This is a genomic window from Methanobacterium sp. (assembly GCA_039666455.1).
Taxonomy (GTDB): Archaea; Methanobacteriota; Methanobacteria; order Methanobacteriales; family Methanobacteriaceae; genus Methanobacterium_D.
Genome location: JAVSLW010000016.1, coordinates 1 through 56159, shown reverse-complemented (window position 1 = coordinate 56159; position 56159 = coordinate 1). Strand labels below are relative to the sequence as shown.

The 56159-nt window shown below is 34.0% G+C and carries 68 protein-coding genes and 2 pseudogenes (1 of these 70 running past the window's edge); 28 read left to right on the top strand and 42 right to left on the bottom strand.

Annotated features, from left to right (window positions below):
• The 6 genes from PQ963_05635 to PQ963_05610 all read right to left on the bottom strand — a co-directional run.
• Positions 1–239 carry the 5' portion of a thioredoxin family protein gene (locus PQ963_05635; protein MEN4029146.1) on the bottom strand. It extends 187 nt beyond the left edge of the window, so only the first 239 of its 426 coding nucleotides appear in the window; its start codon is at positions 237–239; its stop codon lies off the left edge, out of view.
• A 49-nt stretch (positions 240–288) separates the two neighbouring features.
• Complete coding sequence (locus PQ963_05630; protein ID MEN4029145.1) at positions 289–1149, bottom strand: DUF89 domain-containing protein; 861 nt, start codon at positions 1147–1149, stop codon at positions 289–291.
• A gap of 29 nt (positions 1150–1178) precedes the next feature.
• Complete coding sequence (locus PQ963_05625; protein MEN4029144.1) at positions 1179–2189, bottom strand: site-2 protease family protein; 1011 nt, start codon at positions 2187–2189, stop codon at positions 1179–1181.
• A gap of 85 nt (positions 2190–2274) precedes the next feature.
• Positions 2275–2475, bottom strand: coding sequence for a MoaD/ThiS family protein (locus PQ963_05620; GenBank protein ID MEN4029143.1), 201 nt, complete (start codon positions 2473–2475; stop codon positions 2275–2277).
• 7 nt (positions 2476–2482) lie between these two features.
• Complete coding sequence (locus PQ963_05615; protein MEN4029142.1) at positions 2483–3403, bottom strand: TIGR00269 family protein; 921 nt, start codon at positions 3401–3403, stop codon at positions 2483–2485.
• Positions 3404–3699: 296 nt separating this feature from the next.
• Entirely contained in the window at positions 3700–5268 is a 1569-nt protein-coding gene (locus PQ963_05610) for a dihydropteroate synthase-like protein (GenBank protein MEN4029141.1), read from the bottom strand.
• Positions 5269–5591: 323 nt separating this feature from the next.
• Between PQ963_05610 and PQ963_05605 the strand changes: the two genes are divergently transcribed.
• The 7 genes from PQ963_05605 (at position 5592) to PQ963_05575 (ending at position 10976) form a co-directional block, all read left to right on the top strand.
• Entirely contained in the window at positions 5592–6143 is a 552-nt protein-coding gene (locus tag PQ963_05605; protein MEN4029140.1) for a pyruvate ferredoxin oxidoreductase subunit gamma, read from the top strand.
• 4 nt (positions 6144–6147) lie between these two features.
• Positions 6148–6396, top strand: a complete 249-nt coding sequence (locus tag PQ963_05600) for a 4Fe-4S binding protein (protein MEN4029139.1) — start codon at positions 6148–6150, stop codon at positions 6394–6396.
• 1 nt (position 6397) lies between these two features.
• Positions 6398–7549, top strand: a complete 1152-nt coding sequence (gene porA / locus PQ963_05595) for a pyruvate ferredoxin oxidoreductase (protein MEN4029138.1) — start codon at positions 6398–6400, stop codon at positions 7547–7549.
• Entirely contained in the window at positions 7546–8439 is an 894-nt protein-coding gene (gene porB, locus PQ963_05590) for a pyruvate synthase subunit PorB (protein MEN4029137.1), read from the top strand. Before porA ends, porB begins: the two co-directional genes overlap by 4 nt.
• Before the next feature lie 202 nt (positions 8440–8641).
• A complete protein-coding gene (locus PQ963_05585; GenBank protein ID MEN4029136.1) occupies positions 8642–9547 on the top strand; it encodes a hypothetical protein in 906 nt (301 codons plus the stop codon).
• 33 nt (positions 9548–9580) lie between these two features.
• A complete protein-coding gene (locus PQ963_05580) occupies positions 9581–10156 on the top strand; it encodes a phosphatase PAP2 family protein (protein MEN4029135.1) in 576 nt (191 codons plus the stop codon).
• Between the two features lie 307 nt (positions 10157–10463).
• Positions 10464–10976, top strand: a complete 513-nt coding sequence (locus PQ963_05575) for a hypothetical protein (protein ID MEN4029134.1) — start codon at positions 10464–10466, stop codon at positions 10974–10976.
• Positions 10977–10993: 17 nt separating this feature from the next.
• Here the strand turns inward: PQ963_05575 and tsaA are convergent, their stop codons facing one another.
• From tsaA to PQ963_05485, 18 genes and pseudogenes are all read right to left on the bottom strand, one after another.
• Positions 10994–11389: a tRNA (N6-threonylcarbamoyladenosine(37)-N6)-methyltransferase TrmO gene (tsaA, locus tag PQ963_05570; protein MEN4029133.1), complete on the bottom strand. Its 396-nt coding sequence runs from the start codon at positions 11387–11389 to the stop codon at positions 10994–10996.
• Between the two features lie 56 nt (positions 11390–11445).
• Entirely contained in the window at positions 11446–12282 is an 837-nt protein-coding gene (locus PQ963_05565; GenBank protein MEN4029132.1) for a UbiA family prenyltransferase, read from the bottom strand.
• Between the two features lie 323 nt (positions 12283–12605).
• Positions 12606–13514 (bottom strand): annotated as a pseudogene (ftsY, locus tag PQ963_05560) (signal recognition particle-docking protein FtsY).
• 161 nt (positions 13515–13675) lie between these two features.
• A complete protein-coding gene (gene pfdA / locus PQ963_05555) occupies positions 13676–14110 on the bottom strand; it encodes a prefoldin subunit alpha (protein ID MEN4029131.1) in 435 nt (144 codons plus the stop codon).
• 9 nt (positions 14111–14119) lie between these two features.
• Positions 14120–14344, bottom strand: a complete 225-nt coding sequence (gene rpl18a, locus PQ963_05550) for a 50S ribosomal protein L18Ae (GenBank protein MEN4029130.1) — start codon at positions 14342–14344, stop codon at positions 14120–14122.
• Positions 14341–15015 (bottom strand): translation initiation factor IF-6, encoded by a 675-nt coding sequence (locus tag PQ963_05545; GenBank protein MEN4029129.1) that lies wholly within the window; start codon positions 15013–15015, stop codon positions 14341–14343. Before PQ963_05545 ends, rpl18a begins: the two co-directional genes overlap by 4 nt.
• 10 nt (positions 15016–15025) lie before the next feature.
• Positions 15026–15271, bottom strand: coding sequence for a 50S ribosomal protein L31e (locus PQ963_05540; protein MEN4029128.1), 246 nt, complete (start codon positions 15269–15271; stop codon positions 15026–15028).
• A gap of 12 nt (positions 15272–15283) precedes the next feature.
• Complete coding sequence (locus tag PQ963_05535) at positions 15284–15442, bottom strand: 50S ribosomal protein L39e (GenBank protein ID MEN4029127.1); 159 nt, start codon at positions 15440–15442, stop codon at positions 15284–15286.
• 125 nt (positions 15443–15567) lie between these two features.
• Positions 15568–15822: a type II toxin-antitoxin system HicA family toxin gene (locus PQ963_05530; protein ID MEN4029126.1), complete on the bottom strand. Its 255-nt coding sequence runs from the start codon at positions 15820–15822 to the stop codon at positions 15568–15570.
• A complete protein-coding gene (locus tag PQ963_05525; GenBank protein MEN4029125.1) occupies positions 15815–16036 on the bottom strand; it encodes a type II toxin-antitoxin system HicB family antitoxin in 222 nt (73 codons plus the stop codon). The genes PQ963_05530 and PQ963_05525 overlap by 8 nt, the downstream gene beginning before the upstream one ends.
• Positions 16037–16325: 289 nt before the next feature.
• Positions 16326–16925: a hypothetical protein gene (locus tag PQ963_05520; GenBank protein ID MEN4029124.1), complete on the bottom strand. Its 600-nt coding sequence runs from the start codon at positions 16923–16925 to the stop codon at positions 16326–16328.
• The gene (locus tag PQ963_05515) at positions 16922–17257 is read right to left on the bottom strand and encodes a DNA-binding protein (protein MEN4029123.1); all 336 of its coding nucleotides are present in this window, start codon (positions 17255–17257) and stop codon (positions 16922–16924) included. The genes PQ963_05520 and PQ963_05515 overlap by 4 nt, the downstream gene beginning before the upstream one ends.
• Positions 17258–17290: 33 nt before the next feature.
• A complete protein-coding gene (locus PQ963_05510; GenBank protein MEN4029122.1) occupies positions 17291–17728 on the bottom strand; it encodes a 30S ribosomal protein S19e in 438 nt (145 codons plus the stop codon).
• A 14-nt stretch (positions 17729–17742) separates the two neighbouring features.
• Entirely contained in the window at positions 17743–17997 is a 255-nt protein-coding gene (locus PQ963_05505; protein ID MEN4029121.1) for a YhbY family RNA-binding protein, read from the bottom strand.
• Entirely contained in the window at positions 17966–18337 is a 372-nt protein-coding gene (locus PQ963_05500) for a ribonuclease P protein component 4 (GenBank protein ID MEN4029120.1), read from the bottom strand. Before PQ963_05500 ends, PQ963_05505 begins: the two co-directional genes overlap by 32 nt.
• A gap of 375 nt (positions 18338–18712) precedes the next feature.
• Positions 18713–19264 (bottom strand): adenylate kinase family protein, encoded by a 552-nt coding sequence (locus tag PQ963_05495; protein ID MEN4029119.1) that lies wholly within the window; start codon positions 19262–19264, stop codon positions 18713–18715.
• Between the two features lies 1 nt (position 19265).
• Entirely contained in the window at positions 19266–20045 is a 780-nt protein-coding gene (locus PQ963_05490) for a sulfide-dependent adenosine diphosphate thiazole synthase (GenBank protein ID MEN4029118.1), read from the bottom strand.
• Between the two features lie 64 nt (positions 20046–20109).
• Entirely contained in the window at positions 20110–21204 is a 1095-nt protein-coding gene (locus tag PQ963_05485) for a GTP-binding protein (protein ID MEN4029117.1), read from the bottom strand.
• Between the two features lie 476 nt (positions 21205–21680).
• Between PQ963_05485 and PQ963_05480 the strand changes: the two genes are divergently transcribed.
• A complete protein-coding gene (locus PQ963_05480; GenBank protein ID MEN4029116.1) occupies positions 21681–22061 on the top strand; it encodes a CBS domain-containing protein in 381 nt (126 codons plus the stop codon).
• Between the two features lie 34 nt (positions 22062–22095).
• Here PQ963_05480 and PQ963_05475 read toward each other — a convergent pair whose 3' ends face one another.
• Together PQ963_05475 and PQ963_05470 are read right to left on the bottom strand one after the other, a co-directional pair.
• Entirely contained in the window at positions 22096–24489 is a 2394-nt protein-coding gene (locus tag PQ963_05475) for an STT3 domain-containing protein (protein ID MEN4029115.1), read from the bottom strand.
• 262 nt (positions 24490–24751) lie between these two features.
• Positions 24752–24934: a hypothetical protein gene (locus PQ963_05470; GenBank protein ID MEN4029114.1), complete on the bottom strand. Its 183-nt coding sequence runs from the start codon at positions 24932–24934 to the stop codon at positions 24752–24754.
• 641 nt (positions 24935–25575) lie between these two features.
• Between PQ963_05470 and PQ963_05465 the strand changes: the two genes are divergently transcribed.
• The 3 genes from PQ963_05465 (at position 25576) to PQ963_05455 (ending at position 29652) form a co-directional block, all read left to right on the top strand.
• On the top strand, positions 25576–26697 hold the full coding sequence (locus PQ963_05465; GenBank protein ID MEN4029113.1) for an NAD(P)/FAD-dependent oxidoreductase: 1122 nt from the start codon (positions 25576–25578) through the stop codon (positions 26695–26697).
• Between the two features lie 24 nt (positions 26698–26721).
• On the top strand, positions 26722–28338 hold the full coding sequence (gene ade / locus PQ963_05460; protein MEN4029112.1) for an adenine deaminase: 1617 nt from the start codon (positions 26722–26724) through the stop codon (positions 28336–28338).
• 90 nt (positions 28339–28428) lie between these two features.
• Positions 28429–29652, top strand: coding sequence for a histidine kinase dimerization/phosphoacceptor domain -containing protein (locus PQ963_05455; GenBank protein ID MEN4029111.1), 1224 nt, complete (start codon positions 28429–28431; stop codon positions 29650–29652).
• Here the strand turns inward: PQ963_05455 and PQ963_05450 are convergent.
• Positions 29607–30215 (bottom strand): DUF447 family protein, encoded by a 609-nt coding sequence (locus tag PQ963_05450; protein MEN4029110.1) that lies wholly within the window; start codon positions 30213–30215, stop codon positions 29607–29609. The genes PQ963_05455 and PQ963_05450 overlap by 46 nt on opposite strands.
• Positions 30216–30645: 430 nt before the next feature.
• On the opposite strand from PQ963_05450, the gene PQ963_05445 reads away from it, so the two are divergent.
• A complete protein-coding gene (locus tag PQ963_05445) occupies positions 30646–31215 on the top strand; it encodes a GMP synthase subunit A (GenBank protein MEN4029109.1) in 570 nt (189 codons plus the stop codon).
• A gap of 65 nt (positions 31216–31280) precedes the next feature.
• Here the strand turns inward: PQ963_05445 and PQ963_05440 are convergent, their stop codons facing one another.
• The 3 genes from PQ963_05440 to PQ963_05430 all read right to left on the bottom strand — a co-directional run bounded on the left by PQ963_05440 (position 31281) and on the right by PQ963_05430 (position 35175).
• Entirely contained in the window at positions 31281–32891 is a 1611-nt protein-coding gene (locus PQ963_05440) for an NAD(P)/FAD-dependent oxidoreductase (protein ID MEN4029108.1), read from the bottom strand.
• 75 nt (positions 32892–32966) lie between these two features.
• Positions 32967–33398: a GtrA family protein gene (locus tag PQ963_05435; GenBank protein MEN4029107.1), complete on the bottom strand. Its 432-nt coding sequence runs from the start codon at positions 33396–33398 to the stop codon at positions 32967–32969.
• A gap of 382 nt (positions 33399–33780) precedes the next feature.
• Positions 33781–35175, bottom strand: a complete 1395-nt coding sequence (locus PQ963_05430) for a DUF2142 domain-containing protein (GenBank protein MEN4029106.1) — start codon at positions 35173–35175, stop codon at positions 33781–33783.
• A gap of 229 nt (positions 35176–35404) precedes the next feature.
• Between PQ963_05430 and guaA the strand changes: the two genes are divergently transcribed.
• Entirely contained in the window at positions 35405–36331 is a 927-nt protein-coding gene (gene guaA, locus PQ963_05425) for a glutamine-hydrolyzing GMP synthase (protein ID MEN4029105.1), read from the top strand.
• Positions 36332–36385: 54 nt separating this feature from the next.
• Here guaA and PQ963_05420 read toward each other — a convergent pair whose 3' ends face one another.
• Positions 36386–36952 (bottom strand): GNAT family protein, encoded by a 567-nt coding sequence (locus tag PQ963_05420; protein ID MEN4029104.1) that lies wholly within the window; start codon positions 36950–36952, stop codon positions 36386–36388.
• 144 nt (positions 36953–37096) lie between these two features.
• Between PQ963_05420 and PQ963_05415 the strand changes: the two genes are divergently transcribed.
• Positions 37097–38266, top strand: a complete 1170-nt coding sequence (locus PQ963_05415; GenBank protein ID MEN4029103.1) for an Nre family DNA repair protein — start codon at positions 37097–37099, stop codon at positions 38264–38266.
• Between the two features lie 14 nt (positions 38267–38280).
• Here PQ963_05415 and PQ963_05410 read toward each other — a convergent pair whose 3' ends face one another.
• Positions 38281–38994 (bottom strand): MBL fold metallo-hydrolase, encoded by a 714-nt coding sequence (locus tag PQ963_05410; protein MEN4029102.1) that lies wholly within the window; start codon positions 38992–38994, stop codon positions 38281–38283.
• Between the two features lie 104 nt (positions 38995–39098).
• Here PQ963_05410 and PQ963_05405 point away from each other — a divergent pair, with 104 nt between their 5' ends.
• The 3 genes from PQ963_05405 (at position 39099) to PQ963_05395 (ending at position 41670) form a co-directional block, all read left to right on the top strand.
• Positions 39099–40070, top strand: a complete 972-nt coding sequence (locus tag PQ963_05405; GenBank protein ID MEN4029101.1) for a DegT/DnrJ/EryC1/StrS family aminotransferase — start codon at positions 39099–39101, stop codon at positions 40068–40070.
• Between the two features lie 183 nt (positions 40071–40253).
• Entirely contained in the window at positions 40254–40928 is a 675-nt protein-coding gene (locus PQ963_05400) for a metal-dependent transcriptional regulator (protein ID MEN4029100.1), read from the top strand.
• Between the two features lie 301 nt (positions 40929–41229).
• A complete protein-coding gene (locus PQ963_05395; protein MEN4029099.1) occupies positions 41230–41670 on the top strand; it encodes a hypothetical protein in 441 nt (146 codons plus the stop codon).
• A 126-nt stretch (positions 41671–41796) separates the two neighbouring features.
• On the opposite strand, the gene PQ963_05390 is transcribed toward PQ963_05395, so the two are convergent.
• A complete protein-coding gene (locus PQ963_05390; protein ID MEN4029098.1) occupies positions 41797–43032 on the bottom strand; it encodes a TIGR00300 family protein in 1236 nt (411 codons plus the stop codon).
• A gap of 1024 nt (positions 43033–44056) precedes the next feature.
• Between PQ963_05390 and PQ963_05385 the strand changes: the two genes are divergently transcribed.
• The 8 genes and pseudogenes from PQ963_05385 to PQ963_05350 all read left to right on the top strand — a co-directional run bounded on the left by PQ963_05385 (position 44057) and on the right by PQ963_05350 (position 48370).
• The gene (locus tag PQ963_05385; protein ID MEN4029097.1) at positions 44057–44878 is read left to right on the top strand and encodes a C39 family peptidase; all 822 of its coding nucleotides are present in this window, start codon (positions 44057–44059) and stop codon (positions 44876–44878) included.
• Positions 44879–45047: 169 nt separating this feature from the next.
• The gene (locus tag PQ963_05380) at positions 45048–45224 is read left to right on the top strand and encodes a hypothetical protein (protein MEN4029096.1); all 177 of its coding nucleotides are present in this window, start codon (positions 45048–45050) and stop codon (positions 45222–45224) included.
• A gap of 92 nt (positions 45225–45316) precedes the next feature.
• Positions 45317–46018: pseudogene (locus PQ963_05375) on the top strand (cysteine peptidase family C39 domain-containing protein).
• A gap of 135 nt (positions 46019–46153) precedes the next feature.
• Positions 46154–46636, top strand: coding sequence for a hypothetical protein (locus tag PQ963_05370; protein ID MEN4029095.1), 483 nt, complete (start codon positions 46154–46156; stop codon positions 46634–46636).
• Positions 46633–47154 (top strand): hypothetical protein, encoded by a 522-nt coding sequence (locus PQ963_05365; protein ID MEN4029094.1) that lies wholly within the window; start codon positions 46633–46635, stop codon positions 47152–47154. Before PQ963_05370 ends, PQ963_05365 begins: the two co-directional genes overlap by 4 nt.
• Before the next feature lie 104 nt (positions 47155–47258).
• Positions 47259–47636: a hypothetical protein gene (locus PQ963_05360; protein ID MEN4029093.1), complete on the top strand. Its 378-nt coding sequence runs from the start codon at positions 47259–47261 to the stop codon at positions 47634–47636.
• A 168-nt stretch (positions 47637–47804) separates the two neighbouring features.
• Positions 47805–48122 (top strand): hypothetical protein, encoded by a 318-nt coding sequence (locus PQ963_05355; protein MEN4029092.1) that lies wholly within the window; start codon positions 47805–47807, stop codon positions 48120–48122.
• Positions 48123–48214: 92 nt separating this feature from the next.
• Positions 48215–48370: a cysteine peptidase family C39 domain-containing protein gene (locus tag PQ963_05350; GenBank protein MEN4029091.1), complete on the top strand. Its 156-nt coding sequence runs from the start codon at positions 48215–48217 to the stop codon at positions 48368–48370.
• Positions 48371–48851: 481 nt separating this feature from the next.
• Here the strand turns inward: PQ963_05350 and speB are convergent, their stop codons facing one another.
• A complete protein-coding gene (gene speB, locus PQ963_05345; GenBank protein MEN4029090.1) occupies positions 48852–49721 on the bottom strand; it encodes an agmatinase in 870 nt (289 codons plus the stop codon).
• A gap of 18 nt (positions 49722–49739) precedes the next feature.
• Positions 49740–50129, bottom strand: a complete 390-nt coding sequence (locus tag PQ963_05340; protein ID MEN4029089.1) for a translation initiation factor IF-5A — start codon at positions 50127–50129, stop codon at positions 49740–49742.
• Between the two features lie 223 nt (positions 50130–50352).
• Here PQ963_05340 and PQ963_05335 point away from each other — a divergent pair, with 223 nt between their 5' ends.
• The 3 genes from PQ963_05335 to PQ963_05325 are packed head-to-tail and all read left to right on the top strand — an operon-like array spanning position 50353 to position 52476.
• A complete protein-coding gene (locus PQ963_05335; protein MEN4029088.1) occupies positions 50353–50796 on the top strand; it encodes an arginine decarboxylase, pyruvoyl-dependent in 444 nt (147 codons plus the stop codon).
• 4 nt (positions 50797–50800) lie between these two features.
• Complete coding sequence (locus PQ963_05330) at positions 50801–51634, top strand: bifunctional fructose-bisphosphatase/inositol-phosphate phosphatase (protein MEN4029087.1); 834 nt, start codon at positions 50801–50803, stop codon at positions 51632–51634.
• On the top strand, positions 51634–52476 hold the full coding sequence (locus tag PQ963_05325; GenBank protein MEN4029086.1) for an NAD(+) kinase: 843 nt from the start codon (positions 51634–51636) through the stop codon (positions 52474–52476). Before PQ963_05330 ends, PQ963_05325 begins: the two co-directional genes overlap by 1 nt.
• Before the next feature lie 146 nt (positions 52477–52622).
• Here the strand turns inward: PQ963_05325 and PQ963_05320 are convergent, their stop codons facing one another.
• The 7 genes from PQ963_05320 to PQ963_05290 all read right to left on the bottom strand — a co-directional run.
• On the bottom strand, positions 52623–52811 hold the full coding sequence (locus tag PQ963_05320; GenBank protein ID MEN4029085.1) for a hypothetical protein: 189 nt from the start codon (positions 52809–52811) through the stop codon (positions 52623–52625).
• Positions 52812–52964: 153 nt separating this feature from the next.
• A complete protein-coding gene (locus PQ963_05315; GenBank protein MEN4029084.1) occupies positions 52965–53228 on the bottom strand; it encodes a hypothetical protein in 264 nt (87 codons plus the stop codon).
• Complete coding sequence (locus PQ963_05310) at positions 53228–53974, bottom strand: hypothetical protein (protein ID MEN4029083.1); 747 nt, start codon at positions 53972–53974, stop codon at positions 53228–53230. Before PQ963_05310 ends, PQ963_05315 begins: the two co-directional genes overlap by 1 nt.
• A complete protein-coding gene (locus tag PQ963_05305; protein ID MEN4029082.1) occupies positions 53974–54834 on the bottom strand; it encodes a hypothetical protein in 861 nt (286 codons plus the stop codon). The genes PQ963_05310 and PQ963_05305 overlap by 1 nt, the downstream gene beginning before the upstream one ends.
• An 11-nt stretch (positions 54835–54845) precedes the next feature.
• Complete coding sequence (locus PQ963_05300) at positions 54846–55112, bottom strand: hypothetical protein (protein ID MEN4029081.1); 267 nt, start codon at positions 55110–55112, stop codon at positions 54846–54848.
• 10 nt (positions 55113–55122) lie between these two features.
• On the bottom strand, positions 55123–55854 hold the full coding sequence (locus tag PQ963_05295; protein MEN4029080.1) for a hypothetical protein: 732 nt from the start codon (positions 55852–55854) through the stop codon (positions 55123–55125).
• Positions 55855–55868: 14 nt separating this feature from the next.
• Positions 55869–56159 (bottom strand): hypothetical protein (locus PQ963_05290; protein MEN4029079.1); only part of this gene is annotated, 291 nt, incomplete at its 5' end.

The following is a 56159-nucleotide window of genomic DNA, read 5'->3' as shown; positions in this document are numbered from 1 at the left end:
GGATCAGAAAGGGTGTTTTCATCAAATACTCTGCACGCACTGCACCATGCTGTATAAAAATACACAAAGACTGTTTTATCAGTTTTTTTAGAGTCTTCAAAAGCTGAGTTTAAATCTGTGTACCATTTTACGCTGGAATTTTGTATTTCCACATTTTTTTGACTTTTGGGGGCTGAAGCTACATAGGCAGCTATTGCCAGAATGATAATAATTCCAATGATGACTGCTGATTTTTGCATGGTTATATTATTTATGGATATGGATATAAAATTTACGTTAACCAAAGGATTAGAGTTTTAAAACAACGTTATCCCCAAGATTTACACCAATATCCTTTGCAATTGGAGAGCATTTCACATTAAGTAGACAAAAAACAGGTTTATCTTCTAATTGCATTGAAGTTAAGCCTTCATAGTTTCCAAGACCCTTTGCTATAATCATGTCTGCATCATCAAAAATTTTCTTAAATTCTTCAGACACATCATCATAAATTATTCCAATGGAGTCAGTTCCAGTTGAAACAAGCTCTGCAACTTCATCAAGCCCAATTTGAACGGCGTCTTCAATGCATGCATCATTGAGTATTGGTTTTTCTTTTAATGCAACTTTGACATTTAAATCTACTTCTTTAAGCTTTTCTATGAGTAATTTATCAAAAACAATTTCGCCGTTGTTATCTGCAAGGTAAAGAACATTTTTAGAGGATTTAAGTTCATTTTCAAGATCTGGAACCTGATTTAATGCAATTTCTTTTTCTATATTTTCTATAATTCCATTTTCAATATCAAAATCAACCCCAAGCGCTCCAAAATCAATGATATTACCGCAAATAGCAGCTTTTATATATGTTTCAAGCCCATTCTTCTTTTTAAGTATTTCTTTAATTTTTGGAAGGAATTTCAAAGCTATTTCATTTCCTTTTTGTTTTTCTAAAAGATATGGATCATTATTTCCAGTCTTATCCTTTATAATTCGGTGTATTTTTGTTCCAATCTCATTTGAAACAGCTTCAGGACCAAAATCCCTGTAAATAACCTTTATAAGTTCTTCCATAACTTCCATTTTGACTGATTCATCGCAGGTTGCAAGATCAAGCGCTTCTTTGGCCTGTCTTAAAAAACAGGGTGCGCATTCGTAATAAACTTTCATATAAAACATCTCTTTTAACTTATTAATTATTATACAGCAATAAACGGCGCAGGAGATAGACAGAGTATAAATATAATAACTACAAGTACAGCTATTATTTTCCTGTTTTTACTGATTTTTGAAACATTGTCCAGTGCTCCCGGATGTTTTCTGGACATGAACATGATTATGGCCATTAAAATTGCCATCGGGATCCATCCAAGGAAAATAGTAACTCCAATCCCTATAACTGAAATTATTTGATGTATTTTTCCATTGAATAAGGACCTGGAAATGTGGCCACCGTCTAAAAATGCAACAGGCATTAGATTAATCATAGTAACGATTATTCCAACCCAGGCCGCCAGTATTAATGGGTTTAACTGGATATAATATCCTGCAGGTGCCCCTGAGCCAATAAAATATTCTATAATACCCATAAGAAGTGAAGGATAGAATATAATACTCGATCCAGTCTGTATTGGAATTATATCAGAAAAATAAAGACCAGTTACAAGAACAGGGATGGTAACTATTATCCCTGCAACTGGGCCGCTTGCTCCAAGGTCAAAAAGAGCATTTTTATGAGGTATTGCAGACTTTACATTTATAACAGCACCAAAAGTACCGATCAGTGTAGGTGCAGGTATAAAATAGGGTAATGTGGCTTTTATACCATGTTTTTTTGCAGCAAAATAGTGGGCAGTTTCATGAGTTCCAATTATTGCCAGAATAGCCAATGAAAACTCTATTCCTTCAATCAAACTTCCTCCACCGAAAAATGGCCATGCAAAAACCGTGGATATAAAAGTGGCCAAAAACAGGATAACATTTATATGAACCCGTGATTTACCATGTTCTGGCTTTTTAACAATGTTTATTCTATAATTACTATCATATTCCTCAATAAACGGTAAATATCCAATTTTATCCAGATCTTCAATTAACTGGAGAAAATTATTTCGATTGTAATCACAAACTATGAAATAAAATTCTTTCTCACCAGTATAGATGCTTTGAACTGTAAAATAATTTGCTACAATGTCTTTAATTATACCCACTTATCCACATCCAGATGGCCTGAATTATAAATATATATATTTAGTTTTAATGATCTATAAAATTTACTGAATAGAAAATATGATTTCAACCTCCATATATGACACGAATAACTTCAATCACGTCTTCATTTTTTAGATGTTCTTCATCCATGACGATTTCATTGTTCCGCTTAACTACAACAGTTTCTGAGGATATATCCATTAAATTCAGTACTTCTTTAATTGTTGAATTCTCTTGAATCTCTTTTTTTTCTTTTATTTTTCCATATATAACTGTAACTTCCATTTAATCACTATTCTAATTTTTTCAAAAACAAACAGGCTCTGCAAAGTTCATGAGAAGATGGTTCACCGCAGTTGATGCATTCACCCATGTTCGCATTTTCTCTAAATTCTTTTCGAATAACAGGCTGTATTTTATCAAAACCTTTAAGGGTTGAATACATTATTGTAGGCCGATTAACCGATAATTCTTTTATAAAACGTCCTATTTCTCCTCTAAAAGATTCTTTTGAGTAAGGACACTCATCAAAATGAACATCAAGCTCCCTGGCAATTACATATAACCCTATTTCTTTTTCAGGAATCTCGCGCAGAGGTTTAATTTTGACTGTGAATTTATCACTCATAGGTTCTGTTTTAGCTCCAATACGCATTAAATTATCTATATTTCCCTCCAGATAGTTCATTAATATTGCCTGGGTTTCATCGTCAAGGTTGTGGCCTGTGGCAATTTTTGTGGCTCCTTCCTCTCTTGCTATTCTATTTATAATCCATCTTCTAAAAACACCACAGTAAGTGCATGCCCCATGTTCCCGACGCCTGTCTGCCATTATATCGTCAAGATTTTTGCCAAAATAATCTTTAAATGATTCAATTCTATGATATATGCCTAATTCTTTTGTATTTTTAATTGCAATATCTACCCCATGTTTTCTATACCCTCCTATTCCTTCATCAATAGTTATTGCAAATAAATCAATTATATTACGTCTGTAAAGAGAATTAAGAATATCCAGAACCATTACACTGTCTTTTCCACCAGATAATGCAACTGCTACTTTATCTCCTTTTTCTATTAGCTTATTTTTTCTAATGGTCCTTAGAACTTTCCGGGTAGTGGATTCAATGAAACATTCCCTGCAAAGCATCTGTCCAGACGCTTTCCTCCTTATAATAACATTTTCACTGCCACATTTTGTACATTGTTTCATGATCAATACCTTCAATTGAACCCTTTAAAAAAGGGTTCATCCAAAAAGTTTCATCAAAATGATTGATACTTGTAATTTAATATTTAAGTCTTTGAAAGAACCCTTTAAAAAAGGGTTCATCCAAATTTTAATCGACCTATTGAAACTTTTAGAAAAAGTTTCATCAAAATGATTGATACTTGTAATTTAATATTTAAGTCTTTGAAAGAACCCTTTAAAAAAGGGTTCATCCAAATTTTAATCGACCTATTGAAACTTTTAGAAAAAGTTTCATCAAAATGATTGATACTTGTAATTTAATATTTAAGTCTCTGGAATAACGGAAAATCCTGAATATAATTTTTATTAAGTATTGCTGCTATTTCTGCCTTTTGCAGTTCAGCACCGAGATATGTTGCATGTTCAAGCCTGGATACAAGACCATTTTTAATTATTTCATCGTAAACGCTCTTTGCAGTTTTTCCTTTAATTATTAGGTCAGGTTTCATGCGAGTATAGTGAACTGCCCTAATAAAACCTTTTTCAGTCATTATCTTAAAGCTTCCCTGAGGGTCCTGGATGAATCTATAGTCTTCTACACCTTCTAAAAGAGGTGCATCTATTTCCTCAGTTATAGGTTCGCCTTTGCGCTTGTCTTTTAAGATTATCAGGTTAATACCAAGGTCCTTAGGTATGGAGCCTCTGTTTTTTGCAAGAAACATCATTTTTGATGAAACTGCAAGTTCATGGATGCTTCCAACTGTTTTACCGCTTTCTTCAGGCGAAAAAAGTATGCATGCACCAAGTTCCATTGCTATTCCAGAAAGCAGTGCATTGGCTCCCACTGAATCTGTGTCCATTAGTTCAGTTACATTTCCCACTCCAAAAAACAGGGGGGCTTTGTTACGTTTTTTAAATTCATGACAAGCTATTATTGATTCTACAATGCTCTTACTGTTTACAGGATCAAGTACAGGGTCTGCAATCACATCAATTCCGCTGCATTTTTTCATCAGTTCTTCAAGAGCATTTACACGTTCTTTGACTGTGTCAGGAGTCCAGTTTTTGCTGAAGTTAGTTGGAATAATAACTGCAGGGATATTTTTCTCTTTAATTAGGGGCAGAACTTCCTCATAATTTCCAAGATCAAGACTTAAAACCATGTCAACTCCTGATTCAACCGCTACCTTGATTTCAACGGGATTTAAGGTATCTATACTTACAGGAATGTTGTTCACCTTTTCTTTTAATGTTTTAACCATTTCTGGTATTTTATCGGCTCTGGTCTCTCCTGCAATCATTCCAATATCTATCATCTGTGCACCATTTTCAGCAAAATATCTGGCACGTTTAATTAATTCTTCCTTACTTAAAAGCGGTGCATTTGCAATTTCAGCAAGTACTCTCATTGGAAAGTCCTCTCCCACTGGAAGATTACCCACCAGAATGTTTTCAGGCTTTTTTAGAAGTTTTTTAACAGTCTTTTCGTCTTCTTCAAAGTCTTCAATAAACTTAAGCGCTCTTTTTTGAAGTTCCTCTTCAATTAACTTATCAGCAGGTTTTTTCGATGAAAGTTCTAATTTATCGGCCATATCCAGTACTATATCCAGGTCTGCAGCGCTTGTTGAACCCTTATATGTGGAAATTCCTGTTTCAATTTCTATTTCATTTACATCTTTACGAATAAGACCCGGTGTTATAATCATGTCAAACGAGGTTATATCTGGATCTTTAAGGTATCTAATCTCTTCAACTATTCTTTTAGGGGTTAAAAATGCTGCAATTGGAATATCTATTGTATGAACATGGACATCCTGTTTTGATTTTTTTGATACTTTCCCAACTGTGCTACTTGCAAGCTTTCCAGTTACTATGAGAACTTTCATAATTTACCTCTAAATTAGATTTTAAAATATTTTATCATTTGTATATCATTTGTATGAATATGGTATTTAGCTACTATTTCCTTAAAAAGATTTCTGGTTTTTTGGGGCTGTCAACTTATGGGCTTAAAGTTAGTTAAACAAATACTTAAATAGGAATTATATCATTTCAGGCTGAATTTTTAAATTTTATTCAAAAAGAGGAAGTAATTTATGGCCAAAAAGTTGGGGTTCCATCGGCTGAAAATTCCCGCCACCACAAAATATATAATGATGTGTAGACAATACACATCTATAATAATTAATAATGATAAATGGGTGAGAGAGTGGATGAAATAAGAATTCATGGTAGAGGAGGTCAGGGAGTGGTTACAGCCGCAGAAATTCTTGCACTATCTTCTTTAAAGGAAGGAAAGTATTGTCAGGCTTTTCCAGTCTTTGGTCCTGAAAAAAGGGGAGCTCCTGTAACTTCCTATGTTAGAATAAGTGATAACGAAATTAAAACAAGGACACAGATATATAATCCCCAATATGTGATAGTTTTAGACCCCACAGACATAAACGACCCTTCTGTGGATGTGGTTCAGGGAATGGATAATGGGACCGTAATTGCAAATACAAAAAAGCCTGTTGAATTTGAGGGCCAAAATACTCTAACAATAAACGCCACCAAACTTGCAATTGAAACTCTGGGAGCTCCTATTACAAATACTGCTATGATTGGAGCATTTTTAGCAGTATATGGTAATGTTTCACTGGATTCTGTTATTTCAGTTATATCTGAGAGATTTCCAGAGAAACTTGCCCACAAAAATATACTGGTGGTTAAAAAGGCATATGATGGAATGAAAAGGTGGTTATATGACAATAAATTATGAAAACATAATTGCAGGTGGTGTGCTTCCACCAGGAACCAGTGTGAAAAATAAAACAGGAAGCTGGAGGACACATAAACCAATTATTGACCATGAAAACTGTGATTTATGCCTTCTCTGCTGGCTTTATTGTCCAGACGGAGTAGTGATTGTTGAGAAGGATAATGTAACAATTGATTATGATTTTTGCAAAGGATGCGGGATCTGTGAAGTTGAATGTCCCATGGATGCTATAGAAATGATAGAGGAGATTTAAAATGCAGGGAATGACTGGGCACATGGCTGTTGCAACGGCGGTAAAAAATTCAAGTGTTGATGTGGTGGCTGGCTATCCAATTACACCACAAAGTGAAATTGTGGAGCTAATAGCAAAATTTATCGCAGACGGCAAGATGGATTGTGAATATATTCCTGTGGAATCTGAACACAGTGCATTAAGTGCACTAATTGGAGCTGGTGCCTGTGGTGTCAGGACATTTACAGCATCCTGCGGACCTGGTGTAGCCCTGTTTCATGAACTCATACCCTGTGCTGCAGGCCTCAGGTTGCCCATTGTTACAGCAATTACAAACAGGTCTTATTCTGCCCCAATATCAATATGGTCTGACCACACTGATGCCCTGGCTCAAAGAGACAGTGGAGCAATTCAGATGTTTTGTGAGAGCAATCAGGAGGCTCATGATTCCACAATAATGGCATATAAAGTGTGTGAAAATAAAAATGTATTACTGCCTTCACTGGTATCCCTTGATGGATTTATATTGTCCCATGTTGTTGAGGCTGTAAATCCGTTAAATAATGAAACAGTTGAAAGTTTTCTCCCAGAACTGGATTTAGAATACGTATTAGACTCTGAAAATCCTTACACATTAGGACCGGTTGCAGTTCCAGATGTCTACATGGAATTTAAATATCAGCAGGAAATGGCTATGGATAACGCCATGGAAGTTATAAAAAAAACATTTAAAGAATTTGAAAAGCTTACTGGAAGAAAATATGATTTAATTGAAGAATATCAAACCGATGATGCAGAAACTGTTATTTTAACGATAGGGGCAATAACCACCACTGCACGATTAATTGTAGATGAACTAAGAAAAAAGGGAAAAAAGGTTGGGTTGATTAAATTAAAGGTATTCAGACCATTTCCAAAAGAAGAATTGAAAAAAATACTTTCAGGATTTGAAAAAGTAGGAGTAATTGATAAAAATATAAGCTTTGGTTCAGGAGGTATTGTGGCTCACGAAGTTAAATCCTGCCTTTATGATCTGGAGGATAAGCCCACTGTAAAAAACTTTATTGTTGGATTGGGCGGTAGAGATGTAACTTATGACGATTTTAGAGCTATATTTAAGTTATTGGAAGATAGTAATTCAAAAGAAATTACATGGATAGGTGTTAATTTATGAAAATTACAGATATTCCAGAAGAAGAATATTTAGCACCGGGAGCAAGAGCCTGTGCTGGATGCCCGGAGCTCCTTGCATTGAGGTTGGCTTTAAAAATGTGTGGAAAAGATACGATTGTTGTCGTGCCCACCGGATGTATGGAGGTTATCACCTCAATATATCCTGAAACTGCCTGGCAGGTGCCATTTATACATGTTGCATTTGAAAATGCCGCCGCAGTTGCAAGCGGCATAGAAAAGGCCATGAAAAGAAAGAATAAAAAAACAAATATCATAGCATTTGCTGGAGATGGGGGGACTGCGGATATTGGTTTTCAAGCACTATCAGGAGCAGCAGAGCGAGAACACAACATCCTGTATATATGTACAGATAATGAAGCTTATGCAAATACAGGGAAACAGAGAAGTGGAACCACTCCTTATGGAGCATCAACCACCACCAGTCCTGCTGGAAAATACAGTATTGGAAAACCAGAAGAAAAAAAGAACATGCCATTTATTATGGCTGCACATGGAGCTCCCTACATTGCTACTGCATCAATAGGTTACCCACTTGATTTTCTAAAAAAAGTAGAAAAAGCATTATCCTTCGATGGATTCAAATACCTCCATGTGCATGTTCCATGCCCTACTGGATGGGGATTTCACGGTAAATATGGAATAAAAGTTGCAAAATTGGCTGTTCAGTCAGGATTATGGGCCCTTTATGAAATTGAAGATAAAGAATTTAGGATGAACTATAAAAACAAAAAAATACCTGTAACTGATTATTTAAATATTCAAAAGAGATTTAAACACCTTTCAGACATTGAAATTGAGCATATACAAAAAAGAGCAAATTACAACTGGAATGAATTAATAGAACATAACAATAAAAAAATCTTAATTTAATCTGCTGTTTTTAGTTCTCCATGCAAATTAAGGAAATCTTAGAGAGTGCTCTATGGAAAGGGATTCCAGTCAAAAAAACCCATTTTATCTCTATTTTTCTTCCAAACTACTTTGGAAAGTGCTGATTATTTTCGATTAATCAGAAATGTTTAAATATTATAGAGATTCAATCTTTTTTAATTATAAAAATGGACTGGTATTCATGATTTTACCCCTGAAAAATAGGATATTCTTTGCTTTTATAACTCTCATTTTAATTATCAGTTCGATTTCGCCAATTTCTGGTGCAGGACTCTGGGCTTCACCTCCAGAATTTAAATACAACCTGAATTCATCCCAAACAGTGACAGGAGAACTTTTAGCTCGAAATATTGGGAATGAAGATCTTGATGTTGTGGTAGAAAAGAAAAGGTTGCTTATGGACAGTATAAATCTTTTATATTCTGATAAAGGAATCGCAACATGGATTACAATCCTGAATAATGATACAAACTTCAAATTAAAACCTGGAGAATCAAGAACCCTCCAATTTAAGGTTACAGCACCAGAACAGATCAATTACTTTGATGCTGTAGGTGCATTACTCATAAGGGGAGTACCTGTTGAGTCTCAAAACAATAGCAGGATTAACATAAGACAGGGCGTAGAACTTGTAATTCCAATAGTTGTGGGCCTTCCAGGACCAATAATTGAATCATTACAGCTTTTAGATCATAAAGCTCCATCAGTGCTTCTAAGTTTCATGCCCGGAGATTTTGTGTATGAATTGAACAATAATGGAACAGTATTTGCAAATATGACAGGAAACATAGAAATCAGTGGTTTGATAAATAAACACAGCATTCCTATTGAAGGAGGGGTGTATCCTGAAGATAATTATACGATTATTAAAAAATGGGAACCGGAATTTTCTGATTTCGGAATTTACAACGCTAAAACCACCATTAACTATGGAAGATATCATGCTACACAGACTATTAAAACAGATGACACCATCATTGTTATTCCAGTCTGGCTTATAATCCTCATACTGGTGGCTTCAGGAATATGGATAATCAGAAAAAAGGAAATCGAGCCTCCAATCAGGATTAGAATTGAAAGAAGATAACTCCTTTTTTACCATAATAATCAAATGATAACCATGTTGGAACTATTGATTGCATCAAGCAGTACAGACATTCAAATTTTCTATTTAATTAATGTCTACATGCAAAACGTTCTTTTTAATGTTTTAATGCCCCTTATATCTGAAGCAGGTTATTTCAGCTTTTGGATACTTATTTCCATGTTAATTTTCATTCTTGGGGGAGAAAAAGGTAGAAAAATTGCTGTATTGTCCATAACTGCTCTTGTTGCAGGTTTTTTCATTACAGAAATTTTAAAAGTCATTGTAGCAAAACCCCGGCCTTATGAAGTACTTGAAGGAGTACATGTTTTAACTATTACCAAGGGTTATTCATGGCCATCAGGACATGCTATGGCATCTTTCATTGCTGCAACAATTTTTGGAAGGGAATATGTATTACCTTATTTTTTCATGTTTGCAGGTTTAGTTGCATTTTCCAGAGTCTACAACGGAGTCCACTACCCTTCTGATGTTGTTTCAGGTGCCTTAATTGGAATATTAATAGGATTACTGGTTTTAAGATATGAAGATAACGTTTTATCTGAATATAATAGCTTAAAGCGGTATTTAAAGTATAAAATAAGGTTATGAGGATGTTCTATAAGGTTCAGGATGATTTCATCTTTGAGCATCCCTTCGAAACATCTTAATTATTTTTATACCAGTACTATTATCTTAGAAAAATAGAAAGACTTATTAGATACATTGGTTTTATATAATAATGGCAAGGAGTATTTTCTGCTGTAATTATACCGCCTACAGTCGTTAATTTTACTCCTTGCCTTAATACTAAATGCTTAATTTAAATATCTTTATTAAATTTTAAAGATAATTGCAGATTATCCTGAATAAAACACTAAATTTAAAAACAAGTTCCAATATACAATAAAATGATAAAATGCCAATACTTAAAGATACAGAAAGGGAACAGTTACGACAGCTGGTCAAAGCATGTTTACTGGAGATAAGTAAATTAAAAATTGAACTTAAAAAATGCCAGAAAGAATCAAAGAACTCTATTAAACTGGAAAGGCATGTTAAGGAAAAAAACAATCAAATAGAAGATCTTAAAAATCTTTTAAACAAAAAAGAAGCACAGATAAACAATTTAAATGACATTATTAAACAAAATGAGGCTCAATTAGAGGAAAGTAAAAAGATCAGGCAATGTTTTGATGCGCTGACTGCACGTCCAAAAAAGGACCTCACTTCTTTTCAGTCCCAGATTTATCAGTTACTTGGTACAGATAAATGCACAGCCGAAGACCATTATAAACAAATAACCAGCATTGGATTTACAGAACTATCTATGGATAACTTTAACAGCATATTAAGGAATTTAGAGAGAAAAAACTATTTTAAATCATTAAAAGAAGATGGAACCATCTTTTGGAAAAAAATTGAAAAATGATTTCTAAGGGCTATTATTTATATACAGTCTGTTTCCGGCCAAAAAGGTTTAATATCAAGAAGAGGTGAACCATCGAGTGCATCTAACCATTTAACTGTCAAAACATTTCTTTCTACCTTAATCAGTTTAACCAAACACAGTGCAATAGGATTGGGTCGAACTGGAGATCTGATGGAAAAAACTCCTTTTTCTTCAGTTTTTCCGGGAGGAATTCCTTTTAATTTATCTCTTCGAGCCCTGTCCAACCAGTAAAGGACGTAGTAATATTTTTTAGATTCAATATTCTGTAAACCCTCTTTATATTCATCAAAAACGGTTATATAACTTAGTTCATCCGAATAACGACCTTGACGAGGAGCATCTTCTTTTTTCTTATATGGGGAGTTGATGATTCCAATTGGTTTAAGTTTCATAGATCTATATTTGACCACAAAATAATTAAAATTACGTTAATTCTAAAATGGCTTTTTTATGTTATTAATGGTAAAAACGGTGAACCGATTGCAAAAGCCAGAAATACTATCCCCATTCCTATTTTAATTCTTTTAGATACCACTGCAGAATTTTCAAATGATTGATCCTTTAGTAGTGAGATAGAGCAATCCATGAAAACTGAAATAGCAGCAAAAAGAACTGGAAGGTAAAATATAGTTAAAATTCCTGTAAAATAAAGGGCTGGACTGGTTGCACTTGCAGTTATCATGAAGGCTGCTGCAAGAATTGATGATGTTTTCATCCCGTAGGTTATGGGTAATGTTTTTGCCCCTTCCTTTTTATCTCCCACTATATCTTCCATATCTTTTACAATTTCCCTTGCCATGGTCATTAAAAATGCATAGAAACCTAAATAGATAGAAGTAAGGATTTCACCAACGACTATTCCCCCAAATACAAAACAAAGACCTGTAAGAAAGGAAACAGTGAAATTTCCAGTAAGAAGTTTGGTTTTTAGACTGTAAGCATAATATACAAGTAAAACCGAAGTTAAAAATGCTACGATGCCGGGTAATATACCTATTATAAATGCCACAATTGTCCCTGTAGCCAAAAGAGATAGTGAATATATTCCTGCAGCCTTTAAAGAAATTCTTCCAGAGGGAATGGGCCTTTCTGGCTTATTGATGGTATCAATTTTATGGTCAAAATAGTCATTTATTGCATTACCACCGCCAGTTACGATAAAAACCACAAAACACGCTAAAAACGCATCCAAAGTAAAATTTCCAGTAATAAGCATAACAAGGAGCACTGCTATAACTGCCATTACCGCATTTCCAGGCCTTATAATCTCTAAATATGCGTTCATGTAATCACTCTAAAATTGATCTGTTAAATTTTAAGTTAATATAATTTTCACGTGCACTTAAAAATTAAAGAGATTCTGCCTTTTAATTACAGAAATATACTTTAGATAAACTAAACAAGAAGAGTTTATTTTAAGCATTTATAGTAACCTGCAAACAATTAGTGCTTACAGCCCCTTCCTCTCTTACTTCCAGCTTTTCTGTAAGTCCTTTTTGGTCTTGTTCTAACTTTAGTACCCTTAACTTTTGCCATTCTATTCACCTCCCTGATTCATTGGTTTTTAAGAGTGTACTTGAAAATATTTTTAGATGCCTGTTTGTTTAACTAAACTAACTGATCAACCATCCATTCTGGTTTAAATTCCATTATATCCTCATATGATTGACCAACACCTAAAAAAAGTATAGGCTTATTAACCACGTAACCAATAGAAAGTGCAGCACCACCTTTTGCATCTGCATCTGCTTTGGTAAGAATTATTCCATCAATAGTTACAGCATCGTTGAATTTAGATGCCTGCTCCACTGCGTCATTTCCTGTAAGAGAATCACCCACATAAACTATAACATCAGGCTTTACAACACGCTTAATTTTTTTCATTTCATCCATGAGGTTCACGTTTGTCTGCATTCTACCTGCAGTGTCAATTAAAACTATTTCTTTTCCTTTAGCTTTTGCATGTTCAACAGCATCATAGGCCACTGCAGCAGGATCTGCGCCTTTTTTATGTTTTATTAGTTTTACACCAATATTTTCTGCATGATGCCCGATCTGCTCAATAGCACCAGCTCTAAAAGTGTCAGAAGCAGCAATTACTGGAGTATATCCTTCATTCATGAAAAAGGTAGCTATTTTAGCGATTGTAGTTGTCTTTCCAGTGCCGTTAATTCCAACAAACATGATTTTAAGTGGTTCCCCAGTTTTTCCTGCGTTTTCGGCCATTTCTTTAAGATCCAGAGTTTCAACGCCCAGTATTTCATATACTGATTTTCTAAGTGCTTCTCTTGTAAATTCTGCAACATCACTTCTTCTTTTAATTTTTTTGCCTACAAGATCCTCTTTTACTGAATTAATAATCTTTTCAGCTACTTCAAGGGCCACATCACTTTCAAGTAAAGACATTTCAAGTTCAAAAATTATGTCCTCGATATCTTTTTCAGAAATTGTTTTTTGAGTGACAAAAGAGAAGATTCCAGATTTTTCTTCTTCAAGCTTTTCAAGAGTTTCAGGTTCTATTTTTCTTTCTTCTGGAGCTTCGGAAACTTCAATATCCTCTGTTTCTTCCTCGCCTTGGAATTTATCACTTATTTTTTCCACTGTGCCTTTGAATTTCTTTTTTAGTGATTCAAACAAAATATCCACTTCCTTAATTTTCCAGAATTAAAAAACAAGGTTCATTGTTGTCCTGCTTCTCCAGCTTCAAGTTTCCTAAGCATTGCTTCTGCTTCCGGGCTTTTTCTTACAATGAAGTCGGTTAATTTCTGTATATCTCCACTCATTTTATTCATGAGCTCCTCTAACTCTTTTTTCTGTGAAGATATGCCTTCTTTAGCTTCACCGATGTTTCTTTTAGCAGCTGCGCCAGCCCCAAGACCCATTATGACCTTGTCGGTACTTTTAAGCTCGGTAATGATGAAAGAACCTGCTCCGATTGGTACAAATGTTTCAGTACCTTCTTTTCCTTCCATTGAATTTAAAGTCTCTTCAGCAGATGTTAATTCAGATAGTGAAGCTTTAACTGTTTCTATTTGCTGTTTTAAAATGTCCAGCTGGCTCTGGTACATGTTTATTTCATTTACCATCTGTTCGAGCTTTTGCCTATCATCCATGCGACCACCTCAGATCAGTGCTTTAACTACAGAGTCCTGTACTTCGTCTTTGGAGATTTCTTTAATTTCTTCTATGATTATTTTGTTTCTTTTAATTCCATGTTTACTTCCAAAGTCCGAATAAATCTTTTCGCGTATATGTTCTTCGTTTATAGCTTTTAACTCCTTAGTAAAAGGTTTTAAGCTATTTCCCATCATAAATTTACCTTGAATTCTAAATATTTTTGTTTTCATTCATATCCCTCAAGAAAACCTAATGCTTCTTCAATTCTTGCAAGTTCTGGGCCTGTTGTGTCAAGCCCCACAATAACACCGTTGGAATTCGCCACTGTGCATGCGCCAACAAGTTTAATACCTTTATTTACAGTTCCAATATCTGCAGGAGTTTTTAATACATCTTCTAACAATGCAAGTTCGTCTTCAGTTGCAGAAGGATGTGTTAATATCCCTTTATTCGTGGCTACAGCCACAGATCCTGTGATTTTGAAGTTAGCTATATTTCCTCGCTCTACTTCAACGTCTAAAACATCACTGATTACTTTAAGGGATTCACCAGAAAGCAGTGGATTTACAACTGCTCCAAAATCATTTGCAAGCACAATATTACCCACAGCTGTGAATTTATCAGGAATTCTTTCAACTTCCACTTCAAACTCTTTAATACTTTCTATTTCCCCATCAAGGGCGTAAGGTGATACTACAATTCCATTTGAATTTCCAGCAGCAAGTGCCCCGGCTAAATTGCTCCCACTAATTGGTGTTTTGATTACAGAAACTTTTAGAGTATCTGCTATCAAGTGTTCCAACGCCTCTTGTAAATTTGAAGGAACTATTGCAATTTTATCGGTTGCAGAAATTGCAACTCCAAGATTGGGGTTCCCATTTAAATTTGCTCTTCTAATCATTAAATTTCACCTATTCTACTAAGGTGACTGCAACTGTACCGTCTTCATCTTTAATGGCTTTAACTTTAATCTTTGGAGGTATTTTCTGGATTCCTCTTTCCCATATTTTTTCGTTAAGAGATGCATCAATTTTAACATCATCTGTTTTCATATGTCTTTTTATGAATTCTTTCACGTAACGAACTGCTCTTGGAGACCTGATAGTCCTTGGAACATTTTTTACTTCTTTTAATGGTATAACATAGACCCTTTCCATAATTGAATCTCCCTACACTTTTAAACTGTTTCTTCTCCAGTGTCTTCTGGCCTTCGGATGGCTCATTACTTTTCTACTGGTTTTAATCCGTACCCACACCGGTACGCTCCTACTTTGCCTGTTGGCTTTAGCAAGCCTTAATTTTTTAGCTAATGGTCTGTTTCTACTCATTTTTTCACCATGTTAGTTTTAATCACTCAAATTTTTCCATGTTTGTCTGCTCTTTTTTAACTTCAAAAAGATTTTCAGATAAGTTATTTATGGTTTTGTGTCCAAATCCACGAAGAGTAATGTATTCAATATGTTTTTGTCTTTTTATACTTTGAGTATGACCCTGAAAACTCATCTAAACTTATTTCCAAGTCTTCTCTAATTATTTTACGCAAAAGACCCTTAGGTATATCCTTGTTTCCATGTACAGGGACGGTAGTTACCCTTCCGTCCTTTGATCTCAATCTTACATGAGAACCTTTTGTTCTGATAACTCTGAAGCCTATGGATTCCAAAAACTTTACAAGTTCTCTGCCTTTGATTACAGGAAGTTTATGCATTCTGAACTATCTCCAGTTCCCTAAACCCTACAAACTTGTTAAGCTCCTCGACCTTTGTCTCCTCAAGGCACATTTCTATGACTTCCTTTATATTCTCTAATGCCTCATCTATGGTTTCACCGTAAGAATGACAGCCTTTAAATAGCGGACAACTTACGATGTAATATCCATCCTCGTCCATCTCAACAATTATTGGTAGATGTAGTTTTTCCATTTTTATACCTCCAATTGGATATACACATCTTTTATATTAAGACATTTCACCTAACGTTCCCTTCGCTGAATCCTTCTTATGAAAAGGAACTACAACTCTTCTTTTTGTTTCTGAGTGATAATAAATATGATGACTTCCCACCTGGAACATTTTTTACTTCTTTTAATGGTATAACATAGACTCTTTCCATAACTGAATCCCCTTAAACTTTTAAGCTGCTTCTTCTCCAGTGTCTTCTGGCCTTCGGATGGCTCATTACTTTCCTACTGGTTTTTTCACCACGTTAGTTTTAATCACTCAAATTTTTCCAGCCCACCACTTGCGATTGTACATGGCCTGGAAATAGAGCATCAGATGCATTTTTTCCTTCAGTCCTCTTTATAAGATACCTGATCTCAATCTCATAATCTGAGTTATTTTCCATGTTTGTCTGCTCTTTTTTAACTTCAAAAAGATTTTCAGATAAGTTATTTATGGTTTTATGTCCAAATCCACGAAGAGTAATGTATTCAACGTTTCTTCGCGCTTCAATGCTGCTTATTTCACTTTCTTCAAGCTTGGGAATCCTATCATCCCTCCTTGTTCCATCTGCAACCACATCATAATGACAGGCAGCAATATCCACCGCTTCTTTATGGATATAATTAATTCCATTGTTGGGAAATCCATCATCAAGAATTATCCTAACTGCTTCTTCAACAATTTTTGTATCGGCCTTTAAAATATGGTGTTTAAAGCCGAGGGATGATGCAGATTTCGCTGCAGGTTTAAATGAATCAAAAACTCCAAAGTTTAAGGTTACAAGTTCAACATCGTAACCCAGTTTTTGAAGGATCACCGCCATAAGAGAACTATCCTTTCCCCCACTGTAGAGAACACATGTTTTCATTTTCTTGTTATTTTCATCTCTCTTCTTTGGCCTGCGAGATTTTTAAGAAGTTGTTTCAACTGATCATCAGTTATTTTTGATTTAACCCGGCCCATCTGGGCAAGTTGAATAAGTTGAAGTTCAATCTGCTCAACCATTTCTGGTCGGGTCAATCTGAGGTTTGCAAGTCTACCTCTGGCTTCAGGAGTTAGTATCTGCATCATAGCCTGTCTTTTTTGAGCTTCTAATTGCTTTTGAGCCTGTTCCTGTTCCTGTGATGCTGCTTGCTGTGCTGCGACCTGCTGCTGTAGCTCTTGCATTCTTTTTCGTCTTAATTCTTCAATATCGCTCAAAATTCAACCCCCATGATGTTTGATCTAAATATTTTAATAGTTAGCAAGTTCTGGAACTTCTTTTTTAGCAATATTTGATGCTTTATCAAGGAAAGATTTACCTTCAGGAGTTACAATTCTTCCCTCTTTAATTTTTACAATGTACCCTGCATCTTCAAGTTGATGGAGTGCTGTTCTTATTATTGAACCGCTTCCTTTACGAAATTTCTCAGGGCTGGAACCATTATCCTTTTTTCCACCGTAGTATGATCTTAAACTGTTCAATCCAACAGGACCGTTAATGTACACCCTTCTTAAGATGGATGCGCATCTTGTGTACCACCAGTTCATATCTTCTGGTCTTCTTTCCTTGTGGACTCCTGTTTTAACGAATTTTGCCCATTCAGGCGGGTTTATTTTCTTATTTTCAATTAATTCTTTTGCAACATTACCTATCAGCAAATCTGCAGGTACATCATAAACTGTAGTCATATTAATCCTCCTGATTACTTCTTTTTAAATATAACAGCGACATTTCCTCTTAAATCAATGAGTTTAGAGTTAGATTTTTCAATTACGGTATTTATATAATTTTGTTTTTCTGAAGATATATTTTTTGCAAATTTTAATTTTATTACTTCATGAGCTTTAAGCTGTCTTTTTATTTCATCTATAACGTTTTCATTTATTCCAGACTTTCCAATATTTATGGTGATTGCCTGAAGTGATCTATTCATTAATTCCTTTTTTGGTGATGTAATATTCAATAGTTTTCCTCCTTTTCTCTTTCCTTTCCTTTGTATAGGGAATGTTCACTACATTTCCACAGTTAAGACATTTTATAGCAACGCATGAATCCCTTAACCTGATCTGGCAGTTACTCCCAGGTTTCAGGAATTTATTACAGTTTTTACAGAATCTCCTCTTCCAGATTCGGGGCATTCTTATATTATATTTGGTGGCGATATTTCTTGCCATTTCCACATAGCGATCTGACCTTTCAGGGTGTTTTTCGAAGGATTCTTCTGCAAGTTTAAAGAGAACATCAATCCTCTCTCTTGCTATCTTTAACATCCATTTTGGCCTTCTTCCCCTTCTCAAAGTTTACCCTCTAATACGTCATTGGCACTATACCCTCAAAAATCTTTTGATTTTGAAAGCAAAAAAGCCTCCGGAAATTTTTGAAATCTAAGATTTTCAAATGCCGTGCGAAATTTTGCTTTTGACATACAAATCCAGGATTCGTATGCCCTGTTTTCAGAGTTTCGTAAGTTAAAATATAGAAATGGATCTTAAGTTTTTATCTGGGGTTTGAACACCGAATCAAATTAATACAGTAATTTTACAGTTGAATCAGTCCTTACAATAAACCTCAATATAATGTGAACCTTAAGAATAATATTATAGTTTATTTCTTATTTATATTAAAAGCTTTTCCCTTTGATGTCTTGCAAAGAGTAAAATAATCAGTAATATTTAAACATTATTAAAATTGGTTAAATATTCAAGATAATCCACATTACCAATAGGAAACTCCTTATTACCATTTACAGCATCAATTATCAAATCAGAAACTTTTTGGGGAGAAATATCACTTGTATCTATTTCACGAGCTTTTTTGCCATGAATTTCATAGGCTTCATATGAACAAACACCAACAACTTCAGCTTCAATATTTTCATTTATCTTGGCCTCCCCCCATTTCTTAACCTCCATACGGTCCCTTAAAACATAGGGATTAGCTCTTAAAACAATAACTATGTCTGAATTTTCATAAAAATGGGAAAGGTGCCCTTCAATAATAATATAACCTGATTTATCAATTTTTCGGGTTATATTGTCCAGTTCATTAAAGAGCAGATCCAGATCCACTATTTTGTATCCTTTTTCTTCATCGATACCTGTGTAAAGGTGTTTTTCATCAACCAGTTCATTGATACATATTAAACATGCGTTTAATTTTTTTTTAAGTATCCTTGAAACGGTTGTTTTTCCAACACCCGGCGTTCCAGTAATTAGAATTATCATCTTATTTTAATTTTTCAATTAATATTTGAGCTATTTTTTCACCAGATAACAGCATTCCGCCGAATATTGGGCCCATTCGTGGAGATCCATAAACAGCGTTTGCAGCCATTCCTGCAACATATAGACCAGGATATACCTCTTTAGTATTATCTATAAGAGCTTTTTCTCCAACTTCAGCCCACATCGGTTTTTCACCAAGGATTTTTCCAGTTTCTGTATTTAATTTTGGCCCTACTTTCCTTTGTACAACCTTTACAACTTCACAGTCGTGTCCAGTGGTATCAATAACGGCCTTTGTTCTTATGGTTAATGGATCAACATGCAATCCCCCTATCTCAACTGCGCTCCAGTTTAAAACAAGTCCACTGATATCTCCGCCTTCCTGAACCATTACATCCTCAATACTCATGAGGTTGAATACTTTAAGCCCTGCCTGAGTAGCTTTAGAACACAATGTTGAAACAGACTCTACAGAATCAGCTATGTAATAATCTTCTTCGTATCTCTGGGTTCTTATTCCAAATTCGTCGAGAATTCTTCTGCTTTCTTCTTGGACGACTATTTTGTTGAACATCATACCGCCGCCCCACATACCGCCGCCGATGCTTAATTTTCTTTCAAATAAAGCTACTTTAAGACCTGCTTTAGCAAGGTAGTAACCAGCTGTAAGTCCAGCAGGACCTCCTCCACCTATTGCCACATCAATATCAGTATAATCAATAAAATCTTCCATAAAACTTTGAATTATTGCTTTTGATATCACTACATCATCAAGTTTCATTTTTTCACCACTTTATTTTTTCTAATTATTTTTTATTTTATTTTTTTAATTAATATCACTATTGTTACTTTTTAATTATTATTCTTAAAACATCACTGTCGTTTAATACATGATCAAGCCCTACTTTCTGTCCTTCAAACTTTACGGATGTCCCCCAAATCTTTGCATGCCTGAAATTTCTTACAAAATCACGGTGAAGTCTATTTGCAACATCCTTAACTGTAGATCCTTTTCTAACAATAAGAGGTTCTTCATAATCGGCTTTTTTACCCTGAGGTTTAAGATAAACACGTATAAGCGCTAATTTATCAAATATTTTCCTTTTAAGTTCCTCAACATTGATCTGCTTATTTGCAGATATAAGTATTGCCTCCTGCATCCGGGATTGAATCTCTTTTAGATACCCTGCATCAGCTAAATCTATCTTATTTATAACCTTTAAAGTTGGAATATACTTACAACTTACATCTAAACTATCAATAAATTGATCAACGGTCACATCATCCCTTATAAGGACATCAGCACTGTGTATTCCATATTCATTCAACACAGAGCGGATTGTTTTTTCATCGATATTCGTTAGTTCAAGGGTAGAAGATATGTTAAGCCCTCCAAGCTTTTTTTGTTTTACCGTGACATCAGGACGTTCTTCATTGGGCCTGATACCTATATTTCTAAGTTCTTCCACAATAATATCAACATGCTGTAAATTGAATACATCAAGAACAATTAAAATCAGGTCAGCATTTCTTGCAACTGATAAAATTTCTCTTCCTCTTCCTTTCCCTTTAGAAGCACCTGTAATTATCCCTGGAATATCAAATATCTGAATTTTTGCACCTTCATACTCCATAATTCCTGGAATTATTTCAAGAGTTGTAAATTCATATTCTCCAATCTTTGATTCTGCACTGGTGAGGTCGTTTAAAAGCGTTGATTTTCCAACTGAAGGAAACCCCACCAGTACAACTGTGGAATCCCCACTTTTTTTAACGTGAAAACCCTTTCCTTTAGTTCCTTTACTGCTTCTTTGAAGGGATTCTTCTTTTAGCTTTGATAATTTAGCTTTAAGTTTACCTATATGGTGTGAAGTGGCTTTATTATAGGGTGTTTTTTTAATTTCGTCTTCAATTTGCTTAATTCTATCTTCAAGAGCCATAATCATCACATAAAAATTAGTTTAAATTTAAAATTTGTTAATTATTGTTAATTGATTAAATTTAATATATTTAACTCCTTATACTTCTTTAAAATGCTGGTAGTTTTACTTTAAATTAAAATAAGGAGTTATTTTAATGATAATGCACATGGATAATAATATTCCATAAAGTTACACTTCTTACAATTCCTTAATTGATAAGAACATGTCTATTGAATTTATTTCATTAAAATCCGGAGAAATATATTTCAGTTATTTAATTGTCATTTTCCATTAATTCCGCTGCATTAGGTCTAAAGGCTTTTGCACCAGACCATAATTTAATATAAATATTATTAATTTTTTATCCTTAAAAATGTTTTCAGTTAATTTGCAAATGAAATTCTACAAAATAGAAAGGAATAATTATTAGTTTGCACTTATTAATATTTGTAAAATTATGCCTTAAAATTTCAAGACAAAAAAAGGGTGATTTAATGGAAGTTAAAGAAATTATGGTGGAAGAGGTTGAAACTATAGGTGAAAAAGAAAATTTAGAAATCGCTTTAAAAAAAACAGTGAAGGAAGGTGAATGTGGAAGCTTAATAGTAGAAAAGGATGGGGAAGTTGTTGGAATAATCACTACATGGGACATTTTAGCGGCAATAGGCGAGAATGACGATCTAAAAAACGTTGAAGTCCAGGATGCTATGGAAACCCACCTTGTAACAGTTCATACTGATACTTCTGTAGAACAAGCAGCCAGAGAAATGGTGGAACACGGTATCTGGAGATTACCTGTGGAAGAAGCTGGACAAATTGTAGGAATTGTCAGTGCTACAGATATTTTATTAGATAGATCACGAAAAATAATGTAAAAAAATAATATTAGATTCCTACCGGAATCTATCTCTAAGTCACGTTCCAGACAGTTACCCCTGGCTGTTCATAGGCAATTTTAAATTTACTTAGTCCTGCGCCTCTAAAGATGAACAAACGAGTGAACATTGAATCTTCAAGTTCTCTGTTCATTACAATTGCCAGACCAGAGTTATTTTCAACCATCAAAAATATGCTGATGGGACTATTCTTTGAAACTATTTCATTTTTAACTACCTGATTATTTAAGACTACTGTAAGCTTGTGTGGTGCTATAACCTGTGTTTGAGTACCCTGAGTATATTTAAGTCCTGCAGTTATATTATTATCAGTTATTTCAGCCACCACACCATTTTGAGCTGTGATTACTGTTGATCCGTTAATGTTTTGTGTTGTTGCCTGTGCTGGGGAGTAAATATAATGCTGTCCAGTGTTATTCTGGAAATTCCAACCACCAAAGTAGGACCACCACGGTGCTTTACCCAGCATATCGCTGCTTGTGATAAATACATGAGGATTAGGATTATCTGGATGTGTGTATTTAAGAACGTTTTGAGCCTGATCAGGAGTGAATTTGTACTCATTGATTAATATTGTCTGTGCATTCTGCTTGTTAACTGGTAAAATCTTATCCAGAATTTCCACGCTCTTTCCAGTATTTTTTGTATAGTTTTCAAGAGTAAGAATTCCCTGGTCCCCACCTGTCGTTAGCATTCTAAGTATTCCTGCAGAAAGATCCTCATTACTGGTTAAAAGTGCCTTTCCAACCCAGTATGCACGCGGCGTATTTTGAGAAGCCCCATCAAATGTTATTGGCCTTTCAGCTACTGCTGCAAACAGGTGCCCGAAATCCCACCAGGAAGTTATAGCCGTATCTGGAGTTGTGTTGTTTTTGATATACTCCAAAGAGCTGTACATGGAATCATCTGTCCCTGGAACCACATTATTTGAAATCTGGTATGCTCCATATAGCGATGGGCCTGAAAATACTGCAATTATGACTAACATTACCACTGCACAGTATTTAGCATTTTTAACATATTTTGAAATGTTAGGAACTATTAAACCTATGAAAAGACCTGCAGCTAATCCCATTGGAATTGAAAATCCTTGAATAAATCTTGAACCCTTTGTAACAGTGTATGCAGTCAATAAAATCCATACACTGAACAAAACTATGTAGAGGAGATAAATCTTCCGCTTTTCCATTACCACAGGGTCTATTATCTTTTTCGCTGGTTCCTTGACTTTTTCTTCAACCTTAGATTTATTCCTTTTTTGTCTCCTTCTTGGTTTGGTTTTCCGTTTTAGAGCTTTATTTTTATTATTGACTTCACTTTTAATCAGATCAGGTTTAAATTTCCAGATTAATAAAGGAACACATAAAATACCAAGAATAAATGCTCCTGTTCCTGTATTATTAATAACAGCATGAATTGTAGGTATCTGCAACTCTGAAATAGAAACCATTACATTTGGATAGGAAGTTCCCTGAACCGCTGATTGAATACCTGTAAATCCAAATGCACTGATCAGTGCAGTAAAGAATCCTGAAACACCTAAATTAAACATGATCAGAATTGAGCTTGCAATGATGAAAACTAATAGTGTAAAAAGCGCATTTTGATCCTTAAACCATGCAATTTTATCAGGATAATCTTTAAATGGCCTGATTGTTTTCATTTTAAAGAGGTAGTTTGATACCAGTAAATATAATATGCCTACACCAGTAACGATGTAGAACATGTACCACCATCCTTCCCATGCCATTGAAAATAGGAACATGGAAACAGCTGCAAGTATCACAAAAATGGATCTGTTTTTGAGGCTATCTGCACGTATGCTCTCAATAAAGAACCATGCAACCAGAATTGGCATGATTACATTGAACATATCTGTATCAAAAAATCCTGCAAATGAGTGTGTAAAATAAGCAGGTGCTGTTGCCACCAAAAGCGCTGCTGCTATTCCTCCGTAGTCGTTTGTAAGTCTGCTTATAAATAAATATGCTGGAATAACACACAGTGATGCTATAAATGGTGCGGTCCAGTAAGCAACTGCTGTTAAAGGAACCGTAGTAAATAAATTCAGGAATTTATAGATGAATGCTGTTATATATGCGATTAAAGGAGGATATTCTGCTGATCTGCCCTCAGGATAATAGGAAAGATTGTCCCATTGAGTGCCGTTAATTATTGCATCCCCTAAATGGCCGTTTTCCAGGTAATCCTGGGTCATCCTGTAGTTATAATAGGAATCCATTTCGCTATAATACGGCTGTCCATTTTGATCCTGGTAAAAGGGCTTTAAATCATCAGGTATGTTTGATAAATGTACTGCATCTGCCCTAAGTAAAAATACTACCGAGAATAATAATATTATGATTATTAGAGGTTTAGATTTGGATAGGAATTGATCTACATTCATATTGCATCTCCTGATTTTTTAGTTACAGTTGACCATTTTTTAGTAAATTTATTTTAGAAGTATTTAAAGTTTATAAAAATAATTATCTACGAAAAATAAAATAATAAATTATTTATAAAAATACATACAATAATGGAAGGAATAAAAATAAGTCATATTTATTCCCTTATTTAATCAAATGATAGCTAAATAAATTACTAAAAGAGGCTGTCCCATAACCAGATATTTGTAAGCCGAAGACAGCCTCAAAGGGAATTGATAGTTAAGATTTTAACGCTGCAAGACGTGAATTCATGGTTTTACAGTAGGGGCATTCAGGTGACACTTCAAGAACCATCTGTTCCTGTCCTTCCATATCTTCAATTTTTGTTGAAATATCCTGAGGTATATCATATTCCTTCCCACAACTATCACATCTAATAATCCATATACTTTTTTTCACCATAGAGTAACGCTCCTATGAAATAGACACATGGTGCCTGATCGATTAATATGGTGATTCCTATTAATATTACTTTCTATAGGTTTTTGGAGATAAATACTAAACTCTATAGTTTAACATTCATTTTTACATATTATCCCAATACTATCTATAGTATGCTATAATCACTAAACAACATATATAAGAATACTTATAATATTAAGTTATACTTTTGGCTCTGTAGAATGCTTTTAGATTGTGATAGATAAGCGTTTAGCTACCTGTATACTTAAAATGCCGGAACCTGGATTAAACCAGATTCCATGAGCATTTTTTGGAGGAAATGGTAGCTACTTAATGTCTATTTTTATACCTTTTGAAAAATATGGTTTTAAGGTGATACATTTGAGCTGAGGATGACTTAAAACCATACTTTACTAACTTTCCATTTTTCAGTCAGGCCTAAATCATGGAAAGTTAGGTATACCTAAATCTTTCATAGTATATAAATTTTGCTATTTTATCAAGATCAATATGTAAAACATCTGTTAATGGAATTATTTCCCAAATAGATATAGCATCATCCAGATTTATTTAAAATACTTTTTTTAAATGTCTTTTAAGATTAATTAAAAATTTATAATATTACAAACAAAGTTAATAGCATGAAAAAAGTACAGATTTCAGGTGCAGGTCCTGCTGGACTGTCTTCAGGTATAAATCTTGCTAAAGCAGGTTATGAAGTAGACGTCTTTGAAAAAAGCAGTGAAGTGGGCTCAAGATTCCATGGAGATTTTCAGGGACTTGAAAACTGGTCTGATAAGGAAGACGTACTTGAATTATTTAAAGAAATGAATATTGGCATTAATTTTAAATATAATCCATTTAAAGAACTTAAAATTGTAAATAAATCTAAAATTTGGGATTTTAAATGCAAGAGACCCGCATTTTATCTTGTAAGAAGAGGATCAAAAGAAAAAACTTTAGATAAAGCATTAAAAAGTCAAGCTATGGATTTAGGAGTAAATATTCATTTTAAAGAAACAATTCCTGAAAGTGAAGCAGATATAGTTGCAACTGGTCCAGTAAAAAGTGAAATATGTGCTGCTGCAAAAGGTATTACTTTTGAAACTTCATCCCCAAACCTTGCTGTGGGTCTTGTTAACAACAGCGCTGCAATAAATGGTTATTCATATCTTTTAATTGCTGATGGGCAGGGATGTATGACTACTGTTTTGTTCCATGATTTTAAAAATGCAAATTCCTATTTTAAGGTTGAAGAAATGCGCAGCATTTCTGAACCACAAAATTTTAGAAAAAATTTTGAGGAAACAAAAAAGATTTTCAATGATAAATTTAATCTGGATTTAAAAGAAGTTAGAAATATGGGAGGTATAGGTTCTTTCTCTACCCAAAACATTTTTAGAAAAGGTAAAAGCTTATATGTGGGTGAAGCTGCAGGGCTACAGGACTTTTTGTGGGGATTTGGCATTAAAAGTGCTGTGACGTCAGGATATCTGGCTGCAAAAAGCATAATTAATAGTGAAAATTATGAAAAATCTGCAGAAAATTATTTTAAGGGAAAAATAAGGGCCAGTTTAGTAAACCGCTATTTATGGGAAAGATTCAGCTTTATGGATTACTCATTCATAGTAAACAGGATTCATGGGGCCGATGATTCTTTGAAATTCCTTAATTACTTTTACAATACTAATTTTATTCATAAGATGATTTATCCATTTGCTAGAGGATATTTGCAGAGAAAGTATAAATATTTAAGGTTATAATATTTTTTAGTTTGTGAGGTTTACATGGTCAAAGGCAATATAGTCAATGTATTTACTGGAGAGATCTATCCAGCAGAAGTGATAATAAAGAGTAATCTGGTAGAATGCGTGAAGCCAGTTAAGGGTAAATTCAAAGAGTATATTTTACCTGGATTTATCGATGCTCACATACACATAGAAAGTTCAATGCTCACGCCTTCAAGGTTTGCTGAAGCTGTGGTGCCCCATGGAACAACTTCTGTTGTATCAGACCCTCATGAAATAGCAAATGTCATGGGTATTGAAGGGATAAATTACATGATTAATGATGCAGAGGGTGTTCCTCTGCGTTTCTTTTTTACAGCCCCTTCCTGTGTCCCTGCAACTCCATTTGAAACTTCTGGAGCAGTTATAAATGTTCAAGAAATTAATAAACTCCTTGAAAGAGATGAAATGGTTGCACTTGGAGAAATGATGAATTTTCCAGGGGTTTTAAAGGGTGATCCAGAAGTTATAGCCAAAATTGAAGCTGCTAAAAAGCATAAAAAACCTGTAGATGGACATGCACCACTTTTAAGTGGAGGAGACCTCTGTAAATATATTGCAGCAGGAATTTCAACGGACCATGAATGCACAGTTCCAGAAGAGGCTTCAGAAAAAAGAAAACTTGGAATGAAGATAATGCTTAGACAGGGCTCATCTTCGAAGAACTTAAGGGATTTAATAGGTGCAGGTGGAGATTTCATTGTATCTGACGATAAACATCCTGAAGACCTCCTGAAAGGTCATGTTAACTTAATGCTTAAAGAAGCCGTAGAATCTGGTCTTGATCCGGTTGAAGCGATTAAAATGGTCACTTTAAATCCTGCATCCCACTATAACCTGAATAATGGCCTAATCGCGCCTGGAAAAGATGCTGACATGGTTATTGTGGATAATCTGGAAAATTTCAATGTAAAAGAAGTGATTATTGGTGGAAAATCAGTAGCAAGAAATGGAAAAGCTTTATTTTCTGCAAGACCACTTACACTTAAAAGCAAGTTTAAAATAGATTATAAAAAACCAGAAGATTTTGAAATTAAATCCCCTAATAAAGAAGAAAAAGTAAGAGTAATCGACGTAATAGATGGGCAATTACTAACCGAAGAATCTGAAGCAACACTAAAGGTTACTGGAGGTAATATACAACCAGATATAAAAGAGGATGTGCTTAAAATAACAGTTCTTGAAAGATATGGACATAATAGAATTACCAATGCATTTATTCGAGGATTTGGTCTTAAAGAAGGTGCAATAGTATCAAGTGTTGCTCATGACTCCCACAATATAATTGCAGTTGGGGCAAACAGCAATGATATGGCTAATACTGTTAACAAAGTCATTGAAAACAAAGGTGGTCTTGCTGTTTCATCAAAGGGTAATGAACATTCATTAAAGCTTCCAATAGGAGGCCTTATGAGTACAGAAAATGCTGAAGAAGTTGCTTTAAAACTTAAAGCGTTGCACAGCATCCTGGTTGATCAAGGGTGTAAACTTGCTTCCCCTTTCATGTCAATGTCTTTTCTGGCCCTTTTAGTGATTCCAAAGCTTAAAATAAGTGATATGGGCCTATTTGATGTTGAAAAGTTTGAATTTGTGGATATAATAAAAAAATTTAAGTAATATAAAAGAATAATATGATCATCCGGTTGAAATAATTCTTTTAGACTCTCTTTTTTAATTTAAAACATAAATATATTTATGGAGGGCATGATGGAAAATAAACAAATCAATGTTCTTGTTATAGAAGATAACCTTGCAGACACGGCTTTAATAAGAGAAATGTTAAAAGAATCACAAAATACAAGATTTAAGCTTTACAATGCACGAAAACTGCAAGAAGGCTTGGAAATTATTAATGAAAATTCAATTCAAGTACTTTTACTTGATCTAAACTTACCAGATAGTAAAGGAATTGAAACGTTCTATAAAGCCAGCGAATCAGTTTCAGAAATACCAATTATAATATTAAGTGGTTTCGATGATGAAGATACTGCAATTAAAGCAGTGAAAGGAGAAGCTCAGGATTATTTAATTAAGGGAAATGTTGAAAGCAGTCTATTAGTCCGATCTATTTGTTATGCAATTGAGCGTAAGGCAAATGAAATAGAGTTATTAAAATATAGCGATCACCTGGAAGAACTGGTAGAACAGAGAACTCTGGAATTAAAAAATTCTAATATTCAGCTTAAAAAAGAAATTGAAGAACGTAAAAATGCTGAAGAAGAAATTAGAACTTCTCTTCTTGAAAAAAAGGTACTTCTTGAAGAAATTCACAAAAGGGTGGAAAATAACCTGGAGACGATTTCCAATTTAATGGGACTGGAATGCTCCAATGCCGTAGATAAAGAACCTGTTGAAATTTATCAGGAAAGTCAAAATAGAGTTAAAGCGATAGCATTAATTCATGAACAACTTTCTCGATCTGAAGATTTTGGAATAGTAGATTTTTCTAAATACGCTCAAGACATTGTAGATTACCTGTTCAATATTTATGCTGTTGATCCTGATCAAATAGAAGTTAGCATAAGTGCAAATGGTATTTTGCTGGATATAGATACTGCAGTTCCCTGTGGTCTTATTATTAATGAACTTGTGACCAATTCCATAAAACATGCTTTTCCAATGACATTAAACAGTTTAGGAGAAAATGAACCTTCTTTTAAGGATTTAATTGAAAAAAATGGAAAATATATGTATGATTATCCAGAAAAGGCCTGTAAAATAGATATAAACCTCTCTTTAAATCAAAATATTTATATCTTAGAAGTAAAAGATAATGGTATAGGGTTACCTGGTGATTTTGACATTATTTATCCTAAAACAACTGGAATGCAGATGGTAAATGCACTTGTAAGACAGCTTGATGGTCTTATTGATCTGGAAAATGATCATGGAGCCGAATTTAAAATCTCTTTTAGAGAATTCAATATTTGAACCATTGCTTTTTTATGCTCTAAACTCCCAGTACGGCTTACTACTTTTGACATTTCGTTAATTCGCTCTAAATAATTAGCAGCTGTTTTATCATCAACCATTTTTATTCTGCTTAAATATACCAGAGATTCTATTACTGCATAAATTGCTCTATTTAAAGGTTCTACATTTTTATTTTTAATAATAATTTCTTCTACATCTGCAGTTATTATATTCAGCTTAGATTTACCCATATCATCATTTTTTTGGACTTCTCTAACATTGGTTACTGCTGCAGTGAAGAATGCATCAGTATTTTTTATATAGAAATCATTTTCATGCATTTTAAAATAATCAGGTGAGAGTTCTCCCAGTGTGCTTTCTGTAAAAATCACCGGATCCTTTAAAATATTAACAATGAAACGTCCATTGGATTTAATATTATGAAGTGTATGGGTTCCTTCAAAAAGATAGAGCACAATTTGAGATTCATTCTTACATAATACGCCTATTGGGGCAGCATTAGGAGTTCCATTAGTATTTTTAGTGGTTATAATGGTCTCATAAAGTAATCCTCTTTCCATTTTGATACCTGTTAGATCTTGCATTAAATTCCTTCTTGATTAAATGAAAAAATTAGTTTTTAAATCCATCAGGGCTCAATTTAAGGCGAACTTACATATTAAATCAGTGTCTATCCCTGCTTTTCAGTAATATGTATATAACATAAGCTATAACCAGAATGATAATTATTGGAAGCAGCCAGATGAATAGATGGAACACAATCACTGCAAGTATAATAGCTATGATTATATATAGTATGTCTTTAATATCCATATATTTAATAAATATTTTAATATATTTATACCTTTCTAAATGAGGGTTTTAAATTTTTTAGGTCAAATAATTCCTTATTCAAAAAATTGATGGGTGTATCCAGCACCCTCAGCCTAAAAAACCCCGGTTTCTACTCAAGTAATCTACTAAAAATAAACGTTAATCAGGAGATATGTAATGAAAATATTAGTTGTAAATAATCACGGGCAGTATACTCACAGAATTCAGAGAACTTTACATTATTTGAAGATTCCCTCCATGATAATTCCCAATTCAACAGCTCTTGAAAAAATAAATGAAAAAGAACCTGCAGGAATTATACTGAGTGGCGGTCCATCACTTGAAAGGGCAGGGAATTGCTTTAAATATGTAAAAGAGTTAGATTTACCTATTTTAGGGATATGTCTGGGCCATCAAATAATTGCACAGGCTTACGGAGGAGAAGTTGGTGCTGCAGGTATTGAAAGCTATGCAAAAATTGAAATAAACATAAAAGACGAGGAGGACATATTTAAGGGCCTGGGAGATTCCATGAAGGTCTGGGCATCTCACAAAGATGAGGTGAAAAAGTTACCAGAAGGTTTTAAAATACTTGCAGATTCACCAATATGTGCTATTGAAGCTATAAAACATGAAAAAAAGCCTTTATATGGTATTCAGTTCCATCCTGAAGTTTATCACACTGAAAAGGGTCCCAAGCTTTTAGAAAACTTTTATAATGTATGTAAAGAATATCTTCTTAAGTGACCCCATACCACAACATCCATCATCATTTGAAACCTATTAAAAAGCTGAATAATCTGCTTTTAAAATTATTTTTCCTCGTGATATTCTTCTTCAGCATTAATGGACCAGATATTTTCCTTAGAATTCACGTTATTAATAATATTTCCAACTGCAGTCATTGCAGTAAGCATTGAATGGTCCATATTGTTATATCGATGCATTCCATTTCTGCCAATTAAAAATAGGTTTTCAAATTTATCTGTAAATTCTCTAATTGCGTCAAAGTTTTCGTACGTCCCAAAATAGGCAGGATATGTCTTTTGAACCCTTATAACAACGTTGTCCAGAACATCTTCTCTATTTATAATATCGATTTTTGCAAGTTCATCAATTGCAAAACTGGCAAAATCATCATCAGGAGTGTTCCATAATTCATCTCCTTCATTACAGAAATATTCAAGTCCAATCCACACTTTACTATCGTCATTTACAAGATAAGGACTCCAATTATTGAATATTTGTAGTCTGCCGAGTTTAACATCTCTTTCCTGTATGTAAATCCAGTTATCAGGGACTATATCATTAACAGTCTTTTGCCTGGTTTCATTTTTTATTTTAAGTTCGTTTAAAAGCAGTCCAACTGTAATAAAGTCGCGATACATTAATCCATCTGCAATTTTTTGAATGTCCGCTGGAACGTTATCCATGGAATTAATCAAGTCTTTTACAGGCATTGTTGAGAAGAAATAATCCCCTTCTACAGGTTTAATCTCACCTGTGGAATGATCCTTTATTTTAATCTTTGTTACATTTTCTTCATCATGCTCAATTCCCACAGCTTCCTGCTTAAAAAATATTTTTCCCCCATTTGAGCTGATTATATTTGCAACTTCTTCCCATAATTGCCCTGGACCAAATTTAGGGTACATAAATTGTTCAATGAGACTTGTTTCCACTTTTTTCTGCTCCAGTGATGAATCCCTTGAAAATTTGCTTTTAATTGCATGGGAAATAACTTTTTTTATGGATAATCCTTTCACTCTTTGAGAACCAAATTCCGGGTTAATTTTATTGCAGTCTATTCCCCACACTTTTTCAGTGTAATCTTTAAAGAAGGTTAAATAGAGTTCACGTCCAAATCTATTTATAAAAAAGTCTTCCAGAGATTTTTCATCTTTAATAGGAAACAGTGAAATCTTAGCATAACTTGCACCAATTTTAATGGTTCGCCATAGGCCTAAATTAGAAAAAGTATTGAAATTAAGGGAAATAGGATAATCAAAAAACTTTCTAAGGAAAAATATGCGTGAAAGACGCCCACGATTAAGCATTACCTGGTCATCTTTTTCAGGGTCAGGAGCATTAATTTTTTCAGTCTCTTTCTGGCCTATTTCTCTTTTAAGACATTCTGTTTTAAGTGGTATTTCTCTTCCAAGTGCTGTGTCATCCTTTGCAGGTGCGCCCTGAAGAGGCATGATGTTTTGCCACCATTCCATAACTTTATCATTTTTTGAAAAGAACCTGTGACCACCTATATCAATTCTGTTACCTTTATATTTAACAGTTTTAGAAATTCCGCCTATTTCATCACTCATTTCATAAATTATTGGTTTAATATCAGTTTTATCAAGTAATTCGTAGGCTGCGGTCAATCCTGCAGGTCCTGCTCCAATAATAATTGCTGTTTTCTGGCTCATGGTAATATTCTCCGGTGAAAAATTGAGTAAGTTGTATAATCAGTTTTTATTATTATTCCACTATTTATCTATTTTCTATCTAAATAAAGTAATTTTTCTTGCAGAGAAATTCCAGAATAAGATTAAAGCTGCTGCAATGATTTTAGAGAGAAGGTAAAAAAGCCCAGCATACTCTGTAAATACATAGATAATGAGCACATTTAAAAAAATCCCTATTACTCCAATGAAAGCGAAAATTGTAAATTCTGACAATTTGTTGTCTAAAGTACGTTTATTAAAAACCCAGCTTATACTTAAAGCATAATTAGCAATTAATCCCAAAATAAACGCTATTGCAGCAGAAATAAGGTAAAAAACGCCGAAAATATCAGTAAATATAAATAAAGAAGAAAAGTCTACAATGAAAGCTACTCCACCAACGAAAATATAACGGAAAAATTGAATATGGGTCCTATCAGTCTGATTTTTGATTAATTTGTCTATGGTATTTTTTTTTGTATCCGCCATAATAATCACTATTAATAAAATAATTTTAATTATTCCTATTAATTTAAAGTTATAAATTTATTTTTATGAAAATGGATTTAATATATTATAATATAATCTTAGACTATTTATTTTAATAGTTTTAGTTTTTAGGTGGTTATGGCATATAAAACTTTTCAGTAGCTAAAAATAAGGGTAATAAATTATTGAATGTTTATTATAATAACTTTACAGCACCCAAACTTTTAATAACATTAAAACTAATCTCCATAAAATCTGGAAATGTTGGTGATTTTTTGTTAATCTCGGATGAAGTCCATTAACTCTATTTGGATGTTTAATAATGCCTTATAATTGAAATCAGTTGATTGAGCTTAGCTTAAAAATGATATTTGACTCCTAATTAAACACAATAACTTGTAACGAAAATCAAAATGGTTATCAGAAGATAAATTACTGTATAAGTAATTATTATTGAATTAAAGTTATTTTGAATTTCTAAAAAGATTTTATTTTTATAATTATCAAAATTTCTTATTTTAAACAATAACAGAAATAGCAAGGGGAGAATCGGGATGAAATACCTTCCCTGAATACCATCTATTATATTTTGACCTACAACAGTCCATGAAATATACACAAATGCACACACAAGTAAAAAAATTATTGTAAAAATTGCAAATGAGATTAATTTTTGTTTTTTACTCACTAAAACTATGCTTTTATCAATTAAAGCTACAGGAATCATTGAAAGAACATATACACCAATCCACCACATTGGTAAAGGAATGTCCAGCCAGAAATTTCCTACAAATAAAAGCTGGTAAGAAAACCCACGATGAAAAAATGTATTTAATAGTACATAGGGAAATCTTAAAGGATCTCCTAAAATATATGCAATCTGACCTGAAATAGATACCTGAGGCACAATAGGAACATAGAGGTCTTTAACAAGCATATTCCAGCCCCCGCTAATCAGAATTATGGTAAAAAATAAAAATGCTGCCACATAAAACATTTTTTTTCTACCCCCAAATTTCTCAGAAGGTATGAGAAATATCAATAATAAAAGCAGAAAATATATCTGTTTTGATAATGAGAGCAGTAAAATGAGTATAAACAAAATATAAATATCTTTTATATTAATTCTCTTTTTATTATCATCGAAAGCATATTTAAAGAAAATTGCAACTATAATGAAAGATAAACCCAGTATCAAGCTATCTGCTGAAAGTGAAGCTGCTTCAAAAAGAGTGATTGGAATTAATGCAATCATAAAAAGAACCCATTTATGCACTGGAATTATCTTAATTGCAAGATAGGTTAAAAAAACCCATACCAATAGATTAGCCAGCCTTCCAAGGTATATTAAAATCAGTGGAGATAAATTAAGCAGCTTTCCGGGTGCCATGGCAAATGCAGGGACTATGTAAGGAACAGGAGAATATGTAATGACGGCAATCCTGGAAATATCTTCAAAAACTCTATTCTGGCTGTTAAATTGTATGTTCAAAAGAGAAGTCAGGTTTATCTTGTTATCTCTATCTTTTATAAATGAAAACCATTCACTGGATATTTCAGAAGCAGTTAAATGAACGCTCTCAGGAATATAAACCCCTGACATATTGCCAACCTTCTCAGGAAGTATATGTCCTTCACTTACGTATAATACCCTGTAAAAATGTTCATATTCGTCAGGAACCTGGAGTGCAGGAGTTACAATAAGAAAACAAAGCCCGTATACTAAACCTATAATAAGAAATGCGGTCTCTGGCTTAATTTCTCTGAATTTGCTCATCATCGACATGGGATTTGAATTATGTCATTTAATATAAAAATACTTTCTTTTTTAGATGTTGTAAAGTTACGGGGTGTTGAAAAATCAGATATTTTTTTATAAACTCTAATAGCTTTACAGTCCCGGGCTAAACGCAGCTAAAAATTAATACTAAAAGATTATAAACATCAAAAATTATACTCTCCTAAAGAATAATTTTTATCATTCATAACTTAATTAAGGTGAAAACATGCTTGATCCAGCTGATTTTATAAGAGAATCAATTACAAAAATTAAAGAAGAAATAGGGAATGAAAAAGCAGTGATTGCACTTTCTGGTGGTGTTGATAGCTCTGTTGCATCTGTATTAGTTTCTGAAGCTATTGGCGATAATCTTATAGCAGTATTTGTTGATCACGGGCTTCTTCGTGAAGGGGAAGCAGAATATGTGCAGAAAACCTTTGAAAAACGTTTAAATTTTGATTGCATTGATGCTAAAGAAGAATTTTTAAAGGCGCTTGAAGGAGTGGAAGACCCTGAAGAGAAGCGTAAGATAATAGGCAAAGTTTTTATAAGGGTATTTGAAAGAGAAGCTGAAAAAATAGGCGCTAAATTTTTAGTTCAGGGGACAATAGCTCCTGACTGGATAGAAAGTGAGGGTAAAATTAAATCTCATCACAATGTTGCATTACCTCATGGATTAGTTTTAAAGCTTGTAGAGCCCATAAGAGAACTTTATAAAGATGAAGTCAGGGTTTTAGGTTCAAAACTTGAGCTTCCTGATGAAATAGTTAACAGGCAGCCTTTTCCTGGCCCAGGGCTTGCTGTTCGGATTGTTGGGACACTAACTCCTGAAAAAATAGAAATCTGTAGAAAAGCTAACGCCATAGTAGAGGAAGAAGTTAAAAAAGAAGGGCTTGATAAAACTCTCTGGCAATATTTCGCAGTTTTAACCGACACAAAGGTTACAGGAGTTAAGGGAGATATAAGAGATTTTGGATATCTTGTTGTTTTACGAATGGTGGAATCATGGGACGCTATGACTGCTCATGTGCCCGAACTTCCATGGGAAATGATAAGAACAATTTCAGCAAGGATTACAGCTGAAGTGCCTGAAGTAACCCATGTATCACTTTCAGTTAGTGATAAACCACCAAGTACAATTGAATTTGCTTAAAAAGAATTTTTTTTGAAGTGCAGCTTCTGTAGTTTTTCTCGTATTTCCTGAAATCTATTTATTTTTAATCCATTCCCTTTTTAATAATGAATAAATATTTTCATCCCGGTATTTCATGTTCCAGTATCCGTATTCCCTGAGCATTCCCTCTTTTTTAAATCCGAGTTTTTCAAGCACTTTAATGGATCGCCATGCTTCTGGAACTGTGAAGGCTTCTATACGGTTTAAATTCATGGTTTTAAATCCATATTTGAGTATTTCTTTAACTGCCTCTGTAGCATATCCATTTCCCCAGTGTTCCTGACCCAGTTCGTATCCAATTTCTCCCCTTGAACTTTTTTTTACCCAGTTATTATAACCACATGTTCCAATGACTTTATTGCCTTTTTTAGTTATAATTACCCACCGTATACCTTCTTTTTTCTTATACAAACTGTTTAATATCCTTATTAAGCTTAAAGCATGTTCGATATTTTTAAAAGTGTTTATATTCAGATATTTTGTTACTTCAGGATCTGACCAGTATTTAAACAGTACTGAAGCGTCTTTTAATGATATTTTACGTAGAAAAAGCCTTTTTGTTTGAATTTCTGGGAAAAAATCATTTTCAGATTTCTTCATTTAAACTCCTCACTATTTAAGAATTTCTTTTACAGTTTTCTCCATTTCAAGCCTTTTTCAATCACCATAACAGAGAATTGTTTTTATGATTAGTGCCTCCACATACAATTAGTTTTTTATCCATGTATATGAAAATATATTAACATGATTAAAGGTAAAAGAGCTTACCTTAAAAAGATCACTTCTAATCTTAATGTTAAATCTGTAGATGTGGGAAAAGAGCTTGATGGAACTACGCCGCCTTCAGTTTTTATTGGAAGCTGGAATTACCCTAAAGTGTATGCTGGACCGATGATTGCGCCATTACAGGGTGATATATCAATTATGGACCGGCCTGAATCGTGGATTCCAGGTCAAACAACACAGGAAGAGATTATAGGCTACAGATTGAGTCTTGTGAGGGGAAAACAAACAGTAGGCATACAGGACTTTGATAATTCTTTTGTTGAAAAACTTCAAGAAATTTCTCTTTCATCAAAATCAATTGAAAGCGAGGCTGAATTTGGAAGTCGTCCACGGGGACTTTCATTCAGTGATGAAACAGCTCCTCATGGCCCCAGTGCTTTAATTGAAAAATTTGACATAGAAAGTGTTAAATGGGACCATCAACTGGAAAAAGTTTATTATGACACTGATTTTAAGGCTGCAGAAGCAGTTTTAGATTTACATAGCAATGAATTACCATTTTCAAATATACAGAAGGCTTTTTCTGTTGGAACAATGGGAATCGGTAAAAACAGGAGATTGGTACCTACCAGATGGTCAATTACAGCCTGTGACACCATAATAGCTGATAACTTACTTAAAGAAGTCAGAGGTTATGATATACTGGATACTTATCGTGTTCATGAATTCCAGAGTCTAAATAACTACTATGCAGTGCTATTACTTCCAACAGAATGGCAATATGAATGGATTGAAGCATTTTTACATGTTTTAGGTCGTGAAGAACTGATATTTGCTGATCATGAGCTAAACGGTGGAAAAAAGGAATATTCTCGTGTTGGTGGGTGTTATTACACCTGTAAAATGGCTGTTCTTGAGACACTGGCACGTGAAAAGAAACAGGCTGGCGTAATAGTACTTAGAGAAGCTTATAATGGCTATGTGCCTCTTGGTGTTTTTAATGTCCGGGAAAATGTTAGAAACGCAATGAACGAAATTCCACGGGAATTTGAAGATATGAAAACAGCTTTAAATTATATTGAATCTAAATTAGAGCTTCCTATGGAGAGATTCAAAGAGACAAGTACTCTTCTTCAGGAATTGATTAGATCAAGACAAACAACACTTGATGGTTTTTTTAAGGCTTAAAATAAAACTTTAGATTATAATTCATAAATTCCACCAATTTCAAGTGGTAAAACCTTAACATCTGATTTTTCCTCAACTAATTTTTTAAATTCTTCAGGATCTGCATCTTTCATGTGCATTGGGATTACAAATCTGGGTTTAATGGCTAAAACAGCATCAACAGCTTCCCCCATGTCCATAGTAAAAGTTCCACCAATTGGAATTAAAGCCACATCAATATCTTCAAAATCATTCATTTCAGGTATAAAATCAGTACCTCCGGCGTGATAAATGGTTTTATCTTCCACTTTGATTAAATAGCCAATTCCTTCTCCTTTCTTATGGAATTTTTTGGTGGAGTGTCCTTCTGGAGTATTGTAAGCATCAACAACTTTAATTTTTATATCTTCAAAATTTATTTCTTCACCCGATTTTACAACTTTAAATTTTCCTTTTAATTCTTTTTTACAAATTTCAGGAGCTAAAATAACTGTTTTATCATTTTTAAGTCTTTTTACTGTAACATGCTTGCAATGATCCTTATGATGATGGGTAATTAAAATTAAATCTGCTTTTTCAAGGTCTTTTTCAGGTAATCCGTCGATTTCATCAGGCCATGTTGAAAATTCAATTTTTTCAGGATAATCTTTAAAATATGTTTTTAAATAAGCAGGATCAATATAAATAACTCTATTTTCTGTTTTTATGTAGAACCATGATGGGGGAAACCATTTTATAGATATTAACATCTTTATGTCTCCTTTCGATAAGTTTACATATGTTTTAATATGAATAAATTAATAATTTAAATAAATATATCTTTGCACTGATTTTTAGTTATGGGATGATATAATTGGAATTGAAATTTAAAAAACAATCAAAAGAATCAATATATGCAATGCGTGAGGCAGTAATGCAAACAGACTTAAAAAATAAGCAGAATTATATAAAATCAGCAGAAAATGAAATCTGTGCTTTAACTGGACATAAACATGCAAAAGTGGTAAGCAGTGGTAATGCAGCCATTCTAACAGTTATGAGTACTTTCAAAGGCAGAATTTTAATTCCAGATCAGGGAGGCTGGACAGGATTTAAAGATGCTGCTGAAATTTTCGGTCTTGAGACTGTAGAAATACCTACAGAGCTTGGTATAATTAATACTGATATTTTAGATGAATTTATTCATAAACACTCTCCAGAAGCTTTGTTTGTCACAAGTTTTGCCGGATATATTGCAGAGCAACCAGTTAAAGATTTATTTAAAGTATGCGATAATAATGGTGTAACTTTAGTGGAAGATGCTTCTGGAGGAATCGGGGACAAAGAAAAACGACTTGCAAATGGAAATCATGCCCCCATTATTTTAGCTTCAACTGGTTCTCCTAAAACTGTCAATGTTGGAAGCGGAGGTTTCATTTCTACAGATGATAATGAAATTTTTAAAAAATCAAAGTTCATATTAAGGTCTTTAAAGGCAGATCATGTTATTTGTGCAGGTATACGTGAGGAAATCAAAAATGCACCTGATTACTTAGAAAAAACCGTGAATTCATGTTTATTTATAAAAAAAAAGCTTAAATCGATAGTTTATCCTGATAAAAGAAGTATTACAGTAGCTTTAGAGGCTGATGATCCCAAAAAAACAGGCTATTTACTCAGGCAAAAATTAAAAGCTGATGGAAGAAATATAATAACTGTTTGCCCACTGTACGAGCGAGTAATGATCCCTGCTTTATGTCTTGAGATTAAGAATCTTGATGTAGAGTGTCTGGAAAATAGCACTTTAAAAGGAATTATTCGGATTGTTAAAGATGTAATTGGTTAAAATCCGTGCTCTCAAAATCATAGGCACAAAAATTTTTAAAGTTTAGTTTTCCATACCTTCTGATTTTGTCTATCTGAATTTTTGAAGACTGAATAGAAAAGTTTATATACCCAAAAAGATTTAAGTATACCTAACTATGAATTTAGGCTTACCTAAAAATTGATAATATCTGGAGGTTAGAAAATGGAAATAAATGAAAGAGAAGCAGAGATACTGAAAAAAATGTATGAACACTTCGAACAAAAAAAACAGGTGTACTTAAAAGCTGAAACAGCGGATAAACCTCTGTTTAAATCTCTTAAAAAACTTAATTTAATTGATTGTCATCAAAATAAAGTTTTCCTAACCAGGCTTGGTTTGGAAGAATCCAAAAAAATAATACGAAGACACAGGCTGGCTGAAAAACTGGTCTATGACGCTTTAGGAGTAACTGGAAATGAAATGGAAACTGCAGCCCACAATCTGGAGCTCATTATGGAAGGAAATACTGAAGAATGTGTATGTAGCCTCCTTAATCACCCTAAAAAGTGTCCTCATGGCAAACAAATACCTGCATGTAGCTGTAACAAAGAAAGCCAATGTAACTGCAGTGTGAAAAACTGCAGCGTGAAAATAAAAGAAATCATTGAAAAATCGGTTTTACCACTTACACATTTAAAAGAAGGCGAATCAGGTAGAATTGTCTATATCAATTCAGAGGTTAAAGATTTGCATGAAAGAATCCCCATTCACATTTTACCGGGTAAAAAAATCACCATAATCCGGGCAAGTGAATCTCCCTTATTCATGATGGATGAAAGCAGAGTCACCCTGAACAGGAAAATAGCTGAAAGCATATTTGTTGGAAGTTTTGAGTGAGGTGTTATCATGTAATTTAAGAGTTAATCTATTTAATTCAAGAAAATATGGTTTTAGACTTCCTTCTGCCATTACCACCTTTGCTTAAAACCATATTTTTAAAATTCTTATTTTTTAATGCAATCGGGGTTGTAAATTATTGGGTTGATATTTTTTATTGAAAATTTTTTAATCAAATATGTCCCTATTCAATGAAAGAAGGAATATTAAGGTTGAAATTTAAGGTTGAAATCACAACATGCATTCAACACCTATTATCTTTCCAAATAATAAAATGTATGGCAGATATGGAGGTTATATAATGAAATCAGGAGTGCCAATATACAATACAATGGTATATTTAATGAATAAGGCGGTATTTCAATTGTTTGGAGAAAATTCACGGGTGCTTTCTAGACTGGTGGCTAAATATATTGTGGATTATCTTCATTCTCAAAACATGATTGATAAAAATAATTTAAGCGAAGAATCAGTAAAAAGAGCATTCATTGAAGATTTGGAGGTTTGCGATAATTTGATCTATTCTGAAAATGATGGAGAGGGGGTTTTAAAGATAGTAAATCCTACATTGTGTGAAGGTATCGTGGAGTTACATAAAGAAAATCTACCTGTTATTTTTGCTCCAGGTATTATATATTGTCATTTAATCAATTATATCAAGAATCAGAAAGCATCATATATAGAACAAGAACATGATGAAGAGAGTAATAGCACAATAGTGAGATTTAAAATAATGAGCTAAAGTGGGTTTTAAAGTTACTTGATGCTGATATTAATTAATGAAAGAAAGAATATTAGGTTGAAATCACAACATGCGTTCAACACCCATTACTTTACAGTCCCTGCAATCTATTTAAGTCAAAAGTTCTTATTCTTTAATGCACTCTAATCCTTCTAAATTTTCATAAAGTACAGGTAAAAATGCTCCAACATCAGTAACTATACCAACAACCTGGGCACTGCCCCTATCAGCAAGTTTTGTGACTGTTGCAGGATTTATATCCACGCATATGCTTTTCACATAGGAAGGTAACATATTTCCCGTAGCTATAGAATGGAGCATTGTTGCAATCATGATCACCATGTCAACATTCTGTGCATATTTGCGCATTTCTTCCTGTGCATCCATTACATCTGTTATAACATCTGGAAGAGGTCCATCATCTCTTATTGAACCTGCAAGAACAAAAGGTACGTTATTTTTCACACACTCATACATTATTCCACTATTTAGAATCCCATTTTCAACAGCTTCTTTTATTGAACCTGCCTTGTTTATTTCGTTAATCGCATAAATATGGTGCCTATGTCCCCGAACAACTGCTTCACCACTTCCGGTGCATACTCCAAGTGATGTCCCATAGAGTGCATTTTCAATATCGTGAGTTGCCAGGGCATTTCCAGCAAATAAAACATCGATAATTCCCTCTCTAATCATTTTTGCAAGTAATGGAGCTGATCCAGTGTGTATTATTGCCGGTCCCGCTACAATAGCTATTTTACCTCTTTTTTCTTTAATTTCTCTGATTTCAGAGGCTATTTTTTTTATTATTGACCTCACCGGTTTTTCTGAAGAGGCTTCGCTGGACATAAATTCAAAAACACCTTTTTTTCCTCTTGGTCTTTCTGGAGGGACGACTTTAATTCCTTCCCTTCCAACAACTATTAAATCTCCTTCTTTTATTTTACCAATAGGTTTACATAGAGCTCTTCTACTTTCTAAGTCAATTACAATCATGCAGTCCATTTCTATACCTTCAACTTCTATCCATTCCCCTCCATATCTTACAAAAGTTGGATGGTTTGTGGTTGAATAGAAATCTTCAGGGAGTGTTTTATCTTTTTCAGATCTTAGAAGTTCAATTTCCTTTATTTCTACAATTACTGCTCCTATCTCACTTAATTCATCCAGTATTTCACCTAAATGGATCTCATCAGTTCCTGTAACTTTAATCCTTGCATGGCTTGCATCTTTTTTAAGTTTACCCACATGAATATCAAGGATTTCGAAGTCACCGCCCATGTCCATTATAAGATCAAGGGTTTTTGGGAGAGTTAGAGAATCAATTATATGTCCTGAAAGTTTAATTTCTCTTGTATCCATAAAATAGCTCCAGTTAAATCAATAATAAATATACGAACGTTTGGAAAACTTATTCCAAAACTTCACATCAATTGAAGGATCCCTATTGTTTAAAAATTCTTTTTAAAAGTATTCTAACATGTAATTTGATATAATAATTATTAAAATCATTCCATATAAATTTAAATCTAAAATGGATCTGTAAAGTTATTAGGGTTTGATGTATTCCCCGTGTTTTCGTATCCATTTTTTCATTTTATGGATTAGGTAGCTGAGTATTCCCTGTGCAGTTTTGTATATTTTCTTGATTTGATTTGGGTCGGTTTGTCTGTAGTAATCTTCTACCAGATTGGATGTTCGTGCTATTAATATATCTCTAATGAAGTGTGTGAGTCTATTGAAGCCGTCGAAAATCAGAGCCAACAAACACGTAGTGTTTGTGGCCCCAAAATCGAAGATTTTGAGGGATTTTCGGGCAATCAAAAACGAAGTTTTTGAAAGCCGTCGAAAATCAAAGCCCACGAACACAAAGTGTTTGTGGCCCTCGGAAATTCGTAGAATTTCCGGGGCATGTAAAAAATCTCTGATTTTTTACGGTTACGGAGCTATGCTCCGTAAACATCGAAAATCTTTGATTTTCGAAGGCCCCAAAATCGAAGATTTTGTGGGATTTTGTGGGATTTTCGGGCAATCAAAAGCGAAGCTTTTGAAAGTCAAGGATTATCTTTTTTGGTGAAATATCTATGGTACCTCCTTGTATTTCATGGAAAGGTTGAAGAAGAAATGAACAAATTTTAAACTAAACCTTCTGGTATGTAATTTAAACTATTTAAACATTTGTGTTGTGGGTGTTAAATTTTTAGGTTCTCTTAGAACAATATTGTCCTGTTAGGACAAAATTGTTCTGTTAGAACAAATTTTGCGTTTTTATACAGCGTTAAAACCACAACCTTTATATGACATGATTTTACAGACCAAAAAATTGTAAGATAACAGGAAGTTATTTTACAGACAGAGAATTGTGAATATAAAGGAGGCATGAATAATGTATAAATTGGTAGCAGTTCTGCTTGTGGCACTCATTATTGGAGTGGCACCAGCAATTGCTACACAGTATGGTGAAACTGCCGATACAATGGCAGTTAAAGGAAAGGGTGCAGATGTTGCATCTGCATCTGAATTAGTAGAAGCAGTTGAAAGTAGGCAGGCAACGGGAGCAGAAAATGAAACGTTGACTGCGAATGTGTCAAGTACAAATACTACAATGAGCGATGATCCTGTACCAGCAGAGGCTACAGGTGCAGATGCGCAGCTTTTAGATGAGGGTTTAGATTCTGTGGTTTCAGAAAACGATACTACAGGTGCAGAAAATGTTACTGCTACAATTCCACAAATAGATACCACTGGAATTGTAATGCAGAGCACTGATTTCAGTTGTGGACCGGCAGCGCTTGCAACAGTGCTGCAGAACATGGGAATCAACGCAACAGAAGGGGAACTTAAGGTCCTCGCTGGCACAGATACATCAGGGACAACAATGCACGGATTATCAGAAGCAGCGAAAGCAAAAGGTTTAAGTGCAACTGGTATGAAATTATCAGTTAATGATCTTAAACCTAACAACATCGTGCACATTATACTGGATGGCGAAGGCCATTACAGTGTTGTACGGGAAGTAACAGATACAAGCGTTTACCTTGCAGATCCAAGCCTTGGAAACATTGAAATGACCCGGGAAAAATTCAATGAAATCTATACGGGGAACGCACTATTGATAAGCGGTCCCCTTAATCAAACAGCAGAACAGGCTAATAGCAGTGCACAGAATTTAACAGCTGGAGAAATGGATACAGACAACATTGGATAAATAGTTGTAGAGATGAAGTATCTGCAGGATAAACCCTGCAGCCGCCGAAAAATTCTCAATTTTTCTGGGTTCGTAAAATCGAAGATTTTACAGAACCGTCGAAAATCATGGATTTTCGGGCTTTGAAAACATTTGGTTTTCAAAGATACATTTTTTCAGAGAGGACATTATGCAGGAATTTATCACCGAATTTGTTATGTGGGCCTTAGGTTTTCTTTTATTTGGCTATTTTGTGGAAAAGATGTCTTTAAAAAGGTCTGTTATATTTGGATTATATATGGGGATTATGGCTACTGTAATTCTGCCTCCAATAATTGATTTTTTATTAGATCTGTTATTTAAATGAACGAAAAATGTTCCCAAAGCACAGACAGAGAAAATAAAACTTCAAAACATCCTGATGGAAAATATAATTAAAATGAACCCGCAGCATTTGCCACAGTTCTAAATAATATGGGAATCAACGTAACAGAACAGAAACTCATGGTTCTAAGTGGCACAGATAAATTAGGGACAAGTATGTATGGCCTGGTACGTACGGCACAATCAAAAGGCGTAAATGCAACTGGTATGAGATTATCAGTTGAAGATCTTAGACCTAACATGATAGTTCATGTGACAATTGATGGTGAAGGCCATTACAGTGTAATCAGAAAAATAAGCAATGAAAGCGTTTACCTTGCTGATCCAAGCCTTGGAAACATTGAAATGACCAGAGAAAAATTCAGTGCAATTTTCACAGGCAATGCTCTGGTTATAACTGATCCCAACATGCAAGTTAATCAAACAGCAGAACAGGCTAATAACAGTACAGAAAATTTAACAGATACAGGTAGTATACAACCAGAAAACAGTCAAACTTTGACAACTGGAGAGATGCAGAGTATTAGGGGACAAGGAGCATGGGTACAAGTATGGGTAAAGGGATGGTTTTATAGTTGGTATGAGTGGGTCTATGGTTGGTACTGCATGGTAATTCCGCCCCATGGCATTACTCACTCGGATAGGATAAGCTTTGTATGGGTTAAAGGTTGGCATCGGAGGTGGGGATGGTATCGTAAGGTATATGGATGGCACAAAGTATGGAGACTTGTAGAAACATTACCATGGACTGCTGCTTCTCGTTTTACTCCTCCTTGACCATATTATTGATTAGCAGGAGAATGTATAGTAATTTACTTACTAACATCGGATACCTTTAGTTGAAGAGTTATAAACTTAAATAACAGCAGTTTATATCTTTTTTTAACTTTTTAAATTAAAGATGGTGATAAAATGAATAAAAAAATAAGAATTTCAGTAGTACTACTAATAATAGCGGCAGTAGGTTTTATAGGTTATATTCAAATTTTTGGGCTGTCTTTTGAAGGTAAGGAAAGTGATTTTTATGTACCCGCTGTTACAGGAGAAGCCAATATTTTAGCATATAAAAATTCATGCACTGAACTTAACTTATCACAAGTATCAAAAGATCCTTATTCCTTAATTGATAAAAATGTAAAAGTAACGGGCGAAATAATAGAAAAAAAAGAGTATGTACAATTTGACAAAGCAAGAACATCTATAGTACTTAAAATCCCAGGACTTTCACCTGACCCTTACATTTTTGTCAATTACTCTGGGACACTTACATTTACACAGGGCGATATGATAACGGTTTATGGAAAATACCATTACCCTGGAAGAACTGATGCACCACCAGAGATAGCAAATAAACATTTACCAGTTATTCGTGCAGCATACATAGAAAAGAAGTGAAAATAATCATTATTTTTACTGGAGGTTTTGTAATGAGGGAATTGAGTAAAGTTTTGACAGTGATACTAATTATAATAGTAGCTGCTTTTGCTTATGTATTAATATTGGGAATACCTTTTACTTTTGAAGGTAAGGAAAGTGATTTTTATGTACCTGCTCTTACAGGAGAAGCCAGTATTTCATCATATAAAAATTCCTGCACCGAAATTAACCTATCTGAATTATCTAAAGATTTTAAAGCTCTAAACGGACAAAAAGTCAAAGTAAAAGGCCAAATACAAAAAAAAGAAGAATATATACAATTTGACAAAACAAGAACATACATTGAACTTAAAGTTCCAGAACTCTCACCATACTATCATATTCTTGTCAGTTACTCAGCAACCATCCCCTTCAAAGAAGGCAACATGATAACAGTATATGGAGAATATGAATTTCCTGTAGGAACTCAATCATCACAAGAATTGGCAAACAAATATTTACCAGGTATTCGTGCAGGATACATAGAAAAAATCTAATTCAAAAAAACTGTATTATAATTTTTAGCCCCCCAAATTTAGATGGTTGTAGAGTGGAAGTATCTGCAGGATAAACCCTGCAACACTTTTTATGGAGGATATTTATGCTGGAAATTATTATTATCAGGTTTGTTGGGTCATCTTTAGGCTGGATCGCCATTGAATATTATGTAAACAAGCGACCCCTGAAAGAGTCTGCTGAAAATGGATTATATATGGGAGCTTTCCTTACAGCTGGGCTAACTGCTTTCAATCAAGCTGATTATCAATTAATTATTATAGGTACTGCATTGGGAATTGCAACGTTTTTATTAAATTGCCTTTTTGGGTATCATGTGTACAATCAGCCCTTAAAAGATTCTATTAGAAAGGGATTAATTGTAGGAATTGTCTTTACAATTATATTTCTAATACTTGCAAAATCACTTGATTTTTTATTGAATAGCATAAATGAACTGGAAAATGTTCAAACCTATATATAGAGAAAATGAAACTTCAACAAACATAACAGCTGCAGTTAGTGTACAATCAGAAAACAGTCAAATCCTGACCCGTGAAACATTGCAGACTATACGAGGAAAAGTAGAGTAAATAGAGTAGTTCGGCGCTGGTGGGGATTTATAATTTAATTTATAGAAGGAGGTGTTAGATTGACAGAAAAGGATTTAAAAAATAAAAAGCAAGAAGATGTTATCATCAGTTACATTCTCATCGGAATGTTTATAATAGTTAGTCTTTCTCAGATATATCGAATATTAGTTATACAGCCAACAAAAATAGATTTTGGCATACTACTGCTTTTTATCTTGTCTGCGGTAATAATTTATTTAGTTGACATTAAACAGGTAACAGAAAAATCTGAAAAAAAAGCACTGTGGAAGATAATTATTAGGTATATGAGGTATATGGGTATAATTGTAGGTATAATTGTATTAGCAACTATTATTTTAGAGTTTATATTACGCTGATGCATTACAGAATTAATTAATTTAATCCAGAGAATGATACAATAATAGCAGAAAATGAAACAATTCCACAAAAAGACACCAGTGGAATTGTAATGCAGAGCACTGATTTCAGTTGCGGACCTGCAGCGCTTGCAACAGTGCTGCAGAACATGGGTATAAACAGTACAGAAGAAGAACTCAAGGTCCTCGCTGGCACAGACACATCAGGGACAAGTATGTATGGCCTGGTACGGGCTGCACAGCTTTGACAAGCGAAGAAATGGAGATTATCAAGGGACAGCAATTATCAGCCAGCGTACCAGCACCAGCCAGCATGCAACTGTCAGCAGAAATAATGTAAATCATTAAATGAAAAAAGATAATAGGCGTTAACTTTAAGAAGTTTATACCTGGTGGTCAAAGCTTCCGAAACCTTTTGACCAGTTTAACAGGATGATTCACTGGCATCAACCAGAAATATATTAGCTGGGACTATCCCCTTTTTTTATTTAAGGAGGCAAGTAAAATGAAATTTTTAAAGTTATGTAAGCATGCTTTGAGATCTGATGATGTGGATATGTCAGGATTCATTTTAATTTTTGATGCCATATTCATGACAGTCATATTTATTATTTTACTACTAAAATCAACAGGCTTGCTCTAAAATTTGCCAGTCCAGTGCACACGTGTTTGTGGGCTTTCAAAATCATAGATTTCGAAAGGCCCATGCAAAGCGTGGGGTAGTTCACTCTATTGGCCAGATAAAAAGTCATATATTGCCTTTGAACCATTAATGGATGTTATATCGCCAAATCCAGTGGAAGAAACTTCCACCAGATCAAACCCGGCTACATTTTTTCCTTTTAATGAATGAATCAAGCTTTCAAGCTGAAAGGGATTCAGCCCACATGGCGAAGGAGTACTAACATTTGGTGCATATGCTGGATCAAGCACGTCAATATCTAAGCTTACGTATACAGGCCCATTAATGTTGTTTAATACTTTTTTAACCTTTTCAAGGTCTTCATTTACTTCATAAGATGTGAAAAAAGTTATTTGATTTTCACGTGCAAATAGGAGTTCATCTTCTGAGCATGACCTTAATCCAATCTGAATAATTTTTTCTGGATTTAAACCAAATATTCGACGTACTGCAGTAGCATGAGAATACTTTTCACCCATGTATTCATCTTTTAAATCCATATGGGCATCAAAATGAATAAATGTAGTATTTTCCGCGTCCAGTGCTTTTAATACACCATAACTTACTGTGTGCTCTCCTCCAATAACTACAGGAGTAATATTCATTTGTCGAAGTTCGGATACTGTAAATTCTATATTTGCACTGGTTTTTTCAAAATTACCATGTATAACTTCAACGTCACCAAAATCAAAAATATCGACATCCAGATTTTTATCCAGAACCATGTTATATCTTTCAAAATTATATGATGCTTCACGAACAGCTGCTGGGCCAGATCTGGCTCCAGTCCTGTAGGTAGAAGTACTATCAAAGGGAACTCCAATTATGCCCAATTTTTTAGAGTTATCTGATAGGTCAAGTTCATCTAATTCCTTAGAAAAAGCAAATTTTAAGGAGTTCTGGGTATAAAAAAGCATTTTATTACAGTAATTCAATTATTTGATTCTCATAATCTTTTGTTTACCCATAGCTTCAATGTAGTCAACTTCTACTCCTTCAGTTATCCTGTCTTTAAGTTCTTCTGGTATGGGCAGTTCAAATGTCTCATAACTTTCAAGATCCATTAGTTGAACCTGGTTTCCCATCAAAGCAAGGACCTGAGCTACTCTTTTATCGATTATAGGGACATCGCACTTTGAATCCACTGGTTTAACAAAGCTCCTTTTCTGGCCGTCGAATATTCCAATAGCTTCAACTCTGGCCTTTGCTGCACCGTGTTTTCCTGGTGATGATGTCTGGATACTTGAAATTTTTGATGCTTCTCCATCCAATATGACATATTTACCTACTTTTAAGGTTTTTACTTCTACAACCTTCTTTGACATAATATTTACCTCCAAAATATAAAAATATATTAAATGTATTTAACAGTCTTTAACCTTAAACAAAGCTCTTTAATTTAGAAAAGTCTAAAGATATCTTTACATATATATGCTATATATCCTATAAAAGTTTATACAAACTAATGTTAATATAGTCATAAACGCTTTAAATTTTCTTGTAGATTTAAGGTTTATCTCTTTCTATATTTAAATATTGAGTGATAACATGAAAATAGCAATAACTTCCGGAAAATCAGAAGGTCCAAGTAAGCTCAATGCATTTGACAATGCCTTATTAGATGCAGGAATCGGAGATGTGAACCTGATTAAAGTAAGCAGTATAATTCCTGCAGATTCAGAATTTGTGAAACTGCCTTTTTTAAAACCAGGATCCATGATAAACTGCGTCATGGCCCATGCTCATTCTGAAAAAAAAGGAGATGTACTCACTGCAGTAATTGCAGTGGCTATATCATATGATTTTGGCTGTGTAATTGAACATTCTGATGTAAATAAAGATCCAGAGGAAGTGAAAAATCGTGCAGTATTCATGGTAAAGGAAATGATGAAAGTAAGAAATATGGAAATTAAGGAAATGATTATAGAAAAAAAAACCCATGTTGTGGAGAATCAGGGTTCTGTAGTGGCTGCAATTGTTTATCTGGGGTAACATGATGAAAAAAGAAGACATTAAGTTCTGGAGAGAAATTTCACACAAAATAATTCATGAAGTAGAAGATGCTATTTCTCCACTTGTTGGGAGGAAAACGTCAGGAGAAATAGTTAAAATGGGTGCTGACGGCACTCCAACAAAATTGATCGATGAAGTGGCTGAAGAAAAAGTAATAGAAATCTTAAAAAGTACTGGAAAGTCTATTACTCTTATTAGCGAAGAAATAGGTGAAATTAAAATCGGAAATATGCCTTCTGAAGTTATTTTTGTAATTGACCCCCTTGATGGGACCGTAAACGCACTTAAAAACATACCAGTTTATGGTATTTCCATTGCGATTGCTGATGCTTCCATTAAACCGCTTGAAGAACTCACTTTAGCAGATATTGAAATGGGCTTTGTTAAAAATCTTGCAAACTGCAACCTCTATGAAGCTTTTAAAGACAATGGAGTGTATTTAAATGATAGATATGTGAGTTCATCTATTCAGGACAATTTAGCAGATTCATCAATTGGTGCATATATTCGGGGAGATAACAGGATAAGTAAACTAAGCAATATTGTAAGACGTATAAGACTTTTAGGTTCTGTAGCCATTGAATTATGCTATGTTGCCGATGGAACATACGATGCATTTTTAGATATTAGGGGAAATGTACGAATTATTGATATAGCAGCTGCAAAACTTATAATTGAAGAATCTGGAGGCATAATAACTGATGAAAATGGAAAAGACCTTAATAACAAATTGAATGTTAAAGAAAGAACTTCTGTAATTGCATCAGGTAATTTAAAGATCCATAAGGATATTATTAATGTTATAGGGGGTTTTTAATGCGTATAGGTATTGTAACGCGTCATGATATCCACAGGGGGGTGGAGCTTGCTGAAGAAATTGCTGATTTTTTAATTAAGGAAAATATAGAGGTGCTTTTAGATCCTCTAATAGTTAGTGAAATTCGCAGACACCACAACTTAAGCTGTGATATTGATGAAATGGATGCAGACATTATCATTGCCATTGGGGGTGATGGAACAATTCTAAGAACACAGAGTCTTCTTAGCGATAAAAAAATACCTGTATTTGGAATAAACATGGGGACAGTTGGTTTTTTAACAGAAATTAACCCTGAAGAGACTTTTCATGCTTTAAAAGAAGTATTAGCTGGAAATTATTTTGTTGAAGAACGTACACGTCTTAAAGTATGGCACAACAGAGATTTAGCTCCTGCTTTAAATGAAGTGGTTATACTGACAAGAAAGCCTGCTAAAATGCTCCACATAGAAGTTAAAGTAGATGATGAGGTGGTTGAAGAACTGAGAGCTGATGGACTTATTGTTGCAACTCCAAGTGGTTCCACTGCTTATTCCATGTCTGCAGGAGGTCCTATAGTTGATCCTCGAGTAGATGCATTTATAATAGTTCCTATCTGTCCATTTAAACTTGGATCACGCCCTACAGTGGTTTCTGGAGAAAGTATAATCCAGGTTAGATTGCTCAGGGAAGGTAAAAAAGCTGTTGCAGTAATTGACGGACAGTACGAAGAAGAAATAAACTACATGGAAAGGGTAATATTCCAGAAATCAAAAGAAAATGCTTATTTTGTAAGATTAACCAAAGAATTCTATAAAAAAGTAAGAGAAAAACTCATAAAAGGTGGAATAGATTCCAAATAGTTTATTTGAGGCTATCTTACAATCCAAGATTCTAAAAATAAGCTCAAATAGGGCCCTATATCAAAAAATAACTAAGAGACCAGTCAAAAGAAAAATACTTACCTAAACAACATAAAAAAAGCAGGTAAATAGAAACTCTCTAAAAGTTATAGTTGAAGTAGTCCCCAGTATTGCCAGTCAACCGGACTTTTTTTAGCTGCTTTTCCAGACTTGCCTTGGGTATAAGACTGTATTGAGAAAGAATTTCCAGGTATTGTGCTGAATAAAGGATTTAAACCCAAAGCACCGCCCATCAAATCAACAAGGAAAGAATTATCTTTAAGAGCTGAAGGCATTTGATTTCCAAGATAATGATTAATAATCTCTGAAGATGTTTTACCAGATGGACTGAATGCAGAATTATCTGATCTGGATTATTACCCTGATTTACAGCATTGTTTTGATTAGAATCTAATGCTCTAACACCCAGATCAATAAATCCAGTAAATTTAATTTCCCTTATTTCTCATTTCAGCAAGCTTTTCAGAAATCTCTTTACTTGTAATTCCCTGTTTTTCCTTAATTTCAGGTTCTTCCCCTTTTATCAGGTTATACACAAAAGAAGCAGCTATAAATCCTGTAAACCAAAATAAAGGTATTGTGAAAGGAGGACCTATACCTAAAAAGTTAATAGCTGCCATAACTACCAAAGAACCCGCCGCAGGGAAAGCAGCAATCGCCGTTAATATTGCAATAACTTTTCTCCAATTCATTATAACACCTCTAATTTAGTAATATCAGTATTTAAAAGTTTTAAATAGGTTTTATTAGCCACGATCACGTCTTCTGGTGATATTTTACTCCTATTTTGATTCACAGCATTGCAGGCTGCAAGAAAGGTTAAAGCATAATTCTCACAATTACTAAAGGTGCTTGCGTCTCCCCATCTAACATCATTAAGGTGGTACAGTATATCATATATTTTTTTATGGAGTTTTTTGCCTTGTTTATCCCATTTGATCTTTTTTAATTTCTGGTAGAATTCTTCATCAGGTGCCGGGTAATCTTTAGGTTTGTCAAAATCATCTAAAAGAGACATTAAACTCTCTAATATTGAGTGTTGTTTGTCCAAGTCTCCAGATGATAGTTTGCGTTGTTTGTAAGCATAATTGACAAACCCCATAATACCTGTGATAGCAAGATAATGCGTAGAAATAATAGTGTCTGTAAATAAAGAAGGTGAATAAAGTGGGGGATCCTTCAAAACATTAGTAGCGTATCTATCCTGTCTGTAACGCTCCAGCAAATATTCTGTGGAAGGTGGTGAAAAATTACCAATCTCCTCCTCCAAATTACTAGCCTCATAAACTTTTTCATAGATTTCTGAATCCATTAAAGACTGCACATCATCAAGAACTTCTTTTAACCCTTCCACATCAGGGAAGCTTCTTAATATTTTCTCTGCATTTTTTTTGTTTCTCTCTTTTTCCTCATCAATATCCCAATAGATCCATTTCATTACTTCCACCCTATCCATTTTTTGAATCCATTCCACGCCTTTTTTGCACCATTATAAATCTGTTTCCCTGTATTTTTAGCTGTATTAACAACTTTCTTGCCAGCTGTTTTAGCTTTATTAACTACTTTTTTAACTGTCCTTTTTACTGTATTAACAGCTTTCTTGGCAACTGTTTTAGCTGTCTTGGTTACTCTTTTAACAGCTTTTTTAGCTGTTTTTTTAGCTGTATTCACTGCTTTCTTGGCAGCTGTTTTAGCTTTGGTAACTACTTTCTTAGCAGTGGTAACAGCTTTCTTGGCAGTTTTTTTCACGGTGTTAACTGCTTTGTTAACTACTCTCTTAGCAGTGGTAACAACTTTATTTACAGCTTTGTTAACTGTTTTTTTAGCTGTTCTGGTTATTCTTTTAGCTGTATTCACTGCTTTTTTTGTTATTTCAGGAATTTTTTTAACTGTTTCATCAACTTTTCGAGCTGCATCATACACACCACGAAGCGCTAAATTTCTTTTAATAAACGGACTTAAAACACCATGAATATCTTTATAAACCTTTTTACTGGTTAAGTTTTTAAGCCAGCCAAAAGTTCTCATCCTCCATGGAGAAGTATGCACCCATTTTTTAACTGCTTGAGGAGTCATTTTGGAGAAAACATCTAACAGTGAATCAATCCCGCCTTTTGCACCTTTCCACAGTGTATTAACACCTCCACCGATAATGTTTTTAATATCTTTTGAAGTTATTTTACCCCATAATTTAAATTTATCATAAACTTCAATTTTAAGTTGTAAACCCTTACGCCGAATCCAGGAAGACTTAGAAAGCCTACCCGTAATAGTCTCAATCCAGGCTTTAGGACTCAAATTAATCAGGATTAATTTCCCTTATTTCTCATCTCAGCAAGCTTTTCAGAAATCTCTTTACTTGTAATTCCCTGTTTTTCCTTAACTTCAACTTCTGGCTCTTCACCTTTTATCAGGTTATAAACTGTTAAAGCTATTACTCCACTAACAAACAGGATAAACAATCTTTCAATAGGATGCTCGCTTGGCGAAAACCCGGGCCAGTAATTTTGAACAACAATCCCAATCAAAACAATTACTCCAATAAAAGTTAAATTCCTGCAATAACTTTCCTCCAATTCATAACAATCACATCAACCTACTAATATCAGTATTAATCAACTTCAAATAAGTCTTATTGGCTCTGATAACATCAAAAGTGTTGATCTTATCTCTCCCTTTAATAACAGCACTGCAACCAGACAAAAGCAAAATAAAAGCCTTTTCAGTTGCTCTAAACGTTATTGCCTTGCCATCAGCACCTTTCCATTTATTGAATACTAACATGAAAAAAATCTCACGAACACCATTAAATAATTTTTTAGCTTTTTTATCCTGCCATTTAACCTTCCCAAGTTTTTTAAAGAATTCAGCTGTGGGTTGGGGTGTTTTTTGGTTTGAATCGAAATTTTCCAATAATAACACTATCCGTGTGGCCATGTTTCCTTGTTCTACCTTGTATAAGTCTTCCTGGTAGATTTTTCGACCAGTTCTGATACTGTAGAGGTCACCAATGAAAGTGTAAATCACCCAAAAATCCTTGATATTTATCAATGGTGTTAATGGTAATCGTAATGGAAATTTGCTTAGATATTTGGCAGCGAAAATTGCTAAATCAGAATAATCATTATTTTTAGCACTATAACTTTTATCAACACTAAAATCAATAGGATTATCCATATGAACAAGTTTTTCATAAATTTCATTCTCTTGCAACACTAATATCTCATCCACAACTTCTTTTAACCCTTCAACATCATCAAATTCTTTTAATACTTTTTCTGCAACTTCATCAGTTGGTTCTGCACTAAATAATCCCATATTAAACCACCTCACTACCATGGCCATCGAATCTTACTCTTAACCCAGTTTACAGCTGAAGATGCTGCTTTTTTAACAGTGTTAACAGCTTTCTTGGCAACTGTTTTAGCTTTGTTAACTACTTTTTGGATTGTCTTTTTTACTGTGGTAACAGTTTTCTTGGCAGCTGTTTTAACCTTTGTAGCTACTTTCTTGGCAGTGTTAACTGCTTTCTTGGCAACTGTTTTAACTTTTTTAACTACTTTCTTAGCAGTGCTAACTACTTTCTTGGCAACTGTTTTAACTTTTTTAACTACTTTCTTAGC

Excerpts from the sequence above, each read along its gene's own strand:
- PQ963_05630 (MEN4029145.1), bottom strand. The coding sequence starts at position 1,149 with ATGAAAGTTTATTACGAATGCGCACCCTGTTTTTTAAGACAGGCCAAA.
- PQ963_05620 (MEN4029143.1), bottom strand. The coding sequence starts at position 2,475 with ATGGAAGTTACAGTTATATATGGAAAAATAAAAGAAAAAAAAGAGATT.
- PQ963_05615 (MEN4029142.1), bottom strand. The coding sequence starts at position 3,403 with ATGAAACAATGTACAAAATGTGGCAGTGAAAATGTTATTATAAGGAGG.
- PQ963_05610 (MEN4029141.1), bottom strand. The coding sequence starts at position 5,268 with ATGAAAGTTCTCATAGTAACTGGAAAGCTTGCAAGTAGCACAGTTGGG.
- porA (MEN4029138.1), top strand. The coding sequence starts at position 6,398 with ATGCAGGGAATGACTGGGCACATGGCTGTTGCAACGGCGGTAAAAAAT.
- porB (MEN4029137.1), top strand. The coding sequence starts at position 7,546 with ATGAAAATTACAGATATTCCAGAAGAAGAATATTTAGCACCGGGAGCA.
- PQ963_05585 (MEN4029136.1), top strand. The coding sequence starts at position 8,642 with ATGATTTTACCCCTGAAAAATAGGATATTCTTTGCTTTTATAACTCTC.
- PQ963_05580 (MEN4029135.1), top strand. The coding sequence starts at position 9,581 with ATGTTGGAACTATTGATTGCATCAAGCAGTACAGACATTCAAATTTTC.
- PQ963_05575 (MEN4029134.1), top strand. The coding sequence starts at position 10,464 with ATGCCAATACTTAAAGATACAGAAAGGGAACAGTTACGACAGCTGGTC.
- tsaA (MEN4029133.1), bottom strand. The coding sequence starts at position 11,389 with ATGAAACTTAAACCAATTGGAATCATCAACTCCCCATATAAGAAAAAA.
- PQ963_05565 (MEN4029132.1), bottom strand. The coding sequence starts at position 12,282 with ATGAACGCATATTTAGAGATTATAAGGCCTGGAAATGCGGTAATGGCA.
- pfdA (MEN4029131.1), bottom strand. The coding sequence starts at position 14,110 with ATGGATGATAGGCAAAAGCTCGAACAGATGGTAAATGAAATAAACATG.
- rpl18a (MEN4029130.1), bottom strand. The coding sequence starts at position 14,344 with ATGAAAACAAAAATATTTAGAATTCAAGGTAAATTTATGATGGGAAAT.
- PQ963_05545 (MEN4029129.1), bottom strand. The coding sequence starts at position 15,015 with ATGATTAGAAGAGCAAATTTAAATGGGAACCCCAATCTTGGAGTTGCA.
- PQ963_05540 (MEN4029128.1), bottom strand. The coding sequence starts at position 15,271 with ATGGAAAGGGTCTATGTTATACCATTAAAAGAAGTAAAAAATGTTCCA.
- PQ963_05535 (MEN4029127.1), bottom strand. The coding sequence starts at position 15,442 with ATGAGTAGAAACAGACCATTAGCTAAAAAATTAAGGCTTGCTAAAGCC.
- PQ963_05530 (MEN4029126.1), bottom strand. The coding sequence starts at position 15,822 with ATGCATAAACTTCCTGTAATCAAAGGCAGAGAACTTGTAAAGTTTTTG.
- PQ963_05525 (MEN4029125.1), bottom strand. The coding sequence starts at position 16,036 with ATGGAAAAACTACATCTACCAATAATTGTTGAGATGGACGAGGATGGA.
- PQ963_05520 (MEN4029124.1), bottom strand. The coding sequence starts at position 16,925 with ATGAAAACATGTGTTCTCTACAGTGGGGGAAAGGATAGTTCTCTTATG.
- PQ963_05510 (MEN4029122.1), bottom strand. The coding sequence starts at position 17,728 with ATGACTACAGTTTATGATGTACCTGCAGATTTGCTGATAGGTAATGTT.
- PQ963_05495 (MEN4029119.1), bottom strand. The coding sequence starts at position 19,264 with ATGATAATTCTAATTACTGGAACGCCGGGTGTTGGAAAAACAACCGTT.
- PQ963_05490 (MEN4029118.1), bottom strand. The coding sequence starts at position 20,045 with ATGAAACTTGATGATGTAGTGATATCAAAAGCAATAATTCAAAGTTTT.
- PQ963_05485 (MEN4029117.1), bottom strand. The coding sequence starts at position 21,204 with ATGGCTCTTGAAGATAGAATTAAGCAAATTGAAGACGAAATTAAAAAA.
- PQ963_05480 (MEN4029116.1), top strand. The coding sequence starts at position 21,681 with ATGGAAGTTAAAGAAATTATGGTGGAAGAGGTTGAAACTATAGGTGAA.
- PQ963_05475 (MEN4029115.1), bottom strand. The coding sequence starts at position 24,489 with ATGAATGTAGATCAATTCCTATCCAAATCTAAACCTCTAATAATCATA.
- PQ963_05470 (MEN4029114.1), bottom strand. The coding sequence starts at position 24,934 with ATGGTGAAAAAAAGTATATGGATTATTAGATGTGATAGTTGTGGGAAG.
- PQ963_05465 (MEN4029113.1), top strand. The coding sequence starts at position 25,576 with ATGAAAAAAGTACAGATTTCAGGTGCAGGTCCTGCTGGACTGTCTTCA.
- ade (MEN4029112.1), top strand. The coding sequence starts at position 26,722 with ATGGTCAAAGGCAATATAGTCAATGTATTTACTGGAGAGATCTATCCA.
- PQ963_05455 (MEN4029111.1), top strand. The coding sequence starts at position 28,429 with ATGGAAAATAAACAAATCAATGTTCTTGTTATAGAAGATAACCTTGCA.
- PQ963_05450 (MEN4029110.1), bottom strand. The coding sequence starts at position 30,215 with ATGGAAAGAGGATTACTTTATGAGACCATTATAACCACTAAAAATACT.
- PQ963_05445 (MEN4029109.1), top strand. The coding sequence starts at position 30,646 with ATGAAAATATTAGTTGTAAATAATCACGGGCAGTATACTCACAGAATT.
- PQ963_05440 (MEN4029108.1), bottom strand. The coding sequence starts at position 32,891 with ATGAGCCAGAAAACAGCAATTATTATTGGAGCAGGACCTGCAGGATTG.
- PQ963_05435 (MEN4029107.1), bottom strand. The coding sequence starts at position 33,398 with ATGGCGGATACAAAAAAAAATACCATAGACAAATTAATCAAAAATCAG.
- PQ963_05430 (MEN4029106.1), bottom strand. The coding sequence starts at position 35,175 with ATGAGCAAATTCAGAGAAATTAAGCCAGAGACCGCATTTCTTATTATA.
- guaA (MEN4029105.1), top strand. The coding sequence starts at position 35,405 with ATGCTTGATCCAGCTGATTTTATAAGAGAATCAATTACAAAAATTAAA.
- PQ963_05420 (MEN4029104.1), bottom strand. The coding sequence starts at position 36,952 with ATGAAGAAATCTGAAAATGATTTTTTCCCAGAAATTCAAACAAAAAGG.
- PQ963_05415 (MEN4029103.1), top strand. The coding sequence starts at position 37,097 with ATGATTAAAGGTAAAAGAGCTTACCTTAAAAAGATCACTTCTAATCTT.
- PQ963_05410 (MEN4029102.1), bottom strand. The coding sequence starts at position 38,994 with ATGTTAATATCTATAAAATGGTTTCCCCCATCATGGTTCTACATAAAA.
- PQ963_05400 (MEN4029100.1), top strand. The coding sequence starts at position 40,254 with ATGGAAATAAATGAAAGAGAAGCAGAGATACTGAAAAAAATGTATGAA.
- PQ963_05395 (MEN4029099.1), top strand. The coding sequence starts at position 41,230 with ATGAAATCAGGAGTGCCAATATACAATACAATGGTATATTTAATGAAT.
- PQ963_05390 (MEN4029098.1), bottom strand. The coding sequence starts at position 43,032 with ATGGATACAAGAGAAATTAAACTTTCAGGACATATAATTGATTCTCTA.
- PQ963_05385 (MEN4029097.1), top strand. The coding sequence starts at position 44,057 with ATGTATAAATTGGTAGCAGTTCTGCTTGTGGCACTCATTATTGGAGTG.
- PQ963_05380 (MEN4029096.1), top strand. The coding sequence starts at position 45,048 with ATGCAGGAATTTATCACCGAATTTGTTATGTGGGCCTTAGGTTTTCTT.
- PQ963_05370 (MEN4029095.1), top strand. The coding sequence starts at position 46,154 with ATGAATAAAAAAATAAGAATTTCAGTAGTACTACTAATAATAGCGGCA.
- PQ963_05360 (MEN4029093.1), top strand. The coding sequence starts at position 47,259 with ATGCTGGAAATTATTATTATCAGGTTTGTTGGGTCATCTTTAGGCTGG.
- PQ963_05350 (MEN4029091.1), top strand. The coding sequence starts at position 48,215 with ATGCAGAGCACTGATTTCAGTTGCGGACCTGCAGCGCTTGCAACAGTG.
- speB (MEN4029090.1), bottom strand. The coding sequence starts at position 49,721 with ATGCTTTTTTATACCCAGAACTCCTTAAAATTTGCTTTTTCTAAGGAA.
- PQ963_05340 (MEN4029089.1), bottom strand. The coding sequence starts at position 50,129 with ATGTCAAAGAAGGTTGTAGAAGTAAAAACCTTAAAAGTAGGTAAATAT.
- PQ963_05335 (MEN4029088.1), top strand. The coding sequence starts at position 50,353 with ATGAAAATAGCAATAACTTCCGGAAAATCAGAAGGTCCAAGTAAGCTC.
- PQ963_05330 (MEN4029087.1), top strand. The coding sequence starts at position 50,801 with ATGAAAAAAGAAGACATTAAGTTCTGGAGAGAAATTTCACACAAAATA.
- PQ963_05325 (MEN4029086.1), top strand. The coding sequence starts at position 51,634 with ATGCGTATAGGTATTGTAACGCGTCATGATATCCACAGGGGGGTGGAG.
- PQ963_05320 (MEN4029085.1), bottom strand. The coding sequence starts at position 52,811 with ATGCCTTCAGCTCTTAAAGATAATTCTTTCCTTGTTGATTTGATGGGC.
- PQ963_05315 (MEN4029084.1), bottom strand. The coding sequence starts at position 53,228 with ATGAATTGGAGAAAAGTTATTGCAATATTAACGGCGATTGCTGCTTTC.
- PQ963_05310 (MEN4029083.1), bottom strand. The coding sequence starts at position 53,974 with ATGAAATGGATCTATTGGGATATTGATGAGGAAAAAGAGAGAAACAAA.
- PQ963_05295 (MEN4029080.1), bottom strand. The coding sequence starts at position 55,854 with ATGGGATTATTTAGTGCAGAACCAACTGATGAAGTTGCAGAAAAAGTA.